The 52,971-nt window shown below is 64.7% G+C and carries 48 protein-coding genes; 30 read left to right on the plus strand and 18 right to left on the minus strand.

All coding sequences use genetic code 11. The features are described from left to right. The first annotated feature begins 447 nt into the window (after positions 1-447). From ACK543_RS06450 to ACK543_RS06500, 11 genes are all read left to right on the plus strand, one after another. Positions 448-858: a DUF2306 domain-containing protein gene (locus ACK543_RS06450; protein WP_409942023.1), complete on the plus strand. Its 411-nt coding sequence runs from the start codon at positions 448-450 to the stop codon at positions 856-858. A gap of 121 nt (positions 859-979) precedes the next feature. Continuing rightward, positions 980-1,279, plus strand: a complete 300-nt coding sequence (locus tag ACK543_RS06455; protein WP_409942024.1) for a 2TM domain-containing protein — start codon at positions 980-982, stop codon at positions 1,277-1,279. A 43-nt stretch (positions 1,280-1,322) separates the two neighbouring features. After that, complete coding sequence (locus ACK543_RS06460; RefSeq protein WP_409942025.1) at positions 1,323-1,607, plus strand: 2TM domain-containing protein; 285 nt, start codon at positions 1,323-1,325, stop codon at positions 1,605-1,607. Positions 1,608-1,622: 15 nt separating this feature from the next. Further along, positions 1,623-2,690, plus strand: a complete 1,068-nt coding sequence (locus ACK543_RS06465; RefSeq protein ID WP_409942026.1) for a sensor histidine kinase — start codon at positions 1,623-1,625, stop codon at positions 2,688-2,690. Next, positions 2,687-3,529, plus strand: a complete 843-nt coding sequence (locus ACK543_RS06470; protein WP_409942027.1) for a LytR/AlgR family response regulator transcription factor — start codon at positions 2,687-2,689, stop codon at positions 3,527-3,529. The genes ACK543_RS06465 and ACK543_RS06470 overlap by 4 nt, the downstream gene beginning before the upstream one ends. Before the next feature lie 151 nt (positions 3,530-3,680). After that, on the plus strand, positions 3,681-3,851 hold the full coding sequence (locus ACK543_RS06475) for a hypothetical protein (RefSeq protein ID WP_409942028.1): 171 nt from the start codon (positions 3,681-3,683) through the stop codon (positions 3,849-3,851). 129 nt (positions 3,852-3,980) lie between these two features. Beyond that, positions 3,981-4,670 (plus strand): glutathione S-transferase family protein, encoded by a 690-nt coding sequence (locus ACK543_RS06480; protein WP_409942029.1) that lies wholly within the window; start codon positions 3,981-3,983, stop codon positions 4,668-4,670. Beyond that, positions 4,667-5,212, plus strand: a complete 546-nt coding sequence (locus ACK543_RS06485; RefSeq protein WP_409942030.1) for a low molecular weight protein-tyrosine-phosphatase — start codon at positions 4,667-4,669, stop codon at positions 5,210-5,212. The genes ACK543_RS06480 and ACK543_RS06485 overlap by 4 nt, the downstream gene beginning before the upstream one ends. 377 nt (positions 5,213-5,589) lie before the next feature. Beyond that, a complete protein-coding gene (locus ACK543_RS06490; protein ID WP_409942031.1) occupies positions 5,590-6,249 on the plus strand; it encodes an OmpW/AlkL family protein in 660 nt (219 codons plus the stop codon). 17 nt (positions 6,250-6,266) lie between these two features. Continuing rightward, positions 6,267-6,950: a response regulator transcription factor gene (locus tag ACK543_RS06495; RefSeq protein ID WP_409942032.1), complete on the plus strand. Its 684-nt coding sequence runs from the start codon at positions 6,267-6,269 to the stop codon at positions 6,948-6,950. Beyond that, entirely contained in the window at positions 6,922-8,319 is a 1,398-nt protein-coding gene (locus ACK543_RS06500; RefSeq protein ID WP_409942033.1) for an ATP-binding protein, read from the plus strand. The genes ACK543_RS06495 and ACK543_RS06500 overlap by 29 nt, the downstream gene beginning before the upstream one ends. 95 nt (positions 8,320-8,414) lie before the next feature. Here the strand turns inward: ACK543_RS06500 and ACK543_RS06505 are convergent, their stop codons facing one another. The 7 genes from ACK543_RS06505 to ACK543_RS06535 all read right to left on the minus strand — a co-directional run bounded on the left by ACK543_RS06505 (position 8,415) and on the right by ACK543_RS06535 (position 16,464). Continuing rightward, complete coding sequence (locus ACK543_RS06505) at positions 8,415-9,497, minus strand: XdhC family protein (protein WP_409942034.1); 1,083 nt, start codon at positions 9,495-9,497, stop codon at positions 8,415-8,417. A gap of 78 nt (positions 9,498-9,575) precedes the next feature. Next, the gene (locus tag ACK543_RS06510; RefSeq protein ID WP_409942035.1) at positions 9,576-10,205 is read right to left on the minus strand and encodes a CoxG family protein; all 630 of its coding nucleotides are present in this window, start codon (positions 10,203-10,205) and stop codon (positions 9,576-9,578) included. 83 nt (positions 10,206-10,288) lie between these two features. Further along, complete coding sequence (locus tag ACK543_RS06515; protein WP_409942036.1) at positions 10,289-11,518, minus strand: vWA domain-containing protein; 1,230 nt, start codon at positions 11,516-11,518, stop codon at positions 10,289-10,291. Positions 11,519-11,536: 18 nt separating this feature from the next. After that, positions 11,537-12,442 (minus strand): AAA family ATPase, encoded by a 906-nt coding sequence (locus ACK543_RS06520; RefSeq protein WP_409942037.1) that lies wholly within the window; start codon positions 12,440-12,442, stop codon positions 11,537-11,539. A 184-nt stretch (positions 12,443-12,626) separates the two neighbouring features. Next, positions 12,627-13,424 carry an FAD binding domain-containing protein gene (locus tag ACK543_RS06525; protein WP_409942038.1) on the minus strand — a complete coding sequence of 266 codons (798 nt, stop codon included), beginning with the start codon at positions 13,422-13,424 and terminating at the stop codon, positions 12,627-12,629. A 142-nt stretch (positions 13,425-13,566) separates the two neighbouring features. Further along, the gene (locus ACK543_RS06530; protein WP_409942039.1) at positions 13,567-15,954 is read right to left on the minus strand and encodes a xanthine dehydrogenase family protein molybdopterin-binding subunit; all 2,388 of its coding nucleotides are present in this window, start codon (positions 15,952-15,954) and stop codon (positions 13,567-13,569) included. A 36-nt stretch (positions 15,955-15,990) separates the two neighbouring features. Then, positions 15,991-16,464 carry a (2Fe-2S)-binding protein gene (locus tag ACK543_RS06535; RefSeq protein WP_409942040.1) on the minus strand — a complete coding sequence of 158 codons (474 nt, stop codon included), beginning with the start codon at positions 16,462-16,464 and terminating at the stop codon, positions 15,991-15,993. Between the two features lie 468 nt (positions 16,465-16,932). Between ACK543_RS06535 and modA the strand changes: the two genes are divergently transcribed. The 3 genes from modA to modC are packed head-to-tail and all read left to right on the plus strand — an operon-like array spanning position 16,933 to position 19,480. After that, positions 16,933-17,667 carry a molybdate ABC transporter substrate-binding protein gene (gene modA, locus ACK543_RS06540; RefSeq protein WP_409942041.1) on the plus strand — a complete coding sequence of 245 codons (735 nt, stop codon included), beginning with the start codon at positions 16,933-16,935 and terminating at the stop codon, positions 17,665-17,667. A 29-nt stretch (positions 17,668-17,696) separates the two neighbouring features. After that, on the plus strand, positions 17,697-18,383 hold the full coding sequence (gene modB, locus ACK543_RS06545) for a molybdate ABC transporter permease subunit (RefSeq protein ID WP_409942042.1): 687 nt from the start codon (positions 17,697-17,699) through the stop codon (positions 18,381-18,383). 5 nt (positions 18,384-18,388) lie between these two features. Continuing rightward, a complete protein-coding gene (modC, locus tag ACK543_RS06550; protein WP_409942043.1) occupies positions 18,389-19,480 on the plus strand; it encodes a molybdenum ABC transporter ATP-binding protein in 1,092 nt (363 codons plus the stop codon). A 342-nt stretch (positions 19,481-19,822) separates the two neighbouring features. Here the strand turns inward: modC and ACK543_RS06555 are convergent, their stop codons facing one another. From ACK543_RS06555 to ACK543_RS06565, 3 genes are read right to left on the minus strand one after another with little or no spacing between them, the layout of a single operon-like run. Beyond that, positions 19,823-20,605 (minus strand): substrate-binding domain-containing protein, encoded by a 783-nt coding sequence (locus tag ACK543_RS06555; protein WP_409942044.1) that lies wholly within the window; start codon positions 20,603-20,605, stop codon positions 19,823-19,825. A gap of 41 nt (positions 20,606-20,646) precedes the next feature. Continuing rightward, on the minus strand, positions 20,647-21,408 hold the full coding sequence (locus ACK543_RS06560; protein WP_409942045.1) for a phosphate ABC transporter ATP-binding protein: 762 nt from the start codon (positions 21,406-21,408) through the stop codon (positions 20,647-20,649). A 26-nt stretch (positions 21,409-21,434) separates the two neighbouring features. Then, positions 21,435-22,172, minus strand: coding sequence for an ABC transporter permease (locus tag ACK543_RS06565; RefSeq protein ID WP_409942046.1), 738 nt, complete (start codon positions 22,170-22,172; stop codon positions 21,435-21,437). Between the two features lie 50 nt (positions 22,173-22,222). Here ACK543_RS06565 and ACK543_RS06570 point away from each other — a divergent pair, with 50 nt between their 5' ends. From ACK543_RS06570 to ACK543_RS06580, 3 genes are all read left to right on the plus strand, one after another. Continuing rightward, positions 22,223-23,341, plus strand: a complete 1,119-nt coding sequence (locus ACK543_RS06570) for a substrate-binding domain-containing protein (RefSeq protein WP_409942047.1) — start codon at positions 22,223-22,225, stop codon at positions 23,339-23,341. A gap of 121 nt (positions 23,342-23,462) precedes the next feature. Further along, complete coding sequence (locus ACK543_RS06575; protein ID WP_409942048.1) at positions 23,463-24,146, plus strand: TRAP transporter small permease subunit; 684 nt, start codon at positions 23,463-23,465, stop codon at positions 24,144-24,146. Positions 24,147-24,154: 8 nt separating this feature from the next. Further along, positions 24,155-25,945 carry a TRAP transporter large permease subunit gene (locus ACK543_RS06580; RefSeq protein WP_409942049.1) on the plus strand — a complete coding sequence of 597 codons (1,791 nt, stop codon included), beginning with the start codon at positions 24,155-24,157 and terminating at the stop codon, positions 25,943-25,945. Between the two features lie 709 nt (positions 25,946-26,654). Here the strand turns inward: ACK543_RS06580 and ACK543_RS06585 are convergent. The 4 genes from ACK543_RS06585 to xseB all read right to left on the minus strand — a co-directional run bounded on the left by ACK543_RS06585 (position 26,655) and on the right by xseB (position 31,170). Continuing rightward, on the minus strand, positions 26,655-27,737 hold the full coding sequence (locus tag ACK543_RS06585; protein ID WP_409942050.1) for a TRAP transporter substrate-binding protein: 1,083 nt from the start codon (positions 27,735-27,737) through the stop codon (positions 26,655-26,657). Between the two features lie 210 nt (positions 27,738-27,947). Further along, on the minus strand, positions 27,948-29,852 hold the full coding sequence (gene dxs / locus ACK543_RS06590) for a 1-deoxy-D-xylulose-5-phosphate synthase (protein ID WP_409942051.1): 1,905 nt from the start codon (positions 29,850-29,852) through the stop codon (positions 27,948-27,950). Positions 29,853-29,974: 122 nt separating this feature from the next. Further along, the gene (locus ACK543_RS06595) at positions 29,975-30,931 is read right to left on the minus strand and encodes a polyprenyl synthetase family protein (RefSeq protein ID WP_409942052.1); all 957 of its coding nucleotides are present in this window, start codon (positions 30,929-30,931) and stop codon (positions 29,975-29,977) included. Then, on the minus strand, positions 30,928-31,170 hold the full coding sequence (xseB, locus tag ACK543_RS06600) for an exodeoxyribonuclease VII small subunit (protein ID WP_409942053.1): 243 nt from the start codon (positions 31,168-31,170) through the stop codon (positions 30,928-30,930). Before xseB ends, ACK543_RS06595 begins: the two co-directional genes overlap by 4 nt. A gap of 373 nt (positions 31,171-31,543) precedes the next feature. Here xseB and ACK543_RS06605 point away from each other — a divergent pair, with 373 nt between their 5' ends. The 5 genes from ACK543_RS06605 to flhC all read left to right on the plus strand — a co-directional run bounded on the left by ACK543_RS06605 (position 31,544) and on the right by flhC (position 36,053). Then, positions 31,544-32,674, plus strand: coding sequence for an aromatic ring-hydroxylating oxygenase subunit alpha (locus tag ACK543_RS06605; RefSeq protein WP_409942054.1), 1,131 nt, complete (start codon positions 31,544-31,546; stop codon positions 32,672-32,674). Between the two features lie 266 nt (positions 32,675-32,940). Then, a complete protein-coding gene (locus tag ACK543_RS06610; protein ID WP_409942055.1) occupies positions 32,941-33,852 on the plus strand; it encodes a DMT family transporter in 912 nt (303 codons plus the stop codon). A 73-nt stretch (positions 33,853-33,925) separates the two neighbouring features. Next, on the plus strand, positions 33,926-34,834 hold the full coding sequence (locus ACK543_RS06615) for a sulfurtransferase (RefSeq protein ID WP_409942056.1): 909 nt from the start codon (positions 33,926-33,928) through the stop codon (positions 34,832-34,834). Between the two features lie 291 nt (positions 34,835-35,125). Beyond that, a complete protein-coding gene (flhD, locus tag ACK543_RS06620; RefSeq protein WP_409942057.1) occupies positions 35,126-35,452 on the plus strand; it encodes a flagellar transcriptional regulator FlhD in 327 nt (108 codons plus the stop codon). A gap of 49 nt (positions 35,453-35,501) precedes the next feature. After that, positions 35,502-36,053, plus strand: coding sequence for a flagellar transcriptional regulator FlhC (gene flhC, locus ACK543_RS06625; RefSeq protein WP_409942058.1), 552 nt, complete (start codon positions 35,502-35,504; stop codon positions 36,051-36,053). 177 nt (positions 36,054-36,230) lie between these two features. On the opposite strand, the gene ACK543_RS06630 is transcribed toward flhC, so the two are convergent. Together ACK543_RS06630 and ACK543_RS06635 are read right to left on the minus strand one after the other, a co-directional pair. Then, positions 36,231-36,809, minus strand: coding sequence for a FlgO family outer membrane protein (locus tag ACK543_RS06630; protein ID WP_409942059.1), 579 nt, complete (start codon positions 36,807-36,809; stop codon positions 36,231-36,233). Continuing rightward, positions 36,806-37,537, minus strand: a complete 732-nt coding sequence (locus tag ACK543_RS06635; RefSeq protein WP_409942060.1) for a hypothetical protein — start codon at positions 37,535-37,537, stop codon at positions 36,806-36,808. Before ACK543_RS06635 ends, ACK543_RS06630 begins: the two co-directional genes overlap by 4 nt. Before the next feature lie 139 nt (positions 37,538-37,676). On the opposite strand from ACK543_RS06635, the gene ACK543_RS06640 reads away from it, so the two are divergent. Then, on the plus strand, positions 37,677-38,960 hold the full coding sequence (locus tag ACK543_RS06640) for a spherulation-specific family 4 protein (protein ID WP_409942061.1): 1,284 nt from the start codon (positions 37,677-37,679) through the stop codon (positions 38,958-38,960). Positions 38,961-39,147: 187 nt separating this feature from the next. On the opposite strand, the gene ACK543_RS06645 is transcribed toward ACK543_RS06640, so the two are convergent. Both ACK543_RS06645 and ppc read right to left on the minus strand, forming a co-directional pair. Next, on the minus strand, positions 39,148-39,621 hold the full coding sequence (locus tag ACK543_RS06645) for a hypothetical protein (RefSeq protein WP_409942062.1): 474 nt from the start codon (positions 39,619-39,621) through the stop codon (positions 39,148-39,150). A gap of 241 nt (positions 39,622-39,862) precedes the next feature. After that, positions 39,863-42,652, minus strand: a complete 2,790-nt coding sequence (gene ppc, locus ACK543_RS06650) for a phosphoenolpyruvate carboxylase (RefSeq protein ID WP_409942063.1) — start codon at positions 42,650-42,652, stop codon at positions 39,863-39,865. A gap of 126 nt (positions 42,653-42,778) precedes the next feature. Between ppc and hemC the strand changes: the two genes are divergently transcribed. The 7 genes from hemC (at position 42,779) to galU (ending at position 52,691) form a co-directional block, all read left to right on the plus strand. Continuing rightward, on the plus strand, positions 42,779-43,726 hold the full coding sequence (gene hemC, locus ACK543_RS06655) for a hydroxymethylbilane synthase (protein WP_409942064.1): 948 nt from the start codon (positions 42,779-42,781) through the stop codon (positions 43,724-43,726). 255 nt (positions 43,727-43,981) lie between these two features. Next, positions 43,982-44,812, plus strand: coding sequence for a uroporphyrinogen-III synthase (locus ACK543_RS06660; RefSeq protein ID WP_409942065.1), 831 nt, complete (start codon positions 43,982-43,984; stop codon positions 44,810-44,812). Further along, on the plus strand, positions 44,809-45,933 hold the full coding sequence (locus ACK543_RS06665; RefSeq protein WP_409942066.1) for a uroporphyrinogen-III C-methyltransferase: 1,125 nt from the start codon (positions 44,809-44,811) through the stop codon (positions 45,931-45,933). Before ACK543_RS06660 ends, ACK543_RS06665 begins: the two co-directional genes overlap by 4 nt. 168 nt (positions 45,934-46,101) lie before the next feature. Continuing rightward, positions 46,102-47,382, plus strand: a complete 1,281-nt coding sequence (locus ACK543_RS06670) for a heme biosynthesis HemY N-terminal domain-containing protein (RefSeq protein ID WP_409942067.1) — start codon at positions 46,102-46,104, stop codon at positions 47,380-47,382. A gap of 348 nt (positions 47,383-47,730) precedes the next feature. Continuing rightward, a complete protein-coding gene (locus ACK543_RS06675; RefSeq protein WP_409942068.1) occupies positions 47,731-48,348 on the plus strand; it encodes a VOC family protein in 618 nt (205 codons plus the stop codon). A gap of 313 nt (positions 48,349-48,661) precedes the next feature. Beyond that, a complete protein-coding gene (locus ACK543_RS06680; RefSeq protein ID WP_409942069.1) occupies positions 48,662-51,712 on the plus strand; it encodes a valine--tRNA ligase in 3,051 nt (1,016 codons plus the stop codon). A 91-nt stretch (positions 51,713-51,803) separates the two neighbouring features. Continuing rightward, positions 51,804-52,691, plus strand: a complete 888-nt coding sequence (galU, locus tag ACK543_RS06685; protein ID WP_409942070.1) for a UTP--glucose-1-phosphate uridylyltransferase GalU — start codon at positions 51,804-51,806, stop codon at positions 52,689-52,691. The last annotated feature ends 280 nt before the right edge of the window (positions 52,692-52,971 follow it).

Raw genomic sequence — 52,971 nt, forward strand, 5'->3', positions numbered from 1 at the left:
CGTCGGCTGTAAATCGACCGCAGCGGTCCATTTTTAACCGCCTTTTTGCCCCATAGCTCGGCTATGGGGCTGCAAATTCGGCAAAAACTGTCCTCGCTGGGGCCGATTTTCGCTTTCGACGCTCCAAGTCCGACAGGCTCCTCGGGTTGGGTCGGGTGGGCAGGTCACGGGTAGCGGCGAGACGACACCAGTCCAATCGTAGAGGGTGAATGAGGGTGTCGTCCCGAACACTGTGCGAAAAAAAGTAAACCTCGGGGGTCAGGGCGGCCTGATGCCCATGGCACAGGCGGTCTACCGGGTCGCAAAAGCACTGTTGTTGCCGCGCGTTTCGCGCCGGGCAGCGGCATTCCACGCCGCTGGCTGCGCATCTCGTCGCATGCCGGTGGCGGCAGCCCAGGGCGGCAGGCACAGTCCACCGCATCAACCGCTGACGACAAGAGCCCCACCATGCAAATCACACCCGCCCTCGCCATCCACCTTGCCGCCGCGCTGTCGGCGGTGGCCCTTGGCCCCATCGCGCTGTGGGCGCGCAAGGGTGCCCAGCAGCGCCCACGTCTGCACCGCGCCGCCGGTTATGCCTGGGTGACGGCCATGATCGCCACGGCCGTGTCGGCCCTGTTCATCAGCGGCAGCGTGGGGCCGCGCTGGGGCAGCTTCGGCATCATTCATCTGTTCATTCCTGTCACGCTCGGGATGCTGGTGGTGGCCTTTGTATCCCTGGCCCGCCGCAACATCGAGGGCCACAAGAGGACGATGCAGAACCTCTATATCAGTGCCTGCCTGGTCGCAGGGGCCTTCACGCTGCTGCCTGGCCGGTTTCTGGGCCATACCGTGTGGTCCGCGCTGAGCCTCATCTGACCGCCGCGCCGCGCAGTGACCCACAGTTTTCAAAGCAGGTTGACAGGACGGCCGCCGTCGGGCGCAACCACCTGCCTGGCAACCACCTTCTTTCACCTTGGATACCGAAATGGAGCCAACCATGAACCAACTCGCTACCGACTCTTTCCACGACCCGCTGGAGCGCCTGGCACGCCGACGCGCCCACGCCAAGCTGGGCTGGTATACCCATGCCTGCGTGTATGTCCTGGTCAACCTGGCACTGGTAGCCCTGGCCACCGCCAGCGGGCGCAACTGGGCGATCTTCCCCGCGCTGGGCTGGGGTCTGGGCCTTGCCGTTCATGGCGTTGTGGTCTTCATGCTGGCTGGCGGCAGCACGCTGCACGAGCGCATGGTGCAGGCCGAGCGCGAGCGCATTGCGCGCGGCGGGCGGGGCGGCTGAAGCCAGGGCACACCTAGAATGACACACTCACATCGTCTTTTTCATGACACCCGAAGACATCGAACAATTGGCCCGCAGGCGCGCCAATGCCAAGCTGGGCTGGTACATGCACGCGCTGGTCTTCGTGCTGGTCAATGCCGTGATTTTCATGATGTCGCGCTACGCCTTTGGCGACCGGCCCTGGTCGGTGTACCCGCTTCTGGGATGGGGCCTGGGGCTGGTGCTTCACGCCGTGTCCGTGTTTGTGCTGGGCAGCGGTAGCGGCTTTCGCGAGCGCATGGTGCATAAAGAGCGCGAGCGGCTGCAGCGCGAACGCGACAAAGGCTGAAAACAGATAGCCCCCATGGATATCGATTGGATCGCCAAGCTGCGGCATCTGCTGCAAATGATCGCCTTTTGTTTGGTCAACGCTGCCGTCCTCTACGCCTTCAGGCCCTACAAGCCTTACGAAATCCCGCTGATTTACTCGCTTGCTATCGGCCTCTTATCCTGGGCGCTGATCGACTTCGGTCGCCATTTTTTCCCGTCCAGCGATGCAACAGGCTGGCCTTCAGGTATGGCAGGGTTTGCCTTGCCCGTGGTGGGCAACTTGCTGGGATTCGTGGGGGGCACCTGGTTCGCCGACAACTGGTTCGGCTATTCAACATGGAGCGACACGGCCCAACTGCGCGTCTCTTTTTTGATAGCAATGCTTTCGGCGCTGGCGCTGACATTCTTCTTTTACGCCCGTGGCAAAAGCGCCTGGCTACAGGCCCAGGTGAGCGAAGTGCGCAGTCAGGCCAATCACGCCCGCCTGAAGCTGCTGGAAACCCAGCTCGAACCGCACATGCTGTTCAACACGCTGGCCAACCTGCGCGTGCTGATCGGCACCGACCCCGCACGCGCGCAGGACATGCTGGACCGCATGATTGCCTACCTGCGCGCCACGCTCGCCGCATCGCGCAGCACCGAACACCCGCTGGCCCATGAGTTCGACCGCCTGCGCGACTACCTGGAGCTGATGGCCGTGCGCATGGGCCCGCGACTGGCCTACACACTGGAGCTGCCCGACCAGCTCAAGGACGCGCCGGTTCCCCCGCTGCTGCTGCAGCCGCTGGTGGAAAACGCCATCCGCCACGGACTGGAGCCCAAGGTGGAGGGTGGCCACATCCTGGTGCGCGCAAGCCAAAGCCCTGCAGATGTCGGTCGGCCGGGTAAGCAACGCCTGGTCATCGAAGTCACCGATACCGGCGTGGGCCTTGCCCCGCACCTGCCTGCGGCGGCACCCGGGCAGAGCTTTGGCCTGGCGCAGGCACGCGAGCGCCTGGCCACCCTGTACGGCCCTGAAGGTACTATTGATTTGATAGCTACTGATGCAGGCGGGACAAGCGCGATGGTTGTTTTTCCCTTGATATCCTCGACCCCTCCATGACGCTGCCCGCGCCCCGAGCCCTGATCGCCGAGGACGAGCCCCTGCTGGCCGCCCAGCTGCAGCACGAACTGGCGCGTGCCTGGCCTGAACTGGCAGTGGTCGCCACGGTGGCCGACGGGCTTTCGGCGGTGCGACAGTCGTTGGAGCTGCGGCCCGATGTGCTGTTTTTCGACATTCGCATGCCCGGCCTGAGCGGGCTGGACGCCGCCGTGGAACTGGCCGATGCGTGGCAAGCGGGTCGGCCGTTCCCTGCCCTGGTCTTCGTCACGGCGTACGACCAGTACGCGGTGGAGGCGTTTGAGGCGCAGGCGGTGGACTACCTGCTCAAGCCAGTCCAGGGGACCCGCTTGCAAAAAACAGTACAAAAACTGCAGGCTACGCTTGCTGCGAATAGTTCTTTTGCTATTGATATTGAAGCAACCATGGCGCGCTTGCGTCACCTGCTGGAATCTGAGGCGCTGGGCGCGTCGCCCCGGCCCCCGTCACCCGCACCGGCAGCACCGTCTGCCACGGCACCGCTGACGCTGATCCAGGCCAGCCACGGCACGCAGATCCACATGGTGCCTGTGGCCGATGTGCTGTATTTCGAGGCGGCCGACAAGTACGTGCGCGTGCTGACCGCCGAGCGCGAATACCTCATCCGCACCCCGGTCAAGGAGCTGGTGGGCCAGCTCGATACCAGCGTGTTCTGGCAGGTGCACCGCGGCATCCTGGTGCGCGCCGCCAGCATCACCACGGTCACCCGGGATGAGTCCGGCAAACTGGCTCTGGCACTGGCCGGACGGTCTGAGCGCTTGCCGGTCAGCCGGCTCTACGCCCATTTGTTCAAGGCCATGTAGGGCGCTGCCCTCGGCAAGCCGCAGCCACACTGCGCTGACCACCAACCCAGGCCCGACTGGAAGGTGTCGGCCCATGCCATGGCCCCTGGCGGCCGACCAGACACGGCGCATGGCCTAAAATTGTCGTTTTACAACCTCCGCAGAGACCACCATGGGCAACAAGATCGTCACCGAAGCAGACCGCAAGCGCACTCCACAACCGACTCCCGTGCCCGGCTACACGCTGCGCACCCCGGGCCGTGGTCAGCGCGTCAGCCTGGAACGCGGCGTGGCCACCCGCAGCAAGAAGAACCCCGGCAAGCGCTCCCGCAAGGGCGGCTGACCAGCCGATCGCGCCGCGCCCCCAGGCGCTGGTTGTCATCCAAAAAGCGCCCTCTGACGAGGGCGTTTTGCTTTGGGTTCAGGCGCATCCGGTCAGCGGCGAGATGGGTTGTGCTCTAACATCGCGCTCATGATCACCCTGCATCACCTTGAAGCGTCGCGCTCGCAGCGCATCCTGTGGCTGCTCGAGGAACTGGGGGTCCCGTACGAGCTGAAAATCTATCAGCGCGACAAGCACACCAAGCTTGCGCCCGCAGCGCTCTCGAAAATCCATCCACTGGGCAAGTCACCCGTGATCACCGATGGCGACGCGGTGATCGCCGAGTCCGGCGCGATCATCGAGTACCTGGTGGAAACATACGGCGCACAGGCCCCTGCTGAACTGGCGCACCTGCAGCCCGTAGCGGGCACGCCCGAGCACCGGCAATGCCGCTTCTGGATGCACTATGCCGAAGGCTCCCTGATGAACTGGCTGCTCATGAAGCTCGTGTTCATGAGTATTCCATCCCAGCCCATGCCCTTCTTCGTCAAGCCGATCGCGCGGGCGCTGTGCACACAGGTGCAGGCCAAGCTGATCGACCCGAACCTGGACACTGCACTGGCTTTCATGGACAAGCAACTGGCCAGCCACGCCTGGTTTGCAGGGCCACACCTGACCATGGCCGACTTTCAAATGAGCTTTGCGGTGGAGGCAGCCCTGTCACGCACGAGCCACGGTGCGAGCCTGAGCCACCTGGTGGCCTACCGGGACCGCATGGTGGCGCGTCCCGCCTACCAACGCGCGGTGGCCAAGGGTGGGCCCGTGCTCATTGGTGTATGAACGGCACGGCAGCACCCGTCGCGCCAGATGCCCGGCCCGACGCCTACGGCGTGTTGTTCGTGTGCATGGGCAACATCTGCCGCAGCCCCACGGCCCACGGCGTGTTCCGTCATAGGGTGGCCACAGCCGGACTGGACGGCTGGGTGCGCGTGGATTCGGCGGGCACCCACAACTACCACCCGGGCGAGCCGCCCGACGAGCGCAGCCAGCGGCATGCCGCCCAGCGCGGCTATGTGCTGTCGGACCTGCGCGCAAGGCAGATCACAGAAAGCGACTTTGCGCGGTACGACCTGATCCTGGCGATGGACTGGGATAACCTGGCGCTGGCGCAGAACCTGTGCCCGCCCCGGCACCGGCCCAAGGTACGCCGCCTGACCGAATTTTGCGTGCGGCTGAACAGCCCCGTCGTTCCCGACCCGTACTACGGCGGCGCGCAGGGCTTCAACAAGGTGCTTGATCTGGTGGAAGACGCCTGTGCGGGCCTGCTGGCGCATGTGCAGCAACAGCTCGCCCGTCAGCCTGCGGGCTCCGCCCGACATTGACCGCGCGCGCTGGCGGGGCTGGCGGGGGTGGCACGGCCATTGGTCCGGCACACCCCATGGCTGCCCAGCCCGGAAGTTTCAAGGTCCTCCAGCGAAACGATGACGGTATGCCCTTGTGAGTGCGGTTTTATCGTGGTGTCGAGACTTGAGGTCGAGAGCACCGCCTTTTTGCCCCATAGCTCGGCTATGGGGCTGCAAATTCGGCAAAAACTGTCTTCGCTGGGGCCGATTTTCGCTTTCGACGCTCCAAGTCGGAAAGGCTCCGAATCTGCTTTCGCCAACAGTTACCTTGCAGTAACCCATCTGGAAAAACAATGGTGCAGCAGCCGGCGAATTCTCCCGGTCGCGATCACTCCAATCCTACCCAGGTACCCACCATGTCTTTCCGCACCAAGTCCCTTGTATGCGCCTCGTTCGCCGGTCTCTCCATGTTAGCCGCCATGCCAGTCGTCGCCCAAGATCGGTCCGGCCTGTATGTCAGCGCTTACGGCGGCAGCAGTTCATTGGCATCGACCAGCCTTACCGAATCTCGCGCAACCTCGTCCAGTGTGTCTGGCAGAGGCTCTTTTGGCACCGGAATCGGCCTGGGCGGAGCCTTCGGTTATCGCTATGGCAATGGTTGGGCGGCTGAACTGGCTTGGGATTACCGCAGCCATGATGTCAAGCGCATTGGTGGAACCCCAGTCCAGGGTGATTTCGCCTCCACGACAGCTTTCATCAACGGCTACTACCGTTTTCAGAAACTGGGCATTGTGCGACCGTTTGTTGGGGCGGGCGTGGGCTATGTCACCGAGATGGACATGGACCTCAGCCGCGACGGATCAGACAAGGAATACTCACGCCGGAGGGGTCTGGCCGTTCAAGCAATCTTGGGCGGCGAAGTGGATCTGACGGATCGCTGGAGTGTGAGTGCCGACCTGCGCTGGGCCAAGATGGGCAGCGGATCATTTAAGTCGACCTCTGCGGGCGCCACACTGAGCGGCAATCCCAAGTACCAGCCCATATCGGTCAATCTGGGACTAACCTACCAGTTTTAAGTGACACACATTGAGTTATGCCCCGGGTACTGCTTGTTGAAGACCATCCACGCATGGCTCAGGCCGTAGTCATCGCCTTGCGAGCTCAAGGCATCGCATGTGACACAGTGACCAACCTGGGTCATGCCGCAGCCTTCTTGGAAACCGTGCGATACGACGCGCTGATTCTGGATCGTGGTTTGCCCGACGGCGACGGGCTGTCGTTGCTGGCGCAGTTGCGCGCTCTTCGGCAGTCCACGCCCTGCCTGATCCTCACAGCCCGCGACGCTCTCGGCGATCGCGTGAGCGGACTCGAAAACGGAGCCGACGATTACCTGACCAAGCCCTTCGAAATGGCCGAACTGGTGGCAAGAACCAAAGCCTTGATGCGCCGCAACCAGCCATGGGCACCGGATGAAGCCTGTTTTTCTGACCTAAGAGTGTCGCCTCAGGCGAGCACGCTTTTTGTTGGCTCCTCATCCATCACCTTGTCACCCAGCGAGCTGCAGGTTCTCTTGACCCTGATTCGCAACGCGGGACAAGTGGTGCGCCGAGGTGCGCTGGAGTCAGCCGCCTGGGGCGCTTTTTCCGAGATAACGCCCAAGGCGCTGGACGTCGCTATCATGCGCCTGCGAGGCAAGCTGACAGCGCTTCAATCGGGCGTATCGATTGTCAACACAAAGGGCGTGGGCTATGCATTGGCGGTTCCTCAAGACACCTAGCCTCGCCCTGCGCCTGACCCTGGTGTTTTCCTTTTCGATCGCCATCGTAGCGGGCCTGTATCTGTCGGTTCAGGCCTTTCTCGTGCACCGCTTTGGCGACTTCATCACGCAGCAAAGCCTCATGGGCCAGACCCACGACATCGCCGAGGCGATTACCCTCGACGCGAACGGTGATCTGACCGTGCGGTTGCAGGGACAGGACGTCGAAAGCTTCGATGCATTTTTTGCGAACCTGAAGTACCGCGTTGTTTCCAGTGACGGCCAGGTCTTGGCGACCTCGGACAGCGACTTCAGCAGCCTATTGCCGGGTGTCTCCATGGATCAGCAAGATGAACGCTACTCGCGTACCGAGATCAATGGCAAACCTTTTCACGTAGTTTCCGTGCTCCATCGGGTTCAGGGTCGGGACTATTGGGTTCAGGTGGGCCGAAGTGACCGATTTGCCAGACTCGCCCAGGAGGCCATTGCCCCGGCCATTGCAGAAGCCGTGGGCATCATGGCCACCCTGGCGATTGGGGTGCTGGCCGTACTGAGCTACTGGGGTGTGCGCAGCGTGCTGCAGCCGATCCGTTTGGCCAGTCAGGCCGCACGCACGGTGGGGCAGAACAACTTGTCTGCAAGGATTCCGGTGGAGCCGCTGCCTGCCGAAATCCGGCCTCTGGTCATCGCGTTCAACGAAGTATTGGCGAGTCTGGAGGTCGCCTTCAATGCACAACAGCGGTTTTTTGCCAATGCCGCCCATGAGCTCAAGACGCCCATCGCCTTGCTGCGCGGTCAGTTGGAGGTTCAGGTCGACCGCATCCCTCCCCAAACCTTGGACGACGTCGACGCCCTTGGAAGAACCGTGAATCAGTTGCTGCACGTGGCAGAGGTCACGGGCGGACGTCCATTGAAGAAGCAACCGGTCTCGCTGGATGAGGTGACTCGACAAGTATGCGGATTTCTGTCGTGGCGCACGCAGAAAGCAGAAGTCAGCCTGCAGATCGTACGGGAGTCGCTTGACCTTGAGGTGATGGCCGATTCGGGAGAGCTATTTGTCCTGCTGAAAAACTTGGTTGAAAACGCAGTTGATCATTCACCCAAGGGCGGCACTGTTCGAATCAGCCTGACCCATGGTGGGGTCCGCGTTGAGGATGAAGGCCAAGGCGTGGCAGAGCATCAACGCAGCCAGATATTCGAACGATTCTGGAGGGCTGCGGACAACACGAAGCCGGGCTCCGGTCTGGGCCTGTCCATCTGCATGGAAGTGGCACGCGCTCACGGTTGGCAGTTGAAATGCAAGCCGTCAGTGCTCGGTGGAGCGCTCTTCGAACTGGACTTTGAAGCAACGGCGATTGATCATCACCTGCAGACCCTGAGCGCGAGGTGAGAGCAAGCGACAGGCGTCCAATTGACTCTCTAAACGGCTCCCACCCCATGGCAGCCGAAACACCAAGGCTCCCGCGACGACACGGCACAGCGTGCTCAGCGCACCCCACACACCAGCGTGCCCGGCTCGTTGTGGGCCAGCTCCCGCTCGTTCTTGGCCTGCGCCACTTCCATGTCGCGCGGCAGGGTCACTCCGTTCTTCACCGCCAGAATCTCGGCCATGACACTGACCGCGATCTCGGGCGGCGTCTTGCTGCCGATGTAGATGCCAATCGGCCCGCGCAGGCGGGCCAGGCTCGCCTCAGTCTGGCCGAAATGCTCCATCATGCGGGTGCGGCGGGCCTCGTTGTTGCGGCGTGAGCCGATGCCGCCCACGTAGAACGCCTCGGTGCCCAGCGCCTCCAGCAACGCCAGGTCATCGAGCTTGGGGTCGTGCGTGAGCGCCACCACGCAGCTTCGACGGTCGGGCTTGAAGGCCTGCACCACATCGTCGGGCATGTCACTGACGACCGTCGCCCCAGGCACGCTCCAGACGCCGCGGTACTCCTCGCGCGGATCGCAAACCGTCACGGCAAACCCGTTGAACAGGGCCATGGTGGCCAGGTATTCAGCGAGCTGACCGGCACCGATGAGCAGCATGCGGTACTCGGGGCCGAAGGTGTTGGTGATCTGCTGCGCATCGACCACCAGGTCGGCGGGCGCATCGGCCGGGTGCAGGCTGGCCACGCCATCGGCCAGTTGCACCGTGCGCCGCGTCAGACGCCCCGCCTCCAGCGCAGCGATCAGTTCGGCCAGGCACGCTGCATCGGGGTCGTACTCCAGCAGCAACTCCAGCGTGCCGCCGCAGGGCAGACCAAAGCGGTGGGCCTCGTCGGCCGTGATGCCGTACTTCACGAACGAAGGCGGGCCGCTGGGCATAACGCGATCGCCGGGCCAGGCCGCCCTGGAGCCTGCTGCACCAGCTGCATAGGCACGGGTGTGGCGGTCAATCAGGTCGTCTTCGATGCACCCCCCCGACACGGACCCCACCACTGCGCCGTCTTCGCACAGCGCCATGATCGAGCCCACCGGCCGGGGCGATGAACCCCAGGTGCGCACCACCGTCGCCAGCAACGCATGCCGGCCTGCTGCACGCCATCCGTGCAGGGTGCGCAACACCATCACATCCAGGTTTTCCATCCGTTGCCTCTGTGTGTGCAGAAATGAAGACAGGGGCCAAGGCCGCCGGGGGCATGCAATCGGGCCGCGCAGACCGCGTCAGCGGCTGAGCCACCAGCCCAAGGCGGCCAGCGCCGCTGCCCCAACGACCCAGACCCACACCGGCAGGCCTCGGCCATGATCCTGCGGGCCTCTCGACGCGGCCACGGCCTCGGCGTCAGACTGGGTGGGCGCACTGCCCGGGACGGTGGCTGGTGCCTCACGCGGGTGAAGGCGCTGCATCTCGTCGTCAAAACGCTTGAAGAAATCCTCGGCCATGGACTTGGCTGCACCATCGATGAGCCGCTGCCCCAGCTGCGCGATCTTGCCGCCCACCGTGGCGTGCACGGTGTATTGCAGCTCGCAGCCTGGCTGGCCAGCGCCGTCGGCTGACAGGGGCACCAGCACCACTTTGGCGTTGCCCTTACCAAAACCGGCCACGCCGCCCGAGCCATCGAACGCGATGGTGTAGCTCTGGGGCGCCACGATGTCTGACAGCGTGATCTTTCCGGCAAATTTGGCGGAGACCGGCCCGATCTTCAGCGCCATCGCCACGGCGTACTGGTGCTCGCCCGTGGGCTCGACCTTGTCGCAGCCGGGGATGCACCGCTTGAGCACGTCGGGGTTGTTAAGCGCGTCCCAGGCCTGTTGCTGGCTGACGGCGAGGGTGCGACTGGCTTGCATTTCCATGGTGAGATTCCGCTTGGGCTGTCGGTGTGATGGATGTGGGGGCTCAAAGGCGTTGGTGCAGCAGGCACAGGCGGGGGCAACCCTCAGCGCCGTCCCGTCGCGCGCAGCAACGCGACCAGGCTGGCGGCCAGATCTTGCAGGTGGGCCAGGTTATGCACCGCCACCATGCCGTGCGCATGCCGGTGCAGGGCTGCCGCGCCGCGCGCCGTGGGGGCATAAGCGTCAAAGCGCAGCAGCGGGTTGAGCCACAGCAGGCGGCCGCAGTGACGGCGCAGCCAGGCCAGCTCGCGCTCCAGCTCGTCTGGCGAGCCGGTATCCAGGCCATCACTGACCAGCAGCACCTGCGTGCGGCGGCCCACCAGGCGCCGGGCGTGGGCGGTACGCAGTTGCGCCAGGCAGGCACCAAGCCGGGTGCCGCCCGCGAAATCGGGGATGGCAAGGTTGGCGGCCTCCAGCATGGCATCGGTATCGGCAAGGCGGAACGCAGCGCCCAGGTCGGTGAGCGTGGTGCCGAACGCAAACACATCCCGGCGCACGCCGCCCCCCGCATGCCGCGCTGCCGTGGCGGCGTGCAAGAACGCCAGCAGCAGCCGGGTGTAGCGCTCCATGGAGCCAGAGACATCCACCAGCACCAACAGCGGCAACGGCTGCTGGCGGCGCTGCAGCAGGGGTACCCGCAGCAGTTCGCCACCGGTGCCCGCCGCCAGCCGCATGGCACCAGCCCAGTGCGGACGTTGCCCGCGCGCCCCCACAACAGTGCGGCGGGCCGCGTAGTGCGGCAGCGGCAGTGCGATGTCACGGGCCAGGCGCTCCACCAGCCGGTATTCGCTGGCCGACAGTTGATTGAAGTCGGCATGGCGCAGGCGCTGCAGTTCGCTGGCCGTCATGGCGGCGTCGAAATCGATGGTGTCGTCTTCTCGCGCAGCCGGAGCATTGCGGGCTGCACGCAGGGGGGCCAGCGCCTCGTTCACCCGGGGCCGCCGCCGGGCGGGCTGCGCTTTGGACTCAGCGCTGGGCAGCAGTTGCGCCAGCAGTTTCTGCGCCAACTCGGGGTTGCGGAAATACGCGTTGAACAGCTCCTGGAAGACAGCCCGGTCCTGCTCGCGGCTGACCAGCACGGCCTGCAGCGCGGCGCAAAAGTCCTGCCGGGCCAGCCCGGTGAGCATGAGGGCCTGCTGCGCCAGCGCCATGCGCGCGGCATCCACCGGCACACCGGCACGGCGCAGCGCGCGGCCAAAGCCACTCACGTTGTCGGCAAGTTTGCCGCTGCGGGCATCGCCCAGTTGCGAATGCGTCATGCCAGCCGGGGTCATGGGGTGCACCTGCCGGGGTCAGGGGGCAGGCTCGGGCGCCAGCAGTTGCGCGGACATGTCACGCGTGAGCGCGGCAACGTCTTCGCGCTGCTTGAACAGGATGCCGGCCGTGTCAAACACAACCTCCGGGTCCACCACCAGCGTATCGAGCGCGACCAGGGCCTTTGCCCATTCCACGCTCTCGGCAATGCCTGGCGTGCGGCTGAAGGCGTTGGCAAACGGCTGGCTGCGCAGGCGGCCCACAAACTCGGCCACCTGCAGCGCCAGCGCCTCACTGGCCCCCGGCACCTGGGCCCGGACAATGGCCAGCTCGCGCTCGCGCTCAGGGTAGTCAAGCCAGTGGTACAGACAGCGGCGCTTGACGGCATCGTGCAGATCGCGCGTGCGGTTGCTGGTGAGAATGGTGACCGGCGTCACCGCGGCCCGCACCGTGCCCAGCTCGGGGATGCTCACCTGGTACTCGCCCAGGTATTCCAGCAAAAAAGCCTCGAAGGGCTCGTCCGCCCGGTCCACCTCGTCGATCAGCAAAACTGCACCTGGCGCAGGAGCCTGCAGTGCCTGCAAGAGCGGACGCCGGATGAGATAGCGCTCCTGGTAAACCTCGGCCTCGATCTGCGCAACATCGGCCGCGCCCTTCGCTTCCGCTGCACGCATGTGCAGGAGCTGGGCCGCGTAGTTCCACTCGTAAAGCGCCTCGCGCTGCTCCAGACCGTCGTAGCACTGCAGACGGATCAGGCTGCGCCCCAGCACCTCGCTGAGCGCCTTCGCCAAGGCCGTCTTGCCCACGCCCGGCTCGCCCTCCAGCAGCAGCGGGCGCTGCAGTTGCAAAGCCAGGTACACCGCCGTGGCCAGACGGCGGTCTGCAAAGTAGCCCACACCTTGCAGGGCATGCACCAGGGCATCGACAGAGGCTGGGGAATTCATTGCTTCAATTTCGATAGCTAGTTGCGCTTGCTGGACAAGCGCGGAAAGCCTTTTTGGATCAAATTTCGCTGCCGCAAACAAGCCAGGGACATCGGTGCGGCACCCGCCAGCAACCGCTTTGCGGGCGGTAGCCCCTTCCCCGAATGGCGCGGCCATTCGAAAAAGGGGGTAGGGGCGCAGCGACTCAGGGCGTTGCCAACATTCTTTGCACCGCGCGCTGCGTCTGCACGCTGATCAGGTGGGCCCGATAGGCAGCGCTGGCGTGGATGTCGCCATTGAGATCGTTCGCGTCAATCTTCACAGCAGCGGCCGCCGCCGGGGTGAAGCTTTGGTTGAGCGCAGCCTCCAGCCCCGGGTGGCGAAAGACGCTGCTGGCGGCACCGGTGATGGCCACGCGCACCCCGCTGTCGGTCTGCGCCACAAACACGCCCACCAGCGCAAAGCGCGATGCCGCCTGCTTGAACTTCATGTACGCCGCGCGCTGGGGAATGGGGAATCGGATAGCGGTGATGATTTCACCCTCCTCCAGCGCCGTCGTGTACATGCCGACAAAGAAGTCATCGGCAGCGATCTGGCGACGGTTGGTGATCACGGTGGCCCCCAGCCCCAGCACCGCGCTCGGATAGCAGGCCGCCGGATCGTTGTTGGCCACCGACCCGCCCAGCGTGCCGCGCGCCCGCACCTGCCGGTCGCCAATGTGCGCGGCCAGGTCGGCCAGCCCCGGGATGGAGGTTTTCACGTCCTGACTGCCCGCCACATCCATGTGGCGCGTCATGGCACCAATGACGATGGCATTGCCATCGCGGCAGATGCCAGCAATCTCGGCCACGCCGTTGAGGTCCACGATCTTCTCGGGGTTGGACAGGCGCAGTCGCATGGACGGCAGCAGGCTTTGCCCGCCCGCCAGCAGCTTGCCGCCCTGCGCGATGAGCTGCGCGGCAGCGGATGTGGAGGCTGGGGCTTCAAAGGTAAATGCGTACATCAGGAACTCCTGTCATTTTTCATGCTGCGGCAGCAACGCGCCGTAGCTGTTGAAAAGCGCGCGATGGAGGCCAAAACGGCATCCACGCGCGGCTGCCCGTGGCGGCTGGTCCAAGGCGCAAAGCGATTGAGGCGATCGTGCGTCATGGTTTTGCCGACTGGATGGCCTGCCAAACGCGGTGTGGCGATGCAGGCATGTCGAAGTCCTTCACGCCCAGCGGGCGCAGCGCGTCCAGCACCGCGTTGATCACCGCTGGCGGCGAGCCGATGGCCCCGGCCTCGCCGCAGCCCTTGGTGCCCAGCGGGTTGTGCGTGCACGGCGTGCACACATGGCCCAGCTTGAACTCAGGGAAGTCATCCGCGCGCGGCATGGCGTAGTCCATGAAGCTGCCGGTCAGCAACTGCCCCGTCTCACGGTCGTACACGCAGTTTTCCATCAGGGCCTGGCCAATGCCCTGCACCAGACCGCCATGCACCTGCCCCTGCACGATCATCGGGTTGATGATGGTGCCGAAGTCGTCCACCGCGGTGAACTGGTCCACCCGCGTGCTGCCCGTGGCCGGGTCGATCTCGACCTCGCAGATGTAGGTACCGGCCGGGAAGGTGAAGTTGGTCGGGTCGTAAAACGCGGTTTCGTTCAGCCCCGGCTCCAGCACATCCAGCGGATAGTTGTGCGGCACGTAGGCCGCCAGCGACACCTGGGCAAACGGGATCTTCTTGTCGGTGCCGCGCACGCTGAATTCGCCGCCAGCAAAATCAATGTCAGCGTCGCTGGCCTCCATCAGGTGGGCGGCGATCTTCTTGGCTTTGGCCTCGATCTTGTCCAGCGCCTTCATGATGGCTGCGCCACCCACGCTGATGGAGCGCGAGCCGTAGGTGCCCATGCCGAACGGCACGCGGCCGGTGTCGCCATGCACGATGTCCACGTTCTCGACCGGAATGCCCAGGCGCGCCGCCACCACCTGCGCAAAGGTTGTCTCGTGCCCCTGGCCGTGGCTGTGCGAGCCGGTGAACACGGTCACACTGCCGGTGGGGTGTACACGCACCTCACCGCATTCAAACAGGCCTGCACGGGCACCCAGGGCTCCGGCAATGTTCGACGGGGCGATGCCACAGGCCTCGATGTAACTGCTGTAGCCGATACCGCGCAGCAGGCCTTTGGCTTCGCTGGCGGCCTTGCGCGCCCCAAAGCCTGCCACATCGGCAAGCTGCTGCGCCTGCGTCATGCATGCGTGGTAGTCGCCCGTGTCGTACTGCAGAGCCACCGGCGTCTGGTAGGGCCAGCTGGTAATGAAGTTGCGCTTGCGGATTTCGTCCTGCGACAGCCCCATCTCCCAGCCACAGCGCGTGACCAGGCGTTCCAGCAAATACGTGGCCTCGGGCCGGCCTGCTCCGCGGTACGCGTCCACGGGCGCGGTGTTGGTGAACCAGGAGTCCACCTCCACATAGATTTGCGGGGTGGTGTACTGGCCCGCCAGCAGCGTGGCATACAGGATGGTGGGCACAGCGCTGGCAAAGGTGCTGAGGTAGGCACCCAGGTTGGCATCCGTATGCACCCGCAGGGCCAGGAACTTGCCATCCTTGTCCATGGCCATCTCGGCGTGGCTGACATGATCGCGGCCATGGGCGTCGCTGAGGAACGCCTCGCTGCGGTCGGCCACCCACTTGATGTTGCGGTTGAGCTTTTTGGCAGCCCAGGTCAGGCACACGTCTTCGGCATACAGGTAAATCTTGGAGCCGAAGCCGCCGCCCACGTCGGGCGCAATCACGCGCACTTTGTGCTCGGGCAGGCCCATGACGAAGGCCGTCATCAACAGGCGCTCGACGTGCGGGTTCTGGTTGCTGACGTACAGCGTGTATTCGTCGCTGGCGCGGTTGTAGCTGCCAATCGCGGCGCGCGGCTCCATCGCGTTGGGCACCAGACGGTTGTTGACCAAATCGAGCGTGGTCACATGGGCGGCGCTGGCAAAAGCGGCATCGACCGCGCCCTTGTCACCCAGCGCCCACTTGAAGCAGTGGTTGTCGGGCGCGATGTCGTGCAGCCCCGCCCCCGCGACCGCACCGGCCGCTGCATCGGCCACATTGACCACTGCGGGCAACTCGTCGTAGTCCACCTCGACCAGCTCGGCCGCGTCGCGTGCCTGCTGCTGCGTGAGCGCCACCACCATGGCCACATGGTCGCCCACATAGCGCACCTTCCCCTGGGCCAGGATGGGGTGTGGCGGCTCCTTCATGGGCTCGCCGTTGGTGCTGGTGATGAGCCAGCCGCAGGGCAGGCCATTGATATGGTCGGCGGCTACGTCAGCACCCACAAACACACCCAGCACGCCGGGCGCTGCTTTGGCGGCATCGACGTTGATGCTGTTGATCTTGGCGTGCGCGTGCGGCGAACGCACAAACACGGCATGGCTCTGCGCGGCCAGCACCACGTCGTCGGTGTACTGGCCTGCACCAGTCAGAAAGCGGTAGTCTTCCTTGCGGCGAACAGACTCGCCGATGTGCGGAAGTTTCGAGAAGTCGGATGCACCCATGATCGTGTCTCCTTGGCGGTGTGTTGTTGCGTGCGCTCAGGCCGAGGCGGCCATGGCCTGTTGTCCCTGCTGCACAGCGCGGACAATGTTCTGGTAGCCGGTGCAGCGGCAGATATTGCCCTCCAGCAACTCGCGGATCTCACCCTCGGTGGCGTGCGGGTGGTTTTTGCACAGGTCTACGGCGCTCATCACCATGCCCGGCGTGCAAAAGCCGCATTGCAGGCCATGGCATTCCTTGAACGCAGCCTGCATGGGGTGCATGGTGCCGTCGGGTGCGGCCAGGCCTTCGATGGTCTGCACCGTGGCGCCCTGGGCCTGCACGGCCAGCATCGCGCACGACTTGACCGCATGGCCATTGACGTGCACGGTGCACGCCCCGCACTGACTGGTGTCGCAGCCCACATGGGTGCCGGTCAGCTGCAAATGCTCGCGCAGGGCATGCACCAGCAGGGTGTTGGGAGGTACGTCAACACTGGCGGCGCGCCCGTTGACCGTGAACTGGACTTGCATATGGCTGTCTCCTGGAATGGTGTTGGCTGGACTCGCACATCGAATCTTGTGCCTGGCCGTTCTCGACATCCCTAGGGACAACCCTCAATTTACCCCTTCATGCGGCGGATATTCGCAAATTGAAGCATGTTGCACTGCACACCAGCGCAGTGTTCGACCGGGTATTCGCCCGTTCCCATGTCCATCGGTGAGGGGAGGAAGCCGTCTGCCGCGCCGCCATGGCTTGCCGACCGCCTTGCGCTCGGTGCACAGGCGCACCACGCATGGCAGGCGGAAAGCCGCTGCGGCGCACTCGCAGGCGCGGCCCCGGATGAAACGCGCTCGGCCGCCAAGGCGACGACCTGCCTCTGCCGGACCTCGCCCCTGGGGCAATGGCAACCGAGGGGCATCCATGCGCTACGCTACGGATGACAACTAGCGCTCATCCGCGACATGCTGCTTCTCACCACACTACGCTCTGTCCGCATCATGGCCTGCCTCGCTCTGGGTGCTGCCTGCTTGCAGGCAGCGCGTGCGGATTCTGTCTCGGTGGCCGTGGCTGCCAACTTTGCTGCGCCCATGCAGAAAATCGTTGCAGCGTTCGAGGCCGACACCGGGCACAAGGTCACCGTCTCTTTGGGGGCCAGCGGAAAGTTCTATGCCCAGATCACGCACGGCGCACCGTTTCAGGTGCTGCTGTCGGCCGATGAAGCCACGCCCGCGCGCCTGGAGCGCGAAGGCAAGGTGGTGGCGAACTCGCGGTTCACCTACGCCACCGGCGCGCTGGTGCTGTGGAGCGCCCAGCCCGGGCTGGTGGACGACCAGGGGGCCGTGCTCCGTCATGGCCGCTTCCGGCACATTGCCCTGGCCAACCCCAAGGTGGCGCCCTACGGCGCGGCGGCGTTACAGGTCATGGAGACCATGGGCGTGGCCACGGCACTGCAGCCGCGCTGGGTTCTGGGCGAAAACATTGCCCAGACCTTTCAGTTCGTGGCATCCGGCAACGCACAACTGGGCTTTGTGGCACTGTCACAGGTCATGGAGGGCGGCCGCATGGCACAGGGGTCTGCCTGGCGTGTGCCCACGAGCCTGCACGCGCCCATCCGGCAGGACGCTGCGTTGCTGCTGGCCGGACGCGACAACGCCGCGGCCATCGCCTTGCTGCGCTACTTGCGCAGCGAAAAGGCCCGCAAAATCATGCACGATCATGGTTACGACACCTGAAACTCGCCACCCTTGCGCCAGCAACGCCCATGCCGTTTACCAGCGCTGATCTTGCCGCCATCGGCCTGACCCTGCGCCTTGCGGCCACCACCACAGTGCTGCTCCTTGTGCTGTGCACGCCGCTGGCATGGTGGCTTGCGTACACGCGGTCTCGGTGGCGCGGTCCGGTATCGGCGGTGGTCGCGCTGCCGCTGGTGCTACCACCCACGGTCATCGGGTTTTACTTGCTGATCACCATGGGGCCCAACGGAACCCTGGGGCAGTTCACGCAATGGCTGGGGCTGGGCACCCTGCCCTTTACCTTCTGGGGTCTGGTGGTGGGCTCGCTGATCTACTCGCTTCCGTTTGCGGTGCAGCCGCTGCAGCATGCGTTTGAGGCCATCGGGCAGCGCCCCCTCGAAGCCGCAGCCACGCTAGGCGCGGGGCCGTTCGACCGTTTTTTCACGGTGGCGTTGCCGCTGGCGGGACCGGGCTTCATCACGGCTGCCATCCTGAGCTTTGCCCACACCGTGGGCGAGTTTGGGGTGGTTCTCATGTTGGGCGGTAACATTCCGGGCGTCACGCGGGTGGTGTCGGTGCAGATCTATGACCACGTCGAGGCGCTTGAATATGCCCAGGCCCACTGGCTGGCGGGCGCCATGGTGGCGTTCTCGTTCGTGGTGTTGCTGGTGCTGAACCTCACCCGGCGCAGTGCGTCTTTTTCGGTGGCACGGTAGGGCCGATGGAGATGCACGGCAACGAAATCATCGCGCAACTGCTTCTGGTGCGAAACGGCTTCACGCTGGACGTCAACCTGCGGCTTCCCGGGCGAGGCGTCACGGCATTGTTTGGCCCGTCGGGCTGCGGCAAGACGACCTGCCTGCGTGCGGTTGCCGGGCTTGAGCGCGCCCGCCCCGGTCATGTCTCGGTGAACGGACAAATCTGGCAAGACGACGCGCAGCGTGTCTGGACACCCACACACCGGCGCGCGCTGGGGTATGTGTTTCAGGAACCCAGCCTGTTCGACCACCTGACCGTGCACGGCAACATCGGGTATGGATTGCAGCGCACGCCTGCCGCGCGCCACAGGGTGACGCTCAATGACGTGGTGGACCTGCTGGGCCTTGGCAGGCTGATGGCGCGCAGACCACAGTCCCTGTCCGGCGGGGAGCGCCAGCGCGTGGCCATCGCCCGCGCCCTGGCCGCCAGCCCCCGCCTGCTGCTGATGGACGAGCCGTTGTCGGCACTGGACGCGCAGCGCAAGGCAGAGGTGCTGCCTTACCTGGAGGCACTGCACCGCAGCCTCGATATTCCCATCCTTTACGTCAGCCATTCCGTGGATGAGGTCGTCCGGCTGGCAGACCACATGGTCTTGATGGACGCCGGCCGCGTGCGCGCCCACGGCGCTACCAGGGACCTTCTCACCCAGCTGGACCTGCCGCTTGCCCACGGCGACACCGCCGCCACCCTGGTGGAAGGCACCGTGACGCGGCATGACGCGCTGGACCACGTGACCACCGTGGACTTTGGCAGTGGCGAGCTGTTGCTGGTGAGCGCCGTGCCGCACCTGCCGGGCCAGCGGCTTCGCCTGCGCCTGCAAGCCCGTGACGTCAGCCTGACCCTGGCGGCGCCGGTGGGCACAAGCATCCTGAACGTCCTGCCCGCCACCGTAGCCGCGGTGACCGAGGACAGCCCTGGCCAGTGGATGGTGGCGCTTGAACTGGGGCAGGTGCGGGTGCTGGCACGAATCACCCAGCGATCAGCCCTGGCCTTGGGCGTTGCTCCTGGCAAGGCTTTGTTCGCGCAGATCAAGGGCATCGCGGTCGTCAGCTGAACTGCAGGCAGGCTGCGGGCACGCCAAAGCCCCGACCTGCATGCGCCCCGGAGCAATTGCGCAGCCGTGAAAAACCCGCCGCACCGCTGACGGCGGAATTGGGCCTGACGGTGGTGGTCGAAGGGGTTGAAACTGTCGCTGAACTGCGTGCCGTGCAGGCTGCGCCGCGCAGTTGAAGCCCGGGCACTCTGCCGTGCAGGCCCTGCTGCATCAAGCGACAGGGGAGGCCTGGCAACACACCACCGGGCGGCTCGCGTTGGCCCGGCCCGATCCATGGTCACCCTCCAGAACGATGTGACATCCTCGCCAAGGCACTGCGCGTGGCCAGCAAGGGGCTGCTCGTTACCGCACAGCGTTTGGAAAAAACAGCGGCTGCCCGCCGATCCGATAGGAGGCAATCACGCCCTGCCCGGCCGGCGAGACGATCCAGTCCACAAACTTCTGGGCATCCGTCGCCTTCACATGCGGATGACGCGCAGGGTTGACGACGATCACACCATACTGATTGAACAGCCGCGTATCCCCCTCCACCAGCACCGCCAGGTCAGCGCGATTCTTGAAGTTCAGCCACGTCGCACGGTCGGCCAGCACATAGGCACCGCTCGACGCTGCGATATTCAATGCCGGGCCCATGCCACATCCGCACTCCTTGTAGCCCGCGCCCTTGGGTGCGTCCCCGCCGGTCAGTTTCCAGTAGCGAAGCTCTGCGGCGTGCGTGCCGCTCTTGTCGCCGCGCGAGATGAAGCCTGCATTGGCGGCGGCGAGTCTTTGCAACGCTGCAACGATGTCCTTGCCGCGTGCGCCTGCCGGGTCTTCCTTGGGTCCGATGAGGATGAAATCGTTGTACATCACGGGGTAGCGCTTGAGACCCCAACCATCGGACACAAAGAGCTCCTCGGCCGCCTGGTCGTGGACAAAAAGCACATCGGCATCCCCGCGCCGCGCCATGTCCAGGGCCTGCCCTGTGCCGAGCGCCACGACTTTCACATCCAGACCACTGGCCTTTTTGAACTCGGGCAGCAGATGGGCAAACAGGCCAGACTGCTCGGTGGAAGTGGTGGACGCCAACGTTATCACCTGGGCATGGACACCCACGCTGAACGCTATGATAAATGTAGCAATCATCGCTTTCAGAGCGTGCGCGATAGGCCGATTGGAATGTGATTTCATGAAGCAAGCTCTCCTTTGAGGAACAATCGGGCCGCCTCGGGCAGCGGACCGTTAAAAAAGGCATGCACCGGCAAATCGGCCACCACGCGGCCATGCTCGAGGTACACCACCCGACTCGCCAGCCGCTTGACCTGGCCCAGGTTGTGGCTGCTGAACACCATGGTCATGGGATCGTTGCGCCGAGCCTGGTGGCTGCACGCGTCGCCGCCACCCCATACGCCCCCCTCGTTCCGGGTGGCAAAGTCGGCCATCAGTGCCTCGACCTCGCGCTTGGCGTGTGGGTCCAGGCTGGCCGTGGGCTCATCCAACAGCAGTACATCCGGGCGCAGCGCCCAGGCACGCGCCATGGCCACGCGTTGCTGCTGCCCGCCCGACAAGGTGCGTGCGTTTTGCGCCGCCACGGCGAGCATGCCCACCCGGCGCAGAGCCGACAGGGCATGCTCGCGCGCCTCGCCCCAGCGCAGGCCGTTCAGCCAGAGGGCCAACGCCACGTTGTTGCGGGCACTGGTGCGCAGCATGTGCGGGCGCTGGAACAGCATGGCCTGCCGCAGCGCGGGGTCGCGCTGCAAGCCACCGCCGTGGATATGCGCCAGGCCATGCAGCACGCGCAGCAGCGTGCTCTTGCCGCTGCCGTTGGCGCCCACCAGTGCCACGCGCTCACCAGGAGCGATCCGCAGGCTGACCTCTTCCAACGCCAGCACCCGGCCATAGCGGACGTTGACCTGGCGAAGCTCTGCCCACAGGCCCGGATCAGCCATGACTGCCGAAGCGGGCTGCCGCGCGCTCATGCAGCGCCCCCTACGGGCGTGCTGGCTGCTGCACCATCGACCTGTTCGCGCCACCGCCGAAGCAGGGCAATCAGCACATTGAGCACCAGCACCACGGCCAGCAGCACCAGGCCCAGCGCAAGGGCCAACGGCAGGTCGCCTTTGCTGGTCTCCAGGGCAATGGCGGTGGTCATGACGCGCGTGAACCCGTCGATGTTGCCGCCCACGATCATCACCGCGCCCACTTCCGAGATCGCGCGGCCAAACGAGGCGATGAGCACCGTGAGCAGGGCATAGCGCTCGTCCCATGCCAGCAGCAGGCTGCGCAGCAGCGGCGAGGCCCCCAGGGAGCGAAGCTGTTCGCCATGGGCACGCTCAGCATCCTCCACGGCCTGCCGCGTGAGGGCGGTCACCACGGGCAGAACCAGCAGTGTTTGCGCCAGCACCATCGCCTTGAAACTGAAGAGCCAGCCCAGCGCCCCCAACGGCCCGCTGCGCGACAGCAGCAAATACACCACCAGCCCCACCACCACCGACGGCACTGCCAGCGTTGTGTTGAGCACCGCCAGCACCGCGCCACGGCCGGCAAAGCGGGCCACGCCCAGCCAAGCGCCAAGCACCAGGCCCAGCCCGCATGCCAGCAGGCAGGCCGTGCCGCTGACGGCGAGCGAGCGAACCACGATGGCCCCAAGGGCAGGATCGGAGTCAACAATGAGGTGCAGCGCTGTGCGCGCGCTTTCGGCAAGACTGGACATGGATTGCGCTATCGTAGGCGCCCTTGCGATCTCCTGCGATATGAACACCTGTGCATAGGGTCCAGCTCCACTACACACTCAGCCGCGACGCTGGCACCGAGCTGATCCGCAACCCGTTGCCTGAGCTGTTGCAGGCCGTGGCGAGCCACGGTTCCATTTCGGGTGCAGCACGCAGCCTGGGGCTGTCCTATCGCCATGTGTGGGGTGCCCTCAAGCGATGGGAGGACCAGCTCGGCGGCGAACTCATCGTCTGGGGCAAGGGCCAGTCTGCACAGCTCAGCGCCTTTGGCCACAAGCTGCTGTGGGCCGAGCGGCAGGCGCAGGCGAGGCTGGCGCCGCAGATTGCCGCCCTGCACGCGGATCTGGAACGCGCCTTTGCAGTGGCGTTTGACCCGGATGCGCATGTGCTCACGCTGTACGCCAGCCATGACGACGCACTAGGCGTACTGCGCTCCTACGCTGCCGCGCCAGGCTGCACCGGCGCAGTGCATCTGGACATCCGCTTCACGGGCAGCGTGGACGCCATTCGCGCGCTGAATGAAGGGCGCTGCACCCTGGCGGGGTTTCACACGGTCGAGCAACCCGCCGCCACATCCCTGGCAGCACGCACCTACAAACCGCTGCTTCAGCCCGGACTGCACAAGATCATCGGTTTTGCCCAGCGCACGCAGGGGCTGATCGTGGCGCCGGGCAACCCGCTGGGACTGTGTAGCCTGGCCGACGTGGCGCGCACTGGCGCTCGGTTTGTGAACCGCCCCCCGGGCTCCGGCACTCGAGTGCTGCTCGATGGGCTGCTGGCAGAGGCAGGCCTTGCCCCCGGGGCGCTGGCCGGCTACGACCGCGACGAACCATCGCACACCGCAGTGGCCCAGGCAGTGGCTTCTGGCGCTGCGGATGTGGGCCTGGGTATTGGCCTGGCAGCACACGCGCGGGGAACCGGTTTCGTGCCTTTGGCACAGGAGCGCTACCACCTTGCATGCCTGAAGGACAGCCTAGAGCAGCCCGCCACACGCGCCCTACGGACCTTGCTGCAGAAGGCTGAGTGGCAGGCCCAGATGTCGGCGCTGCAAGGCTATGCGCCGCTGCACTGCGGGGAAGTACTCGCCATGAACAAGGTGCTTCCATGGTGGCAATTTGCACGCCGCAAAGAGGACCCAACCACTAGATAGAAACCCTGATTGCTATTTAAATAATAGCTCTAGGGCACGGCCTATCATGGCACGAAAAGCGTCACGCAGCCGTCAGGCTCCGTCTGTGGCGCTCCGTAGAATTGCACCCTGACAAGTGTGTATGGGCGTTCCCCGCTTGAGGGTTCCCTCATTCCGTAAAAACAGCAGCTGTTCCACTGGAGACTACATGCAGGCGTTACTCAAAATCTCAAAGACGATTGACTGGATAAGCTCCGGGGTGGGAAAGCTCACCATGTGGCTCATCCTCATAACCACGCTAATCAGCGCGGGCAACGCAGTGGTGCGCAAAATTTTCAACACCAGCTCGAACGCGTTGCTGGAAATCCAGTGGTATCTGTTCGCGGGGGTATTCATGCTTGGAGCGGGATACTGCCTGCTCAAGAATGCGCACGTCCGAATTGATTTCATCGCATCACGCCTGAGCGCCCGCGCACGCAACTGGATCGACGTGATAGGCATCTTGGCGGTCCTGTTCCCGTTCTGCCTGATCTGTATCGACCTGGGCTGGCCGCTGTTCGTGCGCGCATGGGAATCGGGCGAGATGTCGCAGAGCGCCGGGGGCCTGGTTCGCTGGCCCGCCTACGCCATGATTCCTCTGGGTTTTGCGCTGCTGCTGCTGCAAGGCATCTCGGAGCTGATCAAGCGCGTGGCGTTCCTGCGCGGGGTTGGCCCTGATGTGCTGGCGCACGACGACGGCCCGTCTGAAGAAGAAGCGCTGGCTACAGCCATGGCTGCACAGCTCGAAAAGGCGGCAGTCGCCCCCCATCCCTCCAAGGCAGGTTGAGTCACACCATGCTAGTTACTTTCCTCACCCAAAACTTTGTCCCGCTGCTGTTCGGTGGCCTGCTCGTCTTGCTGATGACAGGCTTCCCGGTGGCCTTCGCACTGGCCGCCACCGGCCTCGGCTTCGGCTGGATTGGCATTGAGCTCGGCCTTTTTCCCTCGGTGCTTTTCCAGGCGCTGCCGCTGCGCATCTTCGGGATCATGCAGAACGACACCCTGCTGGCCATCCCGTTCTTCACCTTCATGGGGATCATCCTGCAAAAGTCCGGCATGGCCGAGGACCTGCTGGAAACCGTGGGTCAGATCTTCGGCCCCCTGCGCGGCGGTGTTGCCATCGCAGTGATCCTGGTAGGCGCGCTGCTGGCCGCCACCACGGGTGTGGTGGCTGCAGCCGTGATCTCGATGGGCCTGATCTCGCTGCCCATCATGCTGCGCTACGGGTACAGCCGCATCCTTGCGACAGGCGCCATCACGGCATCCGGCACGCTGGCACAGGCCATCCCGCCTTCGCTGGTGCTGATCGTGCTGGCAGACCAGCTCGGGCGCTCGGTGGGCGACCTCTACGCTGGTGCGCTGATCCCCGGTTTCATGCTGGTGGGCCTGTACATACTTTTCATCGTGATCGTCGCCATCGTGCTGCCAAAGTGGGCTCCGGCGTTGCCTCCTGAGGCGCGCATCTACCGCGAGCCCAATGGCAACTCTGGCCACAAGTCGCTGCTGGTGCTGGTGCTGGTATCCGCCGCAGTCGGCATCGCGTGGTCGCGGGTGCATGACTCCCTGATGACCCAATGGCTGGAACGCAGCATGCCTTCGGCTGGCGACGAGATCGTCATCATGTCGCTGACCCTCGCGTCGCTGACGGCGCTGGCACTGTCACTGATCAACCGCATCACGCGCCTGGGCATGCTGTCACGCCTGGCCGAGCAGGTGACGTTTGTGCTGATGCCACCGCTGATCCTGATCTTCCTGGTGCTGGGCACGATCTTCCTGGGCATCGCCACGCCCACCGAAGGCGGTGCCATGGGCGCTGTGGGCGCAATGGTGCTCGCGATCATCAAGAAGCGCCTGGACTGGACGCTGATGCAGGAAGCCATGGACAACACGGCACGCCTGGCATCGTTCGTGCTGTTCATCCTGATCGGCTCCACGGTGTTCAGCTTCACCTTCAATGCGGCAGACGGCCACATCTGGGTGGAACACCTGTTCGACAAAGTACCTGGCGGCGTCCTGGGCTTTCTACTGGTAGTGAACCTGCTGATCTTCATCCTGGGCATGTTCATCGACTTCTTCGAGATCGCCTTCATCGTGGTGCCCCTGCTGGTGCCCGTGGCCGAGAAGATGGGCATCGACATGATCTGGTTTGGCGTGATCATCGCCATGAACCTGCAGACCTCGTTCCTAACGCCGCCGTTCGGTTTCGCACTGTTCTACCTGCGAAGCGTCGCGGCGCGCAACGACTATAAGGACAGGGTTACGGGCGCCAACATCCGCAGCGTGACAACCACTGAAATCTACAAGGGCTCCATCGCCTTCATCATTCTCCAGCTAATCATGGTCGGATTGATCATTGCCTATCCAGGTATCGTTACAGGCAATCTGGACAAGGTCGAAACCATGAGCGAAGAAGACGTGATGCAGCGCCTGAACAGCATGGGTGGCGACCTCGCACCTGCACCTGACCCGGCGACTGATGCAGCCGGCGACCCGGCAGCAGGCATGGCACCGCCAGCGGACACTCCGGCAGAAGTCGACCCGCTCAAGGCTCTTCAGGAGTCCCTCACAGGCGAGAAAAAGAACTGATGAAGCCTGAGAAGGCGCGACCGTGACGGGTCAGCCGCCCCATGCCAAGCCCCTTGCCAGCGTGCCTGACAAGGGGCTTTTTGCTGTCTGCGCCTGCCTGACCGCGCGAGCCTGTACCCAACGCACACCTCCTGGTGACTTGCTGCCACCGCCTCGCGCATAGATCAATCAACGAAGGCAGCCCAACGCAACCGCAATGGGCCGCCAGGCGGATGGCTGACCCTAAAAACGGCAGTTGACCGCTTGTAATCTTGGCGGACACCGCATGGACTCGAGCCTTGGGTTGCTTTTGCAGCCTCACCCGTGGGGTGACAGCGCGGGAGACCGTGCATCGCCACACTGGTTTCTGTAGCAAATGGCAGCGGCCCGCGTGCGGGGGCAGTTCGGCAGGACGACCACCAGACAGGCCAGGCCCGCTGGCGCGCGACTGCCGGGCTATCCAGAAAACCTGCACATCTATCACGAAGTGCCCCTACTGCCTTTTCAAGCCCCGGTACGCCTTGCCCTTAAGGCCTCTCGCTGCGACTGGCAAGCATGCATGCGCATGCGCTGCGGCGAGAAGGGGCTAGCTTCTTGCGCCAGTTGCGCGATGAACGATGCAAGATACCGCTTACCCGCGCAAAAAAACCCGCCAGGCGAACCTGGCGGGCTTTTGGGAGACAAGGTCTCAGTCCAGCGGCTCCACACCGCGGGCCCGGCCCTTTTGCAATCAGACCTTTTGAGCCGACATAAAGGTGTCGTAGCGGGCTTCCGCAAAACGGAACCACAGGATCTGGTCGCGCTGAAAGACCCGCATGTCGGCGTAGATCTTCTTCCACTCAGGGCTCTTGGCATCGTTTTCGGCGAACACTTCCATGGCGGCCTTGAAAGATGCGTCCATCACGGCCTGCGAGAAAGGCAGCACCTTGGTCTTGGCAGCCACAAGCTGCTTGAGAGCGCCGGGGTTCAACGCGTCGTACTTGGCCAGCATGTCGGTGTGCGCGAGGGCGGTGGCCGCTTCGATGATGGCGCGGTTTTCAGCCGACAGGCTTTCCAGGGCCTTGTTATTGACGTAGAAGTCGACCTCAGGGCCGCCTTCCCACCAGCCGGGGTAATAGTAAAAAGGAGCGACTTTGTTGAAGCCCAGCTTTTGGTCGTCGTAGGGCCCCACCCACTCGGCCGCGTCCAGGGTCCCCTTCTCGAGCGACTGGTACACCTCGCCGCCGGGAATACTTTGTGGCACGGCGCCCAGCTTTTGCATCACTTCACCCACGAGGCCGCCGCCCAGGCGCATCTTCAGACCCTTGAAGTCTGCAGGCGTCTTGATTTCTTTGCGATACCAGCCGCCCATCTGCGTGCCGGTGTTGCCGCCAGCAAAGCTGACGACGTTGTAGTTCGCGTAAAACTCGTTCATCAGCTTGCGGCCGTTGCCATGCAACATCCAGGCGTTCATCTGGCGTGCATTGAAGCCGAAGGGAATGGCCGAGCCCAGCGCAAAAGCAGGGTTCTTGCCGTAAAAATAGTAGGGCACCGTGTGGCAGATCTCCACAGTGCCTTGCTGCACACCGTCCAGCACACCGAAGGGAGGCATCAGCTCGCCTCCAGGGTGCACCGTGATCTCGAACTTTCCACCCGACATGGCCTTCACGGCCTTGGCAAAAACATCAGCGCCGCCATAGATGGTGTCCAGCGACTTGGGGAAGCTGGATGCCAGACGCCAGCGAATGGCCGCCTGAGCGTGGACAGCAGGCGCAGCGCCCGCAGCCAGTACACCAGCAATACCAGCGTGCTTGATGATTGATCGACGATCCATGAGGTTTTCTCCGATAAGTTGATTGCAAAACTTGGGCTGCACGCTTTGTGCACTGCGAGCCAAAGCCACGATGAGGCCGACGCACACTGTAGCAACATGCCTCGGGCGGCTTTTACGGGTTTTCCCGCGAAAATCCTGCGTTGGCTGCGCACCTTCAGGCTTTTGCAAGCCTTCTACAAGGCGGCTCCGATCGGCACGCCTGGCGCACCTTCAGGATGCCTTGGGGGTCAGGAACCGCGCCGCAATCGATGCGCGGATGCCGGCAGCATCCAGCCCCTGCAGCGCCAGCAGCTTGGCCGGGTCGCCATGCTCGATGAACACATCGGGCAGACCCAGTTGCAGCACAGGCAGTACGAGGCCCATGGCGCCCAGCGCCTCGACCACGGCGCTGCCGGCACCACCCATCACGGCGCCTTCCTCGACGGTCACCAAGGCATCGTGGCTTTGCGCCACCTCACGCAGCAGCGCCTCGTCCAGGGGCTTGGCCCAGCGCATGTTGACCACCGTGGCATCGAGGCTTTCACCGGCCTCCAGCGTCGGATACAGCAGGGTGCCAAAGGCCAGGATGGCAATGCGCGGAGCCACCGCGCCCGCTGCATCATCAGCGCCCTGGCGCAGGCGGCGCACCTCGCCCTTGCCAAATGGCAGGCCCTCCAGGCTGGCCAGCGGCACGGCGCCTGCTCCGCTGCCGCGCGGGTAGCGCACAGCGACCGGATGGTCCTGCTCAAACGCGGTGGTCAGCAGTTGCCGACACTCGCGCTCATCGGCGGGGCAGGCCATGCTCATGCTGGGAATGCAGCGCACGAACGCAATGTCGTAGGCTCCCGCATGGGTGGCGCCGTCGGCTCCCACCAGACCGGCGCGGTCCAGCGCAAAGACGACTGGCAGGTTCTGCAGGGCGACGTCATGGATGAGCTGGTCGTATGCGCGTTGCAGGAACGTGGAGTAGATTGCCACCACCGGCTTGGCGCCCTCACACGCCATGCCCGCTGCAAACGTGACCGCGTGCTGCTCAGCGATGCCCACGTCGTAATAGCGATCGGGAAAACGCCTTTCAAATTCGACCATGCCCGAACCTTCACGCATGGCTGGGGTGATGCCCACCAGGCGATTGTCGTGGGCGGCCATGTCACACAGCCATTGCCCGAACACCTGCGTGAAGGTGAGCTTGGGCACCGAGGCGCTGGCCAGCAGGCCCACGGCAGGGTCGAACTTGCCGGGTCCGTGGTAGGCCACCGGGTCGGCCTCAGCGAGCTTGTAGCCCTGGCCCTTCTTGGTGACCACGTGCAGAAACTGGGGACCCTTGAGGCTCTTGATGTTCTCCAGGGTCGGGATCAACGAATCGAGGTCATGCCCGTCGATGGGCCCGATGTAGTTGAAGCCGAACTTCTCGAACAGCGTGGCGGGCACCACCATGCCTTTGGCCTGCTGCTCAAAGCGCTTGGCCAATTCCAGCAAGGGCGGAACGGGCCTGAGCACCGTCTTGCCGACGCTTTTTGCGGCTGCGTAGAACTGGCCGCTCATCAGTTGGGCAAGATACCGGTTAAGGGCGCCGACGGGGGGGCTGATGCTCATGTCGTTGTCATTGAGCACCACGAGCAGATTGGCATCGGACACGCCGCCATTGTTCAATGCCTCAAAAGCCATGCCAGCGCTCATCGCACCATCGCCGATGATGGCCACGGCGTGCCGGTTTTCGCCCTTGCGCTTGGCAGCCATTGCCATGCCCAGCGCCGCGGAAATGCTGGTGCTCGAGTGCGCCGTGCCAAACGTGTCGTATTCGCTTTCCGTGCGCTGCGGAAAGCCCGAGATGCCCCCAAGCTGGCGCAGGGTGTGCATGCGGTCGCGCCGGCCAGTGAGAATCTTGTGCGGATAGGTCTGGTGGCCCACATCCCACACCAGCCGGTCTTGCGGGGTGTGGAACACGTAGTGCAGGGCCACGGTCAGTTCCACCGTCCCCAGGTTGGAGCTCAAGTGCCCGCCGGTGCGCGAAACACTTTCAAGCACAAAACCGCGCAGCTCGGCCGCCAGCACCTTGAGCTCGGCACGCGAGAGCTGACGCAGGTCTGCGGGGTCATTGATGGTCTGCAGCAGGGGAAAAGATGTCGTGGACATTGCTATACATTTAGTAGCTACAAGCGCTTAATTAACAAGCGCCCTGAGCCATTTTTAAATTGATTGAGCCGCAGCGCGGTCCGTGGGCCGTTAGGGGCAGGCAGGTGCGTCACGGCGGCATCTCAATGTGAGCGGCGCACCACCAATTCGGCCAGCGCAGCCATGGCGCGGGTATCGGGCAGCCCGCTGCGCTCAAGAGCACCGAGTGCTTCGTCCAATAGCTGCCGTGCGTAAGCCTGCGCCGGTGCCAGGCCAAGCAGCGAAACATACGTTGGCTTGTCCGCGGCTGCATCCTTGCCTGCCGTCTTGCCAAGGGTGGCTGAATCGGCGACCACGTCGAGAATGTCATCGACCACCTGGAACGCCAGCCCCACCGCCGCGCCGTAGTCGGCCAAGGCCTGGTACGGCGCTGGCGCGCACTCGCCACAGACTGCACCCATCAGCACGCTGCCCTGCAAAAGCGCGCCCGTCTTGAGGCGGTGCATGTGACGCAGCTGATCTTCAGACAGGGCCACGCCGACGCTGGCCAGATCGATGGCCTGACCGCCGGCCATACCGGCCGAGCCGGCAGCACGCGCCAACAGCCGGCACAGGGCAGCCTGCACGGCAACAGGCACTCGCGCATCGGCTTCGTCAGGGGCCAGGAGCTCAAATGCGTAAGCCTGCAGGGCATCGCCCGCCAGCAGCGCCTGCGCTTGGCCAAACTGCACATGCACCGTAGGCTTACCCCTGCGCAGCACATCGTTGTCCATGCAGGGCATGTCGTCATGGACCAGCGAGTAGGCGTGGATCAATTCCACCGCGCAGGCCGCACGCAGAGCCGCCTCGCTCTGGCCATCCGCTTCGGCCGGATGGGCGCTGCTGGCGGCCTCGTGGGCAGCCAGCACCAGCAGGGGGCGCAGCCGCTTGCCGCCATCCAGCACGGCATAGCGCATGGCCTCGCCGAGCCCAGCAGGCGCGCCATGCCCCACCCAACGGCCCAACGCAGCCTCGACGCGTGCGAGATGGCCCTGGGTCCAGGCAGCGACATCCAGCGGCGGCAAAGGCTGCCCGGACCGTGTTACCGCCAAGGCGCTCATTCCTGCGACCATGGTTGCAATTGCCCTTCGTCAAGCACCCTGATCTGGTCCTGCACCGCCTCCAGCCTGCCGCGGCAGAACGCCAGCAGTGTCGCTCCTCGCTGGTAGCCCGCCAGCATCTGGTCCAGCGGCATCTGGCCCGATTCGATGCTGCCGACGAGCTGCTCCAGCTCCTGCAGGGCCGCCTCGTAACTGGCCGGTTCAGGAGGTGCGGCGGGTGTGGCTGGCGACTTGGGCATAGGGGCGGCAATAACGCGCGGTTTGAAAAGCACGATTTTAGGCGCACCCCCAACCGCCCCCACTCGGCAGTGCCATGGGCACCGATGGCCTGGCCCCAGGGTGCACGCCCGCCGGATCGCGCTGGCCGGGTGGTGCCACTGGCGGCACCGCAGACCCGGCCGCAACGAGCAGCGCCCGCGTTGCCGCAATTGACCCTGTGTGATCCAGGTCAAGACCCGTGGTACTTTTCAATACACATAGGTCAGATACGGGAATAACCCCACCACCTATAATCCCTCTCCCTTCCGAGCCGGCCTCCTTCTGAGCCGGTTTTGTTTTTCCAGATGCGCTTCGGCGCACCTCCCTGTGGGGAGTCTTTAGGTCAGGTCACCCATGTCTGATTTAAGTCTTCAACTGCAGCAGGCTGCAAGCCAACTACCAGTTTCAAGCTACTTCGACGAAGCGCTTTTTCGGCGCGAGCTGGACACCATCTTCCGGCGCGGGCCCCGCTATGTGGGGCACCAGTTATCCGTGCCCAACGCGGGCGACTTTTACGCACTGCCCCACGAGTTCGAAGGCCGCGCGCTGGTGCGCAACGCCCAGGGCGGGGTGGAACTGATCTCCAACGTGTGCCGCCACCGCCAAGCGGTCATGCTCAAGGGCAAGGGCTCTCTGTACATCCAGCAAAAAGGCAGCGCCGGCGGCAACATCGTGTGCCCGCTGCACCGCTGGACGTACAGCCCCCAGGGCGAACTGCTGGGTGCGCCCCACTTCGCGCACGACCCTTGCCTGAATCTCAACAACTACCCGCTGCGCGAGTGGAACGGTCTGCTGTTTGAAGACAACGGCTGTGATGTGGCGGCCGACCTGGCTCCGATGGGCCCGCAGGCTGACCTGAGCTTTGACGGCTATGTGCTGGACCATGTGGAAATGCACGAGTGCAACTACAACTGGAAGACCTTCATCGAGGTCTATCTCGAGGACTACCACGTAGGCCCTTTCCATCCCGGGCTGGGCAGCTTTGTCACTTGCGATGACCTGCGCTGGGAGTTTGGCAAGAACTACTCCGTGCAGACCGTGGGCGTGGCCAACCGACTGGGCAAGGCCGGCAGCCCTGTCTACGAGCGCTGGCACCAGGCCCTGCTGGCCTACCGCGAGGGCAAGCCGCCCAAGCATGGCGCGATCTGGCTCACGCTGTACCCGCACATCATGGTCGAGTGGTATCCGCATGTGCTCACCGTCTCCACGCTGCACCCCATCAGCCCGACGAAGACGATGAACATGGTGGAGTTCTACTACCCTGAAGAAATCGCAGCGTTCGAGCGCGAGTTCGTCGAGGCGCAAAAGGCCGCGTACATGGAAACCTGCGTCGAGGACGACGAGATCGGCGAACGCATGGACGCCGGCCGCCGCGCCCTGCTGGCACGGGGTGACAACGAGGTCGGCCCGTACCAAAGCCCCATGGAAGACGGCATGCAGCACTTCCACGAGTGGTACCGCACAAGCATGGGAAGCCAACCCTGAGTCGCTGCGCGCCTTCCCCCCAGGGGGGGACGCCCCCAGCGCGGCGGGGCGGCCCTTGCGCGGGGGCGCTGGACCGGGCCGCGCCAGTTTTTCAAGGCCTAGGGCTATTTTTTTGAACTCTCAAACAGCGTCGTGATTCCCGCCATTTCGCTCGGATAGCCTGAATCGCTCTCATTACAATAGCTGCCAGTGCTTGAATGACAAGCGCTGGCAGCTATTTTCTTATCTGCACCCTGTGGTGCGTTCACCCGACTTTCTGCTCCCTGATGCAAGCCCTCTGGATGGTATTGGCCGCATTCCTGTTTGCCAGCATGGGCGTGTGCGTGAAGATCGCTTCGGGCTTCTTCAACCCGGCCGAGCTGGTGTTCTACCGCGGCCTCATCGGCGTTGTCATTCTGTGGCTGCTGGCACGCGGCCAGCGCATCACGCTGGCTACCGCATACCCCGGCATGCACGCCTGGCGCAGCCTGGTCGGGGTGGTGTCCCTGGGGGCCTGGTTCTATGCCATTGCACACCTGCCGCTGGCCACGGCCATGACGCTCAACTACATGAGCAGCGTATGGATTGCTGCGTTTTTGGTGGGCGGTGCGCTGCTGGCGTGGCGGCCCTCGCCCGCATCACCACGCCCAGCCCTGCAGGGCACCCTGATCATCACGGTGCTGACCGGCTTTGCTGGCGTGGTGATGATGCTCAGGCCCAGCCTGGACCAGAACCAGGGCTTTGCCGGGATGATCGGCCTCATGTCTGGCATGACCGCCGCATTTGCCTACCTGCAAGTGGTGGCGCTGTCGCGCCTGGGCGAGCCAGAATCGCGCACCGTGTTTTATTTCGCGGCAGGCTCTGCGCTGGCGGGCGGCATGGCCATGCTGTTCACCGGGGTGTCGCCATGGCCGGGGTGGCCCGCGCTGTGGCTGCTGCCCGTTGGCATTCTGGCCGCTGGCGGTCAGCTGTGCATGACACGCGCCTACGCCAGCGCCAAGACGCAGCGCGGCACGCTGGTGGTGGCCAACCTGCAGTATTCGGGCCTGGTGTTTGCTGCCTTCTACAGCGTGCTGCTGTTTGGCGAGCACCTGCCGCCCATCGCCTGGGCGGGCATGGCGCTGATCGTTGGCAGCGGGATGACCGCCACCATTTTGCGGGCCCGCGCCGCCCCCGAAGCGCCCGCGCAAGAGCACTGACGCCACCCCCAAAAATCCTGCCAGCAGTCCAGTTGTACACAATCGGGGTTTCGATCAACCGCGCTCACCCATCATGCAGCCCACGCCCTACACTACACTCATTTCCGCCACTGAGCTTCAGTCGCACATTGCGGGCGGCGCGCCCCTCATGGTGTTTGACTGCAGCTTCGACCTGATGCAGCCCAGCGCCGGGGCGCAGCAATACGCAGCGGCACACATTCCAGGTGCCGTGTTTGCCGATCTGAACGAGAACCTCAGTGCACGGCACGGCACGCCCGGCGCCAGCGGCACCTTGACCGCGCACGAGGCAGACAGACCGGCATCGGGTGGACGCCATCCCCTGCCCAGCCGGGAGCGCTTTGCCATGTGGCTGAGCAGCGTCGGCTTTGCCAACACCATGCAGGCCGTGGTGTACGACCGGCAGGGCGCCAACTACTGCGGCCGCCTGTGGTGGATGCTCAAGTGGGCGGGCCATGATGCTGTGGCAGTGCTCGACGGGGGGCTGCAAGCATGGCAGGCCGCTGGCGGTGCAGTCCGCTCCGGCGTGGAGCCAGCGCACTTTCAGTCAAATTTTTCGCTCGGCGCGCCCCTGCGCCAGCTTGCAACGGCCGAGCAGGTGCTGGCCGGGCTGGCCCAGCCGGGGCAGACCGTGATCGATGCCCGGGCACCCGCGCGCTTTCGCGGCGAGGTGGAGCCACTGGACCCCGTGGCGGGGCACATTCCGGGCGCACTCAACCGCCCCTTTGCCCAGAACATCGGGGAAGACGGCCGCTTTAAGCCCGCAAACATGCTGCGCGCCGAGTTCGAAGCCTTGCTTGGCGACCGCGACCCGCGCTGCATCGTGCATCAGTGCGGCAGCGGCGTCAGCGCCGTGCCCAACCTGCTAGCCATGGAAATTGCCGGGCTGGGCACGACGGCCCTGTTTGCTGGCAGTTGGAGTGAATGGTGCTCCGACCCGGCCCGGCCGGTAGAGCGGGGCTGATCGCACCACAGCGCGGGTGCAGATTGCGGGGCGGCCTGGGGCGCACTGCCCTCTAACATGCCGCGTCCACATGCGCGCCAGCAGGCACACGCTGGGGCCAGCAGAACATTCCCTTCGGTGGCTGTAAGGCAAATTCCTACACAGCGCGCATCAGAACCAGACAAGCGGCACAACCAGACGCCGACTTAATTTTCGATTGGCCCAGTTTCACAATCCATTTCACCGGATCACGCAAAACCTGCAGCCTGCAGGCAACGCAACCCACCGGGCACTGGAAGAAAGGAAGCCGCCATGAACAACGAGCAAATCCTCGCAGAAATCCGCGAAGCCAATCTCACTTACCTGATGCTGGCCCAGACCCTGATTCGCCAGGACAAGGCCGAAGCCGTTTTCCGGCTGGGCATGAACGAAGAGTCTGCCGATATTCTGGCATCCCTGTCGGCCGCGCAAGTCATGAAACTGGCCTCCCGCAACACCCTTCTTTGCAGCTTCCGGGTGGACGACAACCTGGTGTGGAGCCTGCTGACCAATCACTCGGCCAAGAAGGTGGGCAACGAAGCCACCAACACACTGCACGCCAACATCCTGATGGCCGGTCGCGTGTCGGAAGTGCTGTAAATCGCACCGACCCCGGCCCCGCCCGCACCCACCAGACCGAAAGCCCGCCATGACCGCCGCTGCCAAAGCCCCTGCCAAGAGTGTCCTCAACGAGTCCAAGCAGATCGAACGCGCCGCATTGCTCATCCAGATGGGTGCCCGCATGCAGGTGCTGGAATCGGAAACCACCTTGTCGTATGAACGGCTGATTCGCCTGTACAAGGAAATCGCTGGCAAGTCACCATCCAAGGGCCAGTTGCCGTTTTCGACCGACTGGTTCCTGACCTGGCAGGAAAACATTCACAGCTCGCTGTTTCTCAACATCTACGAATACCTGTCCAAGGGCGTCGACCTGGATTCGGTGGAACTGCTGACCAAGGCCTACCGCATGTACAACGAACAGGTGGCCACGGCAGAGATCGAGCCCCTGCTGTCGTTCACACGCGCATGGCGCCTGGTGAAGTTTGTGGATGCAGGCATGCTCACCCGCACCAAGTGCAGTGAATGCGGCGGCCATTTCGTTACCGAGCTGTACGAAAACCGCCACTTCACCTGCGGCCTGTGCAACCCGCCCGCCCGCGCTGGCAAAAGCAAGTCGGCAGGCGCGCTGATGCTGCACTGAGCTTGTCGCGGCTGCGCGAAGCCGCACCGGTGGCAGCGCAACCACTGCCATCGCGGGTACGCGCCGCCGTCGGGGTGCCACGCCATCCCCGCGCCGCAGGACCCATTCCAAAACACCGTCCCAACCCGCTTGGAATGCCTGCGGGGCCGTCCAGATGGCTGCCCGCACGCCCCACCCTCAGCGCCCGGCCAGCAAGGCACGCACGTTGTCGTCCACCGGCACCGAATAGTTGTAGGCCGACACCACCTGGTTGCCCGTGGGGATCACCAGCTTCAGACTGACGTACACCACGGCAGAAGAGACAGCGTAGGTCCCCACCAGCACGGCCTGGGCGTTTTGGCTTTGACTGACCTCCCGCGCCTCGCGCGACAAAAACAACTCGCCCTGATCGCGGTTCAACACCAGCGCCTCGCGCAACTTCACTTCGCTGACCCGCAAACCGCGCTGCACCAGACGACCCGCAAGCTGCTCCGAAAAAATCCGGCCCAGCCGCGATGACTCATTCAACCGGTCCACATTGACCAGCGTGGCCACCAGCAAGGGCTGCTGGGCGTCCAGCGGCGCGCTGTACAGCAGCGCATCGGCGGCGCGCTCGTTAAGCGCAATCAGATCCACCCGCTGCGACCCGCCCGACCGATCTCCATAGTAGTAGGCATGCACGCCATGGGCCACGCAGCCTTGCAGCGCAAAAGCCGCCACCAAAAGGCCGCAGCACCCTGTCAACCGCAACGCCGGACGCAACAACGGGAATCTCATGGGGCGGTCACCCGCCAGGTTTTGACCGGCGTGGGGGCAGGCATGGGCAGAGGAGCTTCAGGCAGGTACAACACGGCATCTTCACGCTCGATGTAGTACAGGTCGGCCGTACCAGCAAGGTACCGGTCCGCAGACTTGAGGTTGGTGCTGATGAGCACCTCGGTACGCGTCGGGCCACCGGCAGCCGCCCCGTAGGTGTAAAGACGCGTCATGTCCAGCGCCACACCAGCCCCCAGGCCCAGGGCAGTAGCCACACCGGGCAGCAAGGTACGGTCTGAGTAGTGCACCGCCCAGTCCCGCCACACCCCTACTCCAGCGCCCAGCGCGGTCCCCGCGATGGCCGGCGTGGCACGGGGGGCCCCCGACTGGTGCTCTACCACCTGGGTCTGCACATCCAGCTCCACCGCAGTCGGCACGGTGGACAGCGCCACGCCCCGGTTGAGCAAATGCACCTTCAAAAGCTTCACAAAGCCCACGTTGAAGCTCGATTTGTCCGACGCTGTCACGTAAACCGGATATTCGCCCGCGGGCCACAGCGCGATTTTCTCGGCCACACGACCCGCGACATCGCCTGCAAGCACATCCCAGTGGTGCACCGCACGGGCTTTCTTCTGGCCAGTCGCAGGGTAGTTGTCGGCACGCGGAACATCCAGCGTGCCACAGCCTGCCAGCATGAACACAGCGGCCAGCGTCGCAACCAATCGAGTGCGGAGGATGGAACATGACATGCCCAAGATGGTATTACCCGTCTGGTCGCGTGATCCGGCGATATGGGCGGCGTTTCACGCTCAAAGCAAGCCTTTCGGCACTTGGACTTGACCCGAGGCCCCGCGACAATAGTGCCACGCGCAACTCATCCCAAACACCATGCACACCGCCACGATGACCCACCGCCTTGCAACCCTGCTTGCCCTGAGCTCTGCACTGGCGGGCTGTGGCGGCGGCACTGCGGACAAAACCACCCCTCCACCCGCGCCAGCCCCAGCGCCCGCGCCCGCACCCGCACCCGCACCCGCGCCAGCGCCCGCACCGGCCCCGGCACCGGTCAGCGTCAGCCTGGTGCAGCCCTCCAACAACGTGCTGGAGCCCAGCGCTTCGGTGGCGCTCTCGGCCAACGTGGTGGTGAACGGAACAACCGCCCCCAACGGCACGGTCACCACATTTACCGTCAGCCCGTCGGGCGTTGGCACGCTGGCACCGGTCGCGCCAACCACGGTTGCGGGCGTGGCCAGCACCACGCTGAGCGTCAGCGCCCTGCCACCGACTGCCACGTTCCAGGTCACGGCCACGAGCAGCATCGGCACCATGACGGCCACCGACAGCCTCACCTACTACGTGCGCCCCGCACGGGCCGCCATTCAGGTCGTGATACCGGCCTACTTCACGGCCACGGGCACCACATCGCCCTGGGTCGCGCTGACCAGCGGCGCTGCCAGCTACCCCGGCATCAAGATCAATGCAGTCATCAACCCCAACGCGGGCATCCTGACATCCACCACCAAGGAAGACACCGACCTGACCACCGCCCTCAAGAACTTCAGGGCAGTGGCAGGCACCAGCAACCGGGTGATCGGCTATGTCGCCACCGCATCCACCAACGGCACAGTCTCGGTGGCCGACATCAAGGCAACCATCGACAATTACATCCGGCTGTACCCCGCCCAGCTGGAGGGGTTCTTCATCGACGGCATGGCCACCGAGAGCAGTCGGCTGGCCTTCTACCAAGAGATCTACACCTACATCAAAGGCTTGACCACCGGCATGGGCCCGGGCGTGACCGCCACCTCCCCGCCAGTCGTCATTGGCAACCCCGGCGCCTACCCTGTGGCGGCCTATGCAGGCGTTGCAGACACACTGGTCACCTTTGCAGGCAACGCAGCCGCGTACCAGAGTGTGGACCCCCAGCCCGCCAACACCTGGGTCTATGCCAAAAACAATGTCGCCCAGGGCATGCTGGTGCATTCGGCCAGCACCTGCACCGACATGCAGACAGCCATCAAAAAGGCCGACCGCCCGCGCATGAACACGGGCATGGTGTACGTCACCAACCTGGCCATCGGAGCGCCGTGGTCTGCCCTGCCGACCTATTGGCAACAACTGCTGGGCACGGTGGATGCACTCAACAAGGAACGCGCACTGCCCCTGTGCTGACCCGCACATCGGGCGCGCCGGAGCCTTGGCGCTGCGCGTGTTTGCGCCAAGCCTTACCCACCAATGCCGATGTGGCCAAGCAACTTGCTGAGCTGGGGACGAGGGCGGAGAGCTTGGCTAAAGGCAAGCCGCGCCCGGTTTGCTCGTCGCGACTGAACGCACTTCAATCGGCACGGGGCTTTTCCACTCATTGAACTTGCGAATCAGGTCCGACATCTTCGGATACCATGACAGACTTTTTGCACCAGTAATTTTTTGCATCGCCGACTTGCGATCCGTCGATGTCCCAACCATCAGGGCAGCGAGGGATCGTGAAAGTGATGTCACCACCAAAAACAGAATCATAAGCGGGGCCAAAGATGTGCTCACAATAGAAAGCGTACTCGTGATACCGCGCAACGCCATTCACAGAATCTGCAGGATTCCAAGGGCTGAGTCGATACAAACTCACTCTGTTGCAAGTCTCCGGGACAAAACTCGCGATCACCCTTTCTAAATGGGCTTTCGCTACTTCTTGCGGCGAATTAAAATCCTCCCCAGTATTCATATCCCGATATGTCAGACTCACCTCTGTTCTTACCTCCCTCACTGTCGACATCTGGGCCCAAGCACCCTCTAGCGCAAAAAGAAAGACCATAATACCCAAAACATTTCTCAGCATTCGCAAACACTCCGATAAAAAACTTCTTATTCAAACCAATATCAGTAAAAGTAAAGGGCACTAACCCCCCGCTGACATGCAGGTAATCAGGATAAAGAACCACCGCCTGCTAAAAAAATGCCCCACAGACTATCTCGTGCTTTCACCCGAAAACCGATCGCCAATGTAACAGCGGCGCACTCGGAGCCATAAAACATGGGTAATTATTTTGTAACCAACGGTTTATGGGACAAGCTTCTCCTCACCCCGTATTCCGCAACCCCGCAGCAATCCCATTAATAGAGATATGAATCCCCGTCTGCACCCGCTCGTCGCCCTGCCCTGCGCGCCAGCGGCGTACCAGTTCTACCTGCAGGTGGTGCAGCGGGTCGATGTACGGAAAGCGGTGCTTGATGGAGCGCGCGAGCGCGGTATTGTGCGTGAGGCGCTGTTTGTCGCCGGTGATGCGGGTCAGTGCCTCGGCGGTGCGGTGCCATTCGGCCTCGATGGCGGTGAAGACCTTTTTGCGCAGGCGGGCGTCGGTGACGAGTTCGCTGTAACGTGAGGCCAGGGCCAAATCACTCTTGGCCAGCACCATGTCCATGTTGGACAGCAGCGTGCCAAAGAAGGGCCATTGGCGGTACATCTTTTGCAGCAGCGCGAGTTGGGCCTTGGGGTCTTTGCCTTCGGCGTTGACGAAGGCTTCCACCGCCGAGCCAAAGCCGAACCAGCCGGGCAGCGTGAGGCGGCACTGGCCCCAGCTAAAGCCCCAGGGAATGGCGCGCAGGTCTTCGATTTTCTGGCTGGCTTTGCGGCTGGCCGGGCGGGAGCCGATGTTGAGCTCGGCAATCTCGCGGATGGGGGTGGAGTTGAAGAAGTAGTCGGTGAAGCCGGGGGTGTCGTACACCAGGGCGCGGTAGCTGGCCATGCTGGCCAGCGAGAGCTGTGCAGCGGCTTCCAGAAAGACCTTGGTCGCTGGCTTGGTGGGTTGCAGCAGCGTGGCTTCCAGCGTGGCGGCCACCAGGGTTTCGAGGTTGCGGCGGCCGATTTCGGGGTTGGCGTATTTGGATGCAATGACCTCGCCCTGCTCGGTCAGGCGGATTTGCCCGCGCACCGTGCCTGGGGGTTGCGCCAGGATGGCCTGGTAGCTGGGGCCGCCGCCCCGGCCCACCGTGCCGCCGCGGCCGTGGAACATGCGCAGCTGGATGCCGTGGCTGGTGGCCAGGCTGTCAAACAGCTCCACCAGGGCGATTTCGGCGCGGTACAGCTCCCAGTTGCTGGTGAAGATGCCGCCGTCTTTGTTGCTGTCGCTGTAGCCCAGCATGATGTCTTGCTCGCCGCCGCTGCGCGCCACCTGCGCGGCAATGCCCGGCAGGGCGTAGAACTCGCGCATGATGGGTGCGGCGTTGCGCAAGTCTTCAATGGTCTCGAACAGCGGCACCACGATGAGGTGGTTGCGGGATTCGCCATCGAGCGTGCCGCTCATCAAGCCCACTTCTTTTTGCAGCAGCAGCACCTCGAGCAGGTCGCTCACGGTTTCGGTGTGGCTGATGATGTAGTGGCGGATGGCGTCGGAGCCAAAGCGCTCGCGCATGATGCGGGCGGTTTCAAAGATGGCCAGTTCGCCCTGGGTGTGGGCGCTGTAGCTGGCCCCCACCACGCGCAGCGGCCGGGCGTCGTTGAGCAGGCGCAGGAGCAGCTTGCGCTTGGCTTCTTCGCCAAGGGATGCGTAGTGGCTTTCGATGCGGGCGGTGGCCAGCAGTTCGGCGACGACGTCTTCGTGCTTGTCGGAGCTTTGGCGCAGATCCACCGTGGCCAGGTGGAACCCGAACACCTGCACTGCGCGGATGAGGGGGTGCAGCCGCTCGGCGGCCAGCGATTGGCCGTGGTGGGATTTGAGGGATGCCTCGATGATCTGCAGGTCGGCCAGAAACTCGTCTGCGCTGCCATACGGATTTTGCGGCGCAACAGCGTGGCGAGCAGCATCACCGCCGGTGAGCTGCTTGAGGGAGGCCGCCAGGCGCGAGTAGATGCCCGTGAGGGCGCGGCGGTAGGGCTCGTCCAGGCGGTGCTCGCTCTGGTCGGGCGAGCGCTGGGCCAGCGCTTCCATCTCGGCCGATACCTGCACAAGGCGGGCCGACAGCGAAAGCTCGCCGCCCAGGTAGTGCACTTCGGTCAGGTAGTGGCGCAGGGCCACTTCGGCCTGGCGGCGCAGGGCGTATTGCAGGGTCTGCGCCGTGACGTTGGGGTTGCCATCGCGGTCGCCGCCAATCCACTGGCCCATGCGCAGAAAGCTGTGCACGGGGTATTGGCCCAGCTCGCTTTCCAGGTCGGCGTAAATCTTGGGGATCTCGCGCAGGAAGGTGGCTTCGTAGTACGACAGCGCGTTTTCGATTTCGTCGGCCACGGTGAGTTTGCTGTAGCGCAGCAGCCGCGTTTGCCACAGTTGGGCCACGCGGGCACGCAGCTGCGCTTCGTTGGCGGCCAGCTCGCGGGGGGTGAGGGCGTCTTTGGCGGTGTTGTAGAGCTGGGCGCGCACGCGAATGTCGTCGCGCGCGGACAGCAGTTGGGCGATGTCGCGCTCGGCATCCAGAATGCTTTTGCGCTGCACCTCGGTGGGGTGGGCCGTCAGCACCGGGGCCACGTAGCTGCTGGCCAGCGTCTGCGAAATGGTTTTGGGTGCAATGCCAGCCCAGCGCAGGCGCGACAGGGCTACCTCGATGCTGCCCTCTTGCGTGTCGCCCGCGCGCTCGTGCACGGCGCGGCGGCGGATGTGGTGGCGGTCTTCGGCCAGGTTGGCCAGGTGGCTGAAGTAGGTGAAGGCGCGGATCACGCTCACCGTCTGGTCGCCCGACAAGGACTTGAGCAGCTTTTTGAGTGCGCGGTCGGCCTCCTGGTCGGCGTCGCGGCGAAAGGCCACCGACAGTTTGCGCACCTGCTCGACCAGTTCGTACGCGGCCACGCCTTCTTGTTCTCGGATCACGTCGCCCAGAATGCGCCCGAGCAGGCGGATATCATCAATCAGGGGCTGGTCCTTGTCGGATCGTTTCATCAGGGTGGTCTCCGGAATGGATGGGGGGCGGGTGCCGCCAGCCCGCACTCATCCGGGCGCACCGGCCCCAGTGCGGTTGGATGCTAGCATCGACCGCTGCCGAATGATTACAAACAGGTTACGAACTTGAGCCCCACTTCCAGCCCCCCCAACATCGTCATCGCCACGCGCGAAAGCCGCCTGGCCCTGTGGCAGGCCGAGCATGTGCAGGCGCTGTTGCAGGCACGCGGCCACGCCGTGCAGTTGCTGGGCATGACGACCCAGGGCGACCAGATCCTGGACCGCTCGCTGTCCAAGGTGGGCGGCAAGGGGCTCTTTGTCAAAGAGCTGGAGACCGCGCTGCAGGAAGGCCGCGCCGACATCGCCGTGCACTCGCTCAAGGATGTACCCATGGAGCTGCCGCCCGGCTTTGCCCTGGCGTGCGTCATGGAGCGCGAAGACCCGCGCGATGCCTTTGTCTCGCCCGCCTATGCCAGCATCGATGCGCTGCCACAGGGCGCGGTGGTGGGCACCTCGAGCCTGCGGCGGCAGGTGTTGTTGCAGGCGCTGCGGCCCGACCTGCGCATTGAGCCGCTGCGTGGCAACCTGGACACGCGTCTGCGCAAGCTCGATGACGGGCAGTACGACGCCATCGTGCTGGCTGCTGCGGGCCTCAAGCGCCTGGGGCTGGGGTCGCGCATTCGCGCCACGTTCGAGCCTGCAGCCATGCTGCCCGCAGCGGGCCAGGGCGCTCTGGGCATTGAAGTGTGCGCAGACCGGCAGGACCTGATCGACGCGCTGGCCCCGCTGGCCGACCAGACCACCTGGCTGACCGTGGCGGCCGAGCGCGCCGTCAGCCGTGCCATGGGCGGCAGTTGCTCGATGCCGCTGGCAGCGCACGGCACGCTGGCGGGCGGCACCCTGCAGCTGGACGCCGCCTGGGGTGACCCTGACGGCCGCGCGCCGCTGGTGCGCGCCAGGGCCAGCGCTGCCGTGGCCACGCTGGCGCAGGCCGAGGCGCTGGGCCTGGCCATTGCACAGCAACTGCAGGACGGCGGCGCACGCGGTGCCGCGCCCACAGCGCACCAGGCCTAGCCCGGATATTTCACCAGGTCGCTTTTTGATGCCCCAAGACGCCCGATGCATGCACGCTTTCTTGGGTTCGAGTGACAAGTCCTATCCGGCCCGAGCGCTACACCCCCGATGGAGCCGTGCTGCGGCACGCTGGCGGCGTTGCTCCCCCTTGCGGGCACGCGCCCGCAGCGTCGTCGCGCCTTGCCAGCGCACCGCATCACAGCCCACTCGGGCGCGTCCCTGGTGAACTATGCGGGCTAGCCCAAACGGCACCTGATGCACACCGTGCCCGCCGCCGCGCCCTCTCGCGTCATCGTCACGCGGCCTGCCCGCGAGGCTGCGCGCTGGGTGCGTGATCTCGCTGGCCACGGCATCGCGGCCGTGGCGCTGCCGCTGATCGCGATTGGGCCGTGCACCGCACCCGAGGCCATCGCCGCGCTGCAGGCCGCCCGCGACCGGGCCCATACCTACCGGGCGCTGATGTTCGTCAGCGGCAATGCCGTGGCGTTCTTTTTTGATTCAAAACACCCGGTTGCGCTTGTCGCTGTAGGGGGTAAAGCTATCAAAATAAGAGCATGGGCACCCGGCCCGGCCACGGCGCACGCGCTGGCGCATGCGGGCGTGCCCCAGGCGCTGATTGATGGCCCGGCGCATGATGCACCGCAGTTTGATTCGGAGGCGCTGTGGAAGCAGGTGGGCGGGCAACTGGCACCGGGTGACCGTGTGCTGATCGTGCGCGGGCAATCGGGCGGCACGGCCGAGGCGCCCGAGGGCACGGGCCGCGACTGGCTGGCCCGCCAGATCGAATCTGCGGGCGCGAGCGTGGATTTTGTGGCGGCTTACCAACGGCTGCCTGCGGTCTGGAATGCGTCAGACATCGCCCTGGCCCGGCAGGCGGCGCACGACGGATCGGTGTGGCTGTTCAGCAGTTCCGAGGCCGTGACGCACCTGGCGGCGACGCTGCCAGGGCAGGACTGGGCGCACGCCCGCGCTTTGGCCACCCACCCGCGCATTGCCGAAGCGGCGCGCGCCGCAGGTTTTGGACACGTCGGGGGATGCCGCCCGTCGCTGGAGGACGTGGTGGCGTCGATAGAATCGGCCGCATGAGTTCCCCTTCCCCCGAAGCCCCGACTTCATCGCCCGCCGCCCCTGGGTTGGCTGCGGCGGATACGGCCGTGCAGGCAGGTGCGCCCGTGGTGCCCCAAGAGGCGCGTGGCCATGCCCTGCAGTGGATTGTGGCGGCCGTCGCGGTGGGCGCGCTGGTCAGCACCGGCATGCTGTGGCAAAAGCTCAGCGGCATCCAGGAACAGCTCGCCCGGCAATCGGCGGACTCGGGTGCGCTCGCCATCGAGGCCCGCACCATGGCCCGCCAGGCGGAAGATCTGGTGCGCGAAACGGCTGCCCGCCTGTCGGTGGCCGAAGCCCGCGTCAGCGAGGTCGCCCTGCAGCGCACCCAGCTGGAAGATCTGATGCAGAGCCTGTCGCGCTCGCGCGATGAAAACCTGGTGGTGGACATCGAATCGGCCATTCGGCTCGCGCAGCAGCAAACGCAGCTGACGGGCAGCCTGGAACCCATGGTGGCAGCGCTCAAATCAGCCAACCAGCGCATCGAGCGCGCAGCGCAGCCCCGCCTGGGCCCGGTACAGCGCGCCATCAGCCACGACCTGGACCGCCTGTCGCGCGCCCCCGTCACCGACACCGCAGGCCTGCTGGCGCGGCTGGACGACCTGGTGCGCCAGGTGGACGAACTGCCGGTGCAAAACGCCGTAGCCCAGGCAGAAGCCACCCGCCGCCTGGCGGCTGGGCCCGGTAGCGCGGCCGCGACAGCACCGTCCACCACACCCGATCACCTGGCCTGGTGGCAGGCCGTCCTGCAGCGCGGCTGGGAGGTGGTGCGCGACGAGGCACGGGGGCTGGTGCGCGTGAGCCGCATCGACCAGCCCGAAGCCATTTTGCTGGCGCCCGAGCAGGCGTTCTTCCTGCGCGAGAACCTCAAGCTCAAGCTGCTCAACGCCAGGCTGGCGGTGCTGGCCCGCCAGTACGATTCGGCCCGCGCCGACCTGGCAGCGGCCACCGCAGCGCTGAACAAGTATTTCGACCCGGCCTCGCGCCGCACGCAAGCCGCTGCCAGCACCCTGCAGACAGCCCAGGCCAGCATGAAGGCGGCTGAGTTGCCCCGCCTGGACGAAACCCTGGCGGCGCTGGCAACCGCCGCGGCAGGACGGTGATGGAACGCATGCGCAGTCATTGTGCGCCGTCTGCCTGTTGCGCCTGGCCTGGCAAAGCGGCAGGGGATTGCCCCCCACACGGCGGGGCGGCGCCTGCGTGCAAACACCGGCCCTGGGGCGCGGCTGCCATGAAGGTCGCGGACACCCGCCCAGCCATGGATCACTGACATGCGCGCAGCACTTTGGCTTCTGGCATTGTTTGGCGTGGCCGTGGCCGCCGCGCTGTTTGCGGGCAACAACCAGGGAACCGTCACCCTGTTCTGGCCACCCCACCGCATCGACCTGTCGCTGAACCTGGTGCTGCTGCTGGTGGTGGGCGGGTTCGTCACCGTGTATGCAGCGCTGCGTGGCCTGTCGGCACTGCTGGAACTGCCCCGGCAGGCCCAGCGCTGGCGTGCGCAGCAAAAAGAGCGCTCCATGCATGCATCGCTGCTCGATGCGCTCACCCACATGCTGGGCGGGCGTTTCATTCGCTCGCGCCAGGCAGCCCTGGCAGCGCTGGCCCAGGAGCATGCGCTGGCCGCCGCCAACGAGCCCGTGCCCCATGCGCGCCGTTTGCGCGCACTGGCCCACATGATTGCCGCCGAGGCATCGCATGCGCTGCAAGACCGCGCCACCCGCGAGTCGCACCTGCGCGACGCGCTGCAAGAATCCCCGCTGCGCGGCACCGTGATGGAGCAAGAGCTGCGCGAAGGCGCGCAGATGCGGGCGGCCCGCTGGTCGCTGGATGACCGCGATCCCAGCGCCACACTCGACCGCCTGGCCGAACTGCCACTGGGCGCGGCGCGCCGCACTCTGGCATTGCGCATCAAGCTCAAGGCCACCACCCGCCTCGGAGACCAGAGCCTCGAGGCGCTGGAAACCGCCCGCCTGCTGGGCAAGCACCGGGCGTTTTCGCCCAGCGCGGCACAGAGCATTGTGCGCGGCCTGGCCATGGAGCTGATCAACAGCGCACACGATACGGCGCAGCTCCAGCACATCTGGCAGTCTCTGGAAACCTCCGAGCGCCAGATGCCCGAGATTGCCATTCACGCGGCCCAGCGGCTGGCACTGCTCGGCGGCGACAGCGCACAGGTGCGCGCCTGGCTGCTGCCGGTTTGGGAGCAACTGGTGATCGCCCCCGACGCCCTGGCAGAGCAGCACGCGCTGAAGCTGGTGCATGCCCTGGAGGCGGGGCTTGGCGCCGTCGACGCTCCCTGGCTGGCACGCATCGAAGCGGCCCAGCAGGCCAACCCGCGCGACGCCCGCCTGCAATACCTGGCTGGCATCGCCTGCCTCAAACGGAACTTGTGGGGCAAAGCGCAACAACTGCTCACGCAGGCGGCGCAGCAGCTGGGTGACGCCGACCTGCGCGCAAGCGCCTGGCGCCACCTTGCGGAACTGGCCGAACAGCGCGGCGACGCCGTTGCCGCTGCCTCCGCCTGGAAGATGGCCGCCCTGGGTCAATAGACGAGAGCACCCGCCGGGTCGCGCCCCCCGGTGGCCCGCTCCAGCGCCTTGCCGCGCCCCCTGGTGCCCCGGCCCGCCCGCATACGCCCACTCGTTGTTGCGCGGTGGGGTTGCCACGCGTTTCAACGCCTTCCGCGTTGCGCCGCTTTCACGCCACCCCTTCCGGCCAAACCCCCTTTGTGTTCACACACGGTGGTCTTTTGGCATTGGCCCCTGCGGCTGGCGCACCGCACGGGCTACGGGCTACGGGCTACGGGCGGCGGTCGAACCGGGCCAATCACGCAAAATTAACCCAAAGTAAATACATTACGAATAGTAGAATTGCACCATTGATCGATGGAGACCTGCATGACCACCGCCACGCCAGACCTCGCCAACCTGCCCGCCCCCGCTGCCATCCAGCAGTTGCACCACTATGCCTACAAGGCGCGCGACGCAGAGGAGACGCGGCACTTCTACGAAGACATCCTGGGCCTGCCGCTGTATCACATCATCCAGAGCGACTATGTGCCCAGCACCGGCGAATACTGCCCGTACACGCACTTCTTTTTTCGGCTGCGGGATGGATCATTCATTGCGTTTTTCGACCTGGGCGATGACGTGAAGGCCGAACCCTCGCCCAACACGCCGCTGTGGGTCAACCACATTGCCTTTCGCGTGGACACGGTCCAAGAGCTGCAAAACACCCAGGCCCGGCTGCAAGCGCATGGCATCGAGGTGCTGGGCGTGACCGACCACCACATCTTCAAAAGCATCTACTTTTTTGATCCCAACGGCATCCGCCTGGAACTGACGGCGCAGCTGGCCAACGAAGAGCAGATGGCACGCGACAGCACCGTGGCCCATGCCCGACTGGCCGAATGGACGGCGCGCAAGGCGCAGTGGCGCAAGGAGCGCGCCGAGGGCAAGGTGGCAGCGCCGCTCAAGCCCCAGCACAACGACCGGCCAGAGTTTGCGCGGGCCTGAACGCCCGCCCGGCCGCGCAGCACCCGCCCTGGGCTGCTGCGACAAAGCATTTTCAGCATCAAAACAGGCCATCGCGCACGTCGATAGGGTCTTGATAGCTATCATTTTTATAGCTACTTGATCGTGACTGCCTCCAGGGGTGGATCGCCCTGTGCGCCCCGCCATGCCGTCGGCGCGCGCAGGGTATGCCTGCGCGCCAGACACCGTCCATGCCGCCCCGCGCCGCCGCAGGCTGCTCCCTTAAAATCGCCGGTTCCTCCTTCTGACCGTCGAGGCACGCCCCAGCGGCCTGCCCGCCTCACCGCCCTACCCCATGAGCACGCCCCTGCACCAACCCGGCCTCGAAAGCCTGTCCAAGTCGTTTGAACCCGCTGCGCTGGAAGCCCACTGGGGCCCCGAATGGGAAAAGCGCGGCTACGGCACGGCGGGCCACCGCGGCACGGGCGCGCCGCAGGCGGGCGAGCCTGCGTTTGCCATCCAGTTGCCGCCCCCCAACGTGACCGGCACGCTGCACATGGGCCATGCGTTCAACCAGACGATCATGGACAGCCTCACCCGCTACCACCGCATGCGCGGCTTCAACACCGTGTGGGTGCCCGGCACCGACCACGCGGGCATCGCCACGCAGATCGTGGTGGAGCGCCAGTTGCAGGAACAAGGCATCAGCCGCTACGACCTGGGCCGCGAGGCCTTCACCCAAAAGGTGTGGGAGTGGAAGGAAAAAAGCGGCAACACCATCACCACGCAGATGCGCCGCATGGGCGACAGCGTGGACTGGAGCCGCGAGTACTTCACCATGGACGACAAGCTCAGCAGCGTCGTCACCGAAACCTTTGTGCGCCTGTACGAGCAGGGCCTCATCTACCGCGGCAAGCGCCTGGTCAACTGGGACCCCAAGCTGCAATCGGCCGTGTCGGATCTGGAAGTCGAGAGCGAGGAAAAAGACGGCTCGCTCTGGCACATTGCCTACCCCCTGGTAGACCCTGATGGAAGCCTTGCGGCTTCGGGCTCGGTCAGCCTGACGGTGGCCACCACCCGCCCCGAGACCATGCTGGGCGACGTGGCGCTGATGGTGCACCCTGAAGACGCGCGCTACACCCACCTCATCGGCAAAATGGTGACCCTGCCACTGTGCGACCGCCAGATCCCGGTGATTGCCGACGAGTACGTGGACAAGGCATTCGGCACCGGCGTGGTCAAGGTCACGCCCGCGCATGATCACAACGACTTCGCTGTCGGTTTGCGCCATGGCTTAAGGCCCATCGAGATACTGACGTTTGACGCAAGGCTCAAATCTTCACCGCTTGATGACTTTACTTGGGGTCATCGAGCCGAAATAAGCCCGGGACACGGCTTAGCCGATCAGGACGGCCTTGCCGGCTCACCCACATATTTGTTGATTCCCGAGAAGTACCGGGGCATGGACCGCTTCGTGGCCCGCAAGGCCATCGTGGCGGACCTCGAAGCCATCGGCGCGCTGGTCGAGGTCAAAAAGCACAAGCTCATGGTGCCCATTTGCACCCGCACCGGCCAGGTGATCGAGCCCATGTTGACCGACCAGTGGTTTGTGGCCATGAGCAAGGTCGGCGAAGGTGACGCCACCGGCAAAAGCATTGCGCAAAAGGCCATCGACGCCGTAGCCAGTGGCGAGGTGACCTTTGTGCCCGAGAACTGGGTCAACACCTACAACCAGTGGATGAACAACATCCAGGACTGGTGCATCAGCCGCCAGCTATGGTGGGGCCACCAGATTCCGGCCTGGTACGACGAAGACGGCAAGGTGATCGTGGCCCGCAACGAGGCCGAAGCCCAGGCCAAGGCCCCGGGCAAAACATTGCGCCGCGACGAGGATGTGCTGGACACCTGGTACTCGTCCGCCCTGGTGCCGTTTTCCACCATGGGCTGGCCTGAAGCCGTTCAGGCTGAGCCGGTCGAAGCCGGGGACCACGCTATTGCAAGCGCAGCGAGAACGGGTGTTTCGGATTTCGACCTGTACCTGCCCAGCACCGTGCTGGTCACGGGCTACGACATCATCTTCTTCTGGGTGGCACGGATGATCATGATGACCACGCACTTCACCGGCCGCGTACCGTTCAAGCATGTGTACATCCACGGCCTGGTGCGCGACGCGCAGGGCAAGAAGATGAGCAAATCCGAAGGCAACGTGCTCGACCCCGTGGACCTGATTGACGGCATTGCCCTGGAGCCTCTGCTGGACAAGCGCACCACCGGCCTGCGCAAGCCCGAAACCGCGCCCACGGTGCGCAAGAACACGCAAAAGGAATTCCCCGAGGGCATTCCCCCCTACGGCGCTGATGCGCTGCGCTTTACCTTTGCGGCGCTGGCATCGCTGGGCCGCAGCATCAACTTTGACAGCAAGCGCTGCGAGGGCTACCGCAACTTCTGCAACAAGCTCTGGAACGCCAGCCGTTTTGTGCTGATGAACTGCGAAGGCCAGGACTGCGGCCTCAAAGAGCACACCAAGGCCGAATGCCAGCCCGGCGGCGCGATGCATGGCTACATGCAGTTCAGCCAGGCCGACCGCTGGATCAGCTCGCTGCTGCAACAAGCCGAGGCCGAGGTGGAAAAGGGCTTTGCCGAATACCGCCTGGACAACGTGGCCAACGCCATCTACGACTTTGTCTGGAACGAGTACTGCGACTGGTACCTGGAGATCGCCAAGGTGCAGATCCAGAACGGCACCGAAGCGCAGCAACGCGCCACGCGCCGCACGCTGATCCGCACGCTGGAAGCCATCCTGCGCCTGGCCCACCCGGTGATCCCGTTCATCACCGAAGCCCTGTGGCAAGTGGTGGCACCCGTCGCTGGCTTGAAGGGTGAATCGGTCAGCATTGCCCGCTACCCAGAGGCGCAGCCCGAGAAGATCGACGAGGCCGCGATCGCCCACATGGCCCGCGTCAAGGGCCTGGTGGACACCTGCCGCGCCTTGCGTGGCGAGATGAATGTCTCGCCCTCCACCCGGTTGCCGCTGTTCGTGGTCGGCGACGCGGACTTCATGCGCGGCGTGGCCCCGGTGCTGCAGGCGCTGGCCAAGCTCAGCGAGGTCAAGGTGTTTGACGACGAGGCCGCCTGGGCCGCCGCCGCCCAGGCAGCGCCCGTGGCCGTGGTGGGTGACGCCCGCATGTGCCTCTACATGGAAATCGACGTGGCGGCCGAGAAGGCCCGCCTGTCCAAGGAAATCGCCCGCATTGAGGCCGAAATCTCCAAGGCCCATGGCAAGCTCGGGAACGAAGCCTTTGTGGCCAAGGCCCCCGCCGCCGTGCTGGACCAAGAGAAAAAGCGCGTTGCCGACTTCACAGCCACCCTGGGCCGATTGCGCGATCAGCTCGCACGCCTGGGTTGACTGCTGGGCCATACTGGCCGCCCACTGCCCACCTGCACCGGCCTGACCGGGCCCCCGCGGCCCGGTCGCTTGCACCGCCAAAAGGAAACCCATGACCACCGTCACCACCGTTCGCAAAGCCGTTTTTCCGGTTGCTGGCCTGGGCACACGCTTTTTGCCCGCCACCAAGGCCAGCCCCAAGGAAATGCTGCCCGTGGTGGACAAGCCACTGATCCAGTACGCGGTGGAAGAAGCCTACGCGGCGGGAATCCGCCACATGATCTTTGTCACCGGCCGCAGCAAACGCGCCATCGAAGACCACTTTGACACGGCCTACGAGCTGGAAAACGAGCTGGAATCGGCAGGCAAGCTGGAACTGCTGCGCCTGGTGCAGTCGGTGCAGCCCGATGACATGGACTGCGCCTATGTGCGCCAACCCCGCTCGCTGGGCCTGGGCCACGCCGTGCTGTGCGCCGAGCCCCTGGTGGGCAACGAGCCCTTTGCCGTGCTGCTGGCCGACGACCTGATGGTGGGCCCGCCGGACGGCGAGCCCGTGCTCAAGCAAATGGCTGCCGCCTTTGCCCAGCAGGGCCGCTCGGTGATTGCGGTGCAGGAGGTTCCGCAAGACCAGGTGCACAAGTACGGCATCGTGGCCGGCGAGCCAGCGGGCGGCCCGCTGATACGCATCGAACGCATCGTCGAAAAGCCCCAGGCCGCCGAAGCGCCCTCCCGCATGGGCGTGGCGGGCCGCTACATCCTCACGCCTGGCGTGTTCAACGAGATCCGCCACCAGCCGCGCGGCGTGGGCGGCGAAATCCAGCTCACCGACGGCATTGCCCGCCTGATGCAGCACGAGGCGGTGTATGCATTTCAGTATGCGGGCAAGCGCTACGACTGCGGCAGCAAGGAAGGCTTTTTGGAGGCCACGGTGGAGCTGGCATTGCAGCACCCGCAGGTGAGCGACGCATTCCGCGCCTACCTCAAGGGCCTGCGGCTGTAGGCCCTTGCCTGCGGTGACCAGCGCCGATGTCTAGGAGCCTGTCGGACTTGGAGCGTCGAAAGCGAAAATCGGCGAGAGCGAGGACAGTTTTTGCCGAATTTGCAGCCCCATAGCCGAGCTATGGGGCAAAAAGGCGGTCAAAAATGGACCGCTGCGGTCGATTTGCAGCCGACGATTTCCAAGTCCGACAGGCTCCTAGTGTGCTGTCCCGCAAATACGTGAGCAAAGTCGATGCAGCTTTTCAAGGATCGAATCGGCGGTGGCAGTCCATGTGAAGGGC

This window comes from Acidovorax sp. (assembly GCF_046341535.1).
In the GTDB taxonomy this organism is placed as follows: Bacteria; Pseudomonadota; Gammaproteobacteria; order Burkholderiales; family Burkholderiaceae_C; genus Acidovorax.

Bases quoted from the DNA above. Each gene is read 5' to 3' on its own strand.
- ACK543_RS06635 (WP_409942060.1), bottom strand. From the start codon at position 37,537: ATGTCATGTTCCATCCTCCGCACTCGATTGGTTGCGACGCTGGCCGCT.
- ACK543_RS06615 (WP_409942056.1), top strand. From the start codon at position 33,926: ATGCAGCCCACGCCCTACACTACACTCATTTCCGCCACTGAGCTTCAG.
- ACK543_RS06580 (WP_409942049.1), top strand. From the start codon at position 24,155: ATGCTAGTTACTTTCCTCACCCAAAACTTTGTCCCGCTGCTGTTCGGT.
- ACK543_RS06455 (WP_409942024.1), top strand. From the start codon at position 980: ATGAACCAACTCGCTACCGACTCTTTCCACGACCCGCTGGAGCGCCTG.
- ACK543_RS06660 (WP_409942065.1), top strand. From the start codon at position 43,982: ATGCACACCGTGCCCGCCGCCGCGCCCTCTCGCGTCATCGTCACGCGG.
- ACK543_RS06585 (WP_409942050.1), bottom strand. From the start codon at position 27,737: ATGGATCGTCGATCAATCATCAAGCACGCTGGTATTGCTGGTGTACTG.
- ACK543_RS06645 (WP_409942062.1), bottom strand. From the start codon at position 39,621: ATGCTGAGAAATGTTTTGGGTATTATGGTCTTTCTTTTTGCGCTAGAG.
- ACK543_RS06520 (WP_409942037.1), bottom strand. From the start codon at position 12,442: ATGAATTCCCCAGCCTCTGTCGATGCCCTGGTGCATGCCCTGCAAGGT.
- galU (WP_409942070.1), top strand. From the start codon at position 51,804: ATGACCACCGTCACCACCGTTCGCAAAGCCGTTTTTCCGGTTGCTGGC.
- ACK543_RS06480 (WP_409942029.1), top strand. From the start codon at position 3,981: ATGATCACCCTGCATCACCTTGAAGCGTCGCGCTCGCAGCGCATCCTG.
- ACK543_RS06605 (WP_409942054.1), top strand. From the start codon at position 31,544: ATGTCTGATTTAAGTCTTCAACTGCAGCAGGCTGCAAGCCAACTACCA.
- ACK543_RS06680 (WP_409942069.1), top strand. From the start codon at position 48,662: ATGAGCACGCCCCTGCACCAACCCGGCCTCGAAAGCCTGTCCAAGTCG.
- ACK543_RS06640 (WP_409942061.1), top strand. From the start codon at position 37,677: ATGCACACCGCCACGATGACCCACCGCCTTGCAACCCTGCTTGCCCTG.
- modB (WP_409942042.1), top strand. From the start codon at position 17,697: ATGCCGTTTACCAGCGCTGATCTTGCCGCCATCGGCCTGACCCTGCGC.
- flhD (WP_409942057.1), top strand. From the start codon at position 35,126: ATGAACAACGAGCAAATCCTCGCAGAAATCCGCGAAGCCAATCTCACT.
- ACK543_RS06595 (WP_409942052.1), bottom strand. From the start codon at position 30,931: ATGAGCGCCTTGGCGGTAACACGGTCCGGGCAGCCTTTGCCGCCGCTG.
- ACK543_RS06630 (WP_409942059.1), bottom strand. From the start codon at position 36,809: ATGAGATTCCCGTTGTTGCGTCCGGCGTTGCGGTTGACAGGGTGCTGC.
- ACK543_RS06610 (WP_409942055.1), top strand. From the start codon at position 32,941: ATGCAAGCCCTCTGGATGGTATTGGCCGCATTCCTGTTTGCCAGCATG.
- ACK543_RS06470 (WP_409942027.1), top strand. From the start codon at position 2,687: ATGACGCTGCCCGCGCCCCGAGCCCTGATCGCCGAGGACGAGCCCCTG.
- ACK543_RS06530 (WP_409942039.1), bottom strand. From the start codon at position 15,954: ATGGGTGCATCCGACTTCTCGAAACTTCCGCACATCGGCGAGTCTGTT.
- ppc (WP_409942063.1), bottom strand. From the start codon at position 42,652: ATGAAACGATCCGACAAGGACCAGCCCCTGATTGATGATATCCGCCTG.
- ACK543_RS06465 (WP_409942026.1), top strand. From the start codon at position 1,623: ATGGATATCGATTGGATCGCCAAGCTGCGGCATCTGCTGCAAATGATC.
- ACK543_RS06475 (WP_409942028.1), top strand. From the start codon at position 3,681: ATGGGCAACAAGATCGTCACCGAAGCAGACCGCAAGCGCACTCCACAA.
- ACK543_RS06510 (WP_409942035.1), bottom strand. From the start codon at position 10,205: ATGGAAATGCAAGCCAGTCGCACCCTCGCCGTCAGCCAGCAACAGGCC.
- ACK543_RS06535 (WP_409942040.1), bottom strand. From the start codon at position 16,464: ATGCAAGTCCAGTTCACGGTCAACGGGCGCGCCGCCAGTGTTGACGTA.
- ACK543_RS06555 (WP_409942044.1), bottom strand. From the start codon at position 20,605: ATGATTGCTACATTTATCATAGCGTTCAGCGTGGGTGTCCATGCCCAG.
- ACK543_RS06565 (WP_409942046.1), bottom strand. From the start codon at position 22,172: ATGTCCAGTCTTGCCGAAAGCGCGCGCACAGCGCTGCACCTCATTGTT.
- ACK543_RS06525 (WP_409942038.1), bottom strand. From the start codon at position 13,424: ATGTACGCATTTACCTTTGAAGCCCCAGCCTCCACATCCGCTGCCGCG.
- flhC (WP_409942058.1), top strand. From the start codon at position 35,502: ATGACCGCCGCTGCCAAAGCCCCTGCCAAGAGTGTCCTCAACGAGTCC.
- ACK543_RS06675 (WP_409942068.1), top strand. From the start codon at position 47,731: ATGACCACCGCCACGCCAGACCTCGCCAACCTGCCCGCCCCCGCTGCC.
- ACK543_RS06485 (WP_409942030.1), top strand. From the start codon at position 4,667: ATGAACGGCACGGCAGCACCCGTCGCGCCAGATGCCCGGCCCGACGCC.
- ACK543_RS06505 (WP_409942034.1), bottom strand. From the start codon at position 9,497: ATGGAAAACCTGGATGTGATGGTGTTGCGCACCCTGCACGGATGGCGT.
- xseB (WP_409942053.1), bottom strand. From the start codon at position 31,170: ATGCCCAAGTCGCCAGCCACACCCGCCGCACCTCCTGAACCGGCCAGT.
- ACK543_RS06495 (WP_409942032.1), top strand. From the start codon at position 6,267: ATGCCCCGGGTACTGCTTGTTGAAGACCATCCACGCATGGCTCAGGCC.
- ACK543_RS06500 (WP_409942033.1), top strand. From the start codon at position 6,922: ATGCATTGGCGGTTCCTCAAGACACCTAGCCTCGCCCTGCGCCTGACC.
- modC (WP_409942043.1), top strand. From the start codon at position 18,389: ATGGAGATGCACGGCAACGAAATCATCGCGCAACTGCTTCTGGTGCGA.
- ACK543_RS06450 (WP_409942023.1), top strand. From the start codon at position 448: ATGCAAATCACACCCGCCCTCGCCATCCACCTTGCCGCCGCGCTGTCG.
- ACK543_RS06575 (WP_409942048.1), top strand. From the start codon at position 23,463: ATGGGCGTTCCCCGCTTGAGGGTTCCCTCATTCCGTAAAAACAGCAGC.
- ACK543_RS06515 (WP_409942036.1), bottom strand. From the start codon at position 11,518: ATGACCCCGGCTGGCATGACGCATTCGCAACTGGGCGATGCCCGCAGC.
- ACK543_RS06560 (WP_409942045.1), bottom strand. From the start codon at position 21,408: ATGGCTGATCCGGGCCTGTGGGCAGAGCTTCGCCAGGTCAACGTCCGC.
- ACK543_RS06460 (WP_409942025.1), top strand. From the start codon at position 1,323: ATGACACCCGAAGACATCGAACAATTGGCCCGCAGGCGCGCCAATGCC.
- ACK543_RS06670 (WP_409942067.1), top strand. From the start codon at position 46,102: ATGCGCGCAGCACTTTGGCTTCTGGCATTGTTTGGCGTGGCCGTGGCC.
- dxs (WP_409942051.1), bottom strand. From the start codon at position 29,852: ATGTCCACGACATCTTTTCCCCTGCTGCAGACCATCAATGACCCCGCA.
- modA (WP_409942041.1), top strand. From the start codon at position 16,933: ATGGCCTGCCTCGCTCTGGGTGCTGCCTGCTTGCAGGCAGCGCGTGCG.
- ACK543_RS06490 (WP_409942031.1), top strand. From the start codon at position 5,590: ATGTCTTTCCGCACCAAGTCCCTTGTATGCGCCTCGTTCGCCGGTCTC.
- ACK543_RS06665 (WP_409942066.1), top strand. From the start codon at position 44,809: ATGAGTTCCCCTTCCCCCGAAGCCCCGACTTCATCGCCCGCCGCCCCT.